Below are 50,100 nucleotides of genomic sequence, written 5' to 3' on the forward strand. Positions count from 1 at the left end.
ACTCGGAGTTGCGAAGGCCGTCTCCCCTTCTCGCGCTCTTCCCCTCCTGGCCACGCCGCTGTTCTGCGTTGTGGTGGGCGTGAATGTTCTGACAGGGTGCGGGATTCGGGGGTGTCGAGGAGGGGAGGCTGTGCCGATCTGTTGGGTGGTGGATAATAATAAAAAGGATCTGTAAAAGGCGAGATTTTACAAATAGTTCTGTCTTTTTCAGATCCTTTTTTTGTTAGTAATTGTAGGCTCCCTCATAAGCATTGCATCGTTCCTTCCGATGTCCCTGCTCTACACAGGAGCTGCACCGGTCACAAAATTCCTGTTCATAGCAGGTAGAACAGACACATCCCTTACAGGCATCCCGGTCATAAGCCGGCGTGCAGGTAAAAGGAAGAGTATCCTTCGTAGTTTCCGTACTCATAAAGATCACGCTCCTTTTTTCTATATTATAGACCTATCAAAAAAGCGTTTCAATACAAATAATCAGAAAATACAAAAAGATACCTGATAAAAAGTTACTGTTCACTCCGTTTTCAGTAATACGCTTTGCGATGCACAGAATTTATACTGATTGTATAAATTCGCGCGGTATGTCTCGGGCTTTCTGTGACCTTCGCTCACAAAAAACACCTCGCGGAATATTACCATTGAATAGTAAGGATAAAAATCGGCACAATGCGTCACATCCAACACAGTAGAATCCATCATCCTGCCAATACAGAATCACATCCCAAAACGTCGAACAACGGCGTGGCCAGGAGGGGAAGAGCGCGAGAAGGGGAGACGGCCTTCGCAACTCCGAGTGCTTCCCCTTCTCGCAAACCTGCCCACGCCAAAGTGTCCCCCTGAAAGGAAAAATCTTCATTTACAGCAGTTTGCAACAGCAGAAAAAAGTGCCAGCTAATAAGGATGCCACAACATCCCTATCCTACCGGGAGGAGCTCCACCGTCCGGAAGCTCCGCAAGGAAGAACCAGACCACTTTCTGTTACAGGAAGTCCGATCTCCTGTGACTCCACATTACCCTTCCAGGGTTTTAGCTCCGTGGCAAGCATATAAGTCAGAACAGCCGGTGCAAGACCTGTAGTATAGGAATTTACCAGGAAAAACAGCGGATCATCACTGAGGATCTTCGTACAAAGCTTGATCAGCGGATGGATCGCATCCTCGATCTTCCAGATCTCGCCCTTAGGTCCGCGGCCGTAAGAAGGCGGGTCCATAATGATCGCATCATAATGATTCCCTCTGCGGATCTCACGCTCTACGAACTTCACGCAGTCATCCACAAGCCAGCGGATCGGCGCACCGGAAAGTCCGGAAGCAGCAGCATTCTCTTTTGCCCAGTTCACCATACCTTTGGAAGCGTCCACGTGAGTAACGGAAGCGCCGGCTGCAGCTGCAGCCAGAGTAGCGCCGCCGGTATAGGCAAAAAGATTTAAGACCTTGATCGGGCGTCCTGCATTGCGGATCTTTTCACCGAACCAGTCCCAGTTCACAGCCTGCTCCGGGAAAAGTCCTGTATGCTTGAAGCTGAAAGGCTTCAGATTAAAAGTAAGGTCCTTGTAATGAAGCTCCCACTGATGAGGCAGATCAAAGAACTCCCACTCACCGCCGCCACGGCTGCTTCTGTGATAATGTCCGTTCATATGCTTCCAGCCACGGTTTTTGCGGGGAGTATCCCAGATTACCTGCGGGTCCGGACGAACCAGAAGATAATCCCCCCAGCGCTCCAGCTTTTCTCCTTTTGATGTATCAATAACTTCATATTCTTTCCATCCATCTGCAATCCACATGATGATCAATACCTCTTTCATAATAGTAAATTTATAAGATATATATAGCATTTTTATATAGCATTTCCGGAGATTACTGTACCAGATCCGGCTGATCGGGACATGAATCCATAAAACACCATAATAATGTTTTTTCCAGTATAGAGGAAAAATGGATGCTGTGCAAGAGAAGTGCAGAATTTTCCACGAAAGATTTGACAACAGCGCTTTTACATACTAAAATGTACGCAGAGATTTTCTGCCGGGGCAGAGGCTTCCCGCTTCCGTGAAACTGTGGCTGTTTTTTGCGGAAGAGATTTTGCAGAGAATTCCTGACAGACAGAAATCGTTAACAGAAGAAACACAGCAACCGTAGATATGAAACTGTGCACAAAAAGAGGAGAAGCAAACTTATGAAAAAATATTGTGAGATGAGCAGGGAAGAGCTACTCGATTTAAAGAAAGAACTTGACCGTGAGTTCGACGAGATCAAAGCCGAAGGTCTGGCACTGGATATGTCCCGTGGTAAACCTGCACCGGATCAGCTTGATCTTTCCATGAAAATGATGGAAGTACTTGCAGGGGATGCAGATCTGAAATGTGAGACCGGTGTGGACTGCCGTAACTATGGAGTCATCGACGGAATCCCGGAAGCCAAGAGACTTCTCGGTGAGATGTCAGAGGTAGAGCCAGAGAACATCATCATCTATGGTAACTCCAGTCTGAACGTAATGTTCGATACCATTGCACGTTCCTATTCCCACGGAGTAATGGGAAATACACCATGGTGCAAGCTTGACAAGGTGAAATTCCTCTGTCCTGTACCAGGATACGACCGTCATTTTCGTATCACAGAATTTTTCGGCATTGAGATGATCAACATTCCGATGTCTCCGGAAGGCCCGGATATGGACATGGTTGAGAAATATGTCAATGAAGATCCGGCAGTAAAAGGAATCTGGTGTGTTCCGAAATATTCCAATCCGCAGGGCTACACCTATTCCGAAGAAACAGTTAAGCGTTTTGCGCATCTGAAGCCGGCTGCACCGGACTTCCGTATTTACTGGGATAACGCTTACAGCATCCATCATCTCTATGATGACAATCAGGATTTCCTTCTTGAGATCCTTGATGAGTGTGCGAAAGCAGGAAATCCGGACATTGTTTATAAATTTACTTCTACCTCCAAGGTAAGCTTCCCTGGTTCCGGTATCGCAGCAGTTGCTGCATCCAAGGCGAACCTGGATGACTTCCGCAAATACATGACTGTACAGACCATCGGACACGACAAACTGAACCAGCTTCGTCACGTTCGTTTCTTCAAAGATATCAACGGACTGCATGAGCATATGAAGAAACACGCAGACATCCTTCGTCCGAAATTCGAGCTTGTTCTCGCAACACTGGATAAAGAGCTTAACGGACTTGGAATCGGTGAGTGGACCAAACCTCACGGCGGATATTTCATTTCCTTTGATTCTATGGAAGGCTGTGCGAAAGCCATCGTTGCCAAAGCAAAAGAAGCAGGCGTTGTTATGACTGGAGCAGGCGCAACCTATCCATATGGAAAGGACCCGAAAGACAGCAATATCCGTATTGCACCAAGCTACCCAAGCGTTGAGGAGCTTGGCAAGGCAGCAGAGGTATTTGTTCTCTGTGTGAAGCTTGTAAGTGTGGAAAAACTTCTGGAGAAATAAATCGATCACATCAGACTGCCCGGTATTTCAGCACGCGTAATACCGGGCAGTCATAACTATTGGAGAGAGCTCATGGATGAGGAAAAAGAAAAAATGAAAACGGGCAAAAAGTTGGTCATTGCACTGATCATGATCCTGCTGATCCTTACAGCAGGGGCTTATGGATATGGTGTACACTATTTTACAGATCATTTTTTGCCGGGATCTCAGGTGAATGGTTTTAACTGCTCCTATAAAACTGCAGATGAAACAGAAAAGCTTCTTGCAAAGGAAGTGCAGGCATATGTTCTTACCGTTGATACAAGAAACAACGGAAAAGAGAGCATTACCGCAAAAGAAGCCGGCCTGGTCTACAAGCCGGATGGCGGAGCCAAAAAGCTGATCAAGAAACAGGACCGGTACAAATGGTTCCTTGCTTTTAATCAGAAGAAAAAATATACACTGGCAACGGATACTGCTTATGAAGATCAGAACAAGCTGACAGAGGCTGTGAAGAATCTGAAATGCATGCAGAAGGACAATATGGAAAAGCCTGCAGACGCATGCATTAAGGATAATGGCGAAACCTACGAGATCCAGCCGGAAAAAGAAGGAACGACCCTGGATACAAAAAAGGTTCAGAATGTGATCCGTGCAGCTGTTTCCGCAGGAGACAAAACAGTTAGTCTGGAAAAGAAAAACTGCTACAAAAAACCATCGATATATAAAGACGATGAAGCTCTGAAAAAAGATTGTGACCAGATGAACAAGCTTACCAGCTGCGTGATCACCTATGATTTTTCGGACCGGTCGGAACAGCTTGACCGAAATACCATCAAAGACTGGCTGGTCAGGGACGCAAACGGAGATTATATAGTAAATAAAGATCAGGTTGCAGCTTATGTGAACAGCCTGGGATATAAATATGATACCTTTGGCTGCACGAGGACATTTACCACCTACGATGGCCGCCAGAAAACCATTAAAGGCGGTGATTACGGATGGGCTATCGATCAGACCGCAGAGACTGAATGGCTTTATAATGCCATTCTTGCAGGAACTACAGAAGTGAGACAGCCGGCGTATGCTTACAGCGGACTTTGCAGAGATACCAATGATATCGGAAATACATATGTAGAGATTGACCTGACCAACCAGAGAATGGTATTCTATAAAGACGGACAGCTTCTGGTAGATACACCGGTAGTTACCGGCTGTGTCCGAAAGGGCCATTCCACACCAACCGGATGCTTTGCACTGGATGCCATGCGTTCACCGGCAGTTTTGAAGGGACCTGGATATGCATCACCGGTTACATACTGGATGCCGTTTTCCGGAGGAGTCGGAATCCATGACGCAAGCTGGCGTTCACAGTATGGCGGGCAGATCTATATCACAAATGGTTCTCATGGCTGTGTAAACACCCCGAAGGATAAGGCGGCAATCATTTATAATAATATTAGTGTAGGAGTACCAATCGTAGTTTATGAATAAGAGATTAAAAGAAATATTAAAACAATACGAAGAAAGAAAACACAAGATCATCAAGGGAGATGAAAGTATGAATATCGTTGTATTGGCAGGCGGAACCAGTACAGAAAGAGAGATCTCCATCGTAACAGGAACCGGTGTCTGCAAGGCACTTCGTAAAAAAGGTCATAATGCCATTCTTGTAGATATTTTCTGTGGACTGGAGCCGGTGGACTGGGATGAGCCCTTTGGAGATAAAGATTATGAGGTAGATTCTGCGGCAGAGTATATGAGAAGCTTCGATGATGATATCGAAGAGATCAAACGCACAAGAAGAAGCTTTTTCGGACCGAATGTACTGGAATTGTGTCAGGCAGCAGACATTGTATTTATGGGACTTCACGGTTCCAACGGAGAGGATGGAAAGGTTCAGGCAACCTTCGATCTTCTGGGAATCCGTTACACAGGAACCGGATATTTAAGCAGTGCCCTTGCTATGGATAAGGGCCTCACCAAGAAGATCTTTCTCATGGATCAGGTACCGACACCGAAAGGCGTTTCCATGCTGAAAGAAAACTGTACAAGAAACATCCATGATCTTGGTATGGAATTTCCTGTTGTTGTAAAAACATGCTGCGGTGGTTCCAGCGTAGGTGTTTATATTGTAAACAACCAGAAAGAATATGAGGATGCCATTGATGGTGCTTATTCTTATGAAGATGAGGTAGTTGTTGAAGAGTATATCAATGGCCGTGAGTTTTCCGTTGCAGTTGTAGACGGAAAGGCTTATCCGATCATCGAGATCGCACCGAAGCAGGGCTTTTATGATTACAAGAACAAATATCAGGCAGGCTCCACAGTAGAAACCTGTCCGGCTGAGATCTCACCGGAACTGACTGAGAAGATGCAGCATTATGCGGAAGCTGGCGCAAAGGCTCTCTGCATTGAGGGCTATGCACGTTTTGACTTCATGATGAAAGAAAACGGTGATATGTACTGCCTGGAGGCAAACACACTTCCGGGAATGACACCCACCAGTCTGATCCCTCAGGAAGCAAAGGTCCTGGGAATCGACTATCCGGACCTCTGTGAAGAACTGATCCGCATTTCTTTTAAGAAATACAGCAAATAAAATATCTGACCGTAACTCCTCCTGTTGACAGGAGGAGTTTCTGGCAAAAGAAAGGATTTTATTCATGAAAAATCTTACATTGGAAAATATCACAAAAGTCTGCAATGGTATTTACCACGGCCCGCAGGAAAAACTTCAGGAGGAAGTGACTGCGATCACAACGGACAGCCGTAAGGTGGAAAAAGGAGGTCTTTTTGTACCGGTAGTAGGAGAGCGTGTGGATGCTCACCGTTTTATCCCGCAGGTAATGGAAGCAGGTGCACTCGCGACCTTATCCGAGAGAACTCTTGAAGGGGCGGATCATCCGTATATCCAGGTAGGCTCCTCCCTTCAGGCAGTAAAAGACATTGCGGAGTTTTATCTGGAGCAGCTTGATATTCCGGTTGTGGGAATCACAGGAAGCGTTGGAAAGACCAGCACAAAAGAGGTGATCGCCTCTGTGCTGAAGGAAAAATACCGTACACTGAAAACCCAGGGGAATTTCAACAATGAGCTGGGACTTCCACTGACAGTATTCCGCCTTCGTGATGAAGATGAGATCGCAGTTCTGGAAATGGGAATCAGTGATTTCGGTGAGATGACCCGTCTTGCAAAGATCGCAAAACCGGACACCTGCGTGATCACAAACATCGGAACCTGCCATTTGGAAAACCTTGGGGACAGAGACGGCGTCCTGAAGGCAAAAACAGAGATTTTTCAGTATGTGAAGAGAAATATCGTACTTAACGGTGATGATGATAAGCTCTCCACAGTAAAGGAATACAACAGCATGCAGCCGGTATTTTTCGGAAACGGAGAAAATGCTTCTGTTACCTGTGAAAATGTGGAAAGCCGTGGCTTGAAGGGAATGAGCTGTGACATCTGTCTGAAAGGAAAAATGGCAGAGAACGGAGAGCTCCAGATATTTCATGTAGATATTCCAATGCCGGGACGTCATATGGTATCCAATGCACTGGCAGCAGCAGCTGTGGGCAGACTTTACGGACTGAATGCAGAGCAGATCAAAAATGGCATCGAAAGCCTGGAACCGGTCAGCGGAAGATTCAATATGATCGAGACCGATAAATTTATGATCGTAGATGACTGCTACAACGCAAATCCCATGTCCATGAAGGCTTCCCTGGATGTTCTTCAGGACGGACTTGGAAGAAAGGTTGCTATCCTTGGCGATATGGGTGAGCTTGGAACGGATGAAGCTGCACTTCATGAAGGTGTAGGCGTTCATGCAGGTCAGTGCAGGATCGATGCATGCATCTGCGTAGGACCACTTGCAGCCCATATCGCGGAAAAAGCATCTCAGACCAATCCGGACCTGACAGTCATCCGGGAAAAAGATCTGGAAAGCCTTCTTAAGAACCTGAACACATATGTGAAACCTGGAGATACCATCCTCGTAAAAGCTTCTCACTTCATGAAATTTGAAAATGTAGTCAAAGCACTGCAGGAAATGTAAAAAGACCAAAAACAGGGGCAGCATTTGACGAACGAAAATTCTTTCCAGTTAAGTTATATAGAAGTATAATATTCCTAAGGCGATGAGCAGTGCGGCTAAAGAACAAAAGCACGCTCAGGCACTGTGCGGCAGTGAAAAAGGGAGGGCTTATGCTGGAGATGATCATGAAGCTGAACATCCCGCTTTACGTCATGACATCCATGGGATGTATCGGCGGTCTGGGGATGCTGGCAACAAACCTTACCTACCGAAGAATGATCCGAAATACGCAGCGATTACAGAATCTCAAAGAAAAATGGCTGAACCTGTGGAAATCAAGGGACAGGCTCTGGCATCGGATGAACCGATTTGTGTGGTATCCGTCACTGTTTTGTACATTTCTTCTTGGAATGTCTGTTTTTCTCAACAGCAGACTGGGATATAGGGAAGGATTGTCTATGCTTTATCTTTATATAGGGGCGGCAGTGCCGGTAGTACTGCTTCTTCTTCGTCAGGCATTGGACTTTTCTTATAAGGAAGAGCTTGTGATGGCTTCTCTTGCAGATTATGTGGAACAGGTCCGTACCTGGGTGGAGGAAGTACCGGTCGCAGAAAAGCCGGATCCTGTTCTGCAGGAAGAAATCGTAGATAAGATCACCAGAAGTATCCGTCAGACGGCTGCTACCGGAAGTCACTTCAGCAAGATGCTTTCTCCGGAGGAGGAAGAGATCATGCGGGAGATCATACGGGAGTTTATGAATGCAGAGTAAAAACATATCCCGGTATATTTGAGAAAATACAGAAATGTACACAAAGATATTCCGGAATAAGGGAACCGGATGCAAAAAAAACTCTCCGGCAGATACGATTCTCTGTATCCGCCGGAGAGTTTTTTTGTGTGACAGTAAAAAGAGAACGCAGGATAAGCATTCGTGGCTTTCCTGCGTCCTTTTATATGTTACTCAGTCTTCCTCGATCACCTGGATCTCCAGGTAGTCGAATTCAATATGTTCAATGAAATTATCCTGATAAAAGCGGGCCTTATCATGCTTTTTGAAATCCCGCACTGTGGCATCCAGCCAGATAGGATTTCCCAGATCCATCTGATAACAGATTTCCTCAAGTCCGTGAAAGATCTTGTGGGTTCTGGTATCATCGCTGTCATCACAGACAACGGTGTCCTGAAGCATGCGATTGTCTTTCCATATTTTTCCCCATAAACGAAACATAAACAGTACCTCCGTATTGAAACTGCCACAGCCGGCAGAATATGAATATCCGTCCGATATGGTCTTCAGTATAGCGGATTTTGCAGGGAAAGTAAAGCACAGGGCAATAACGCTTGTACGCAAAACAATGCACCAGGCGTGCTCACTTTTATTGACTAATGTGTAAAAATCCTCTATAATAAACGAAATTATGAAAAAAAGAATCATTACAGATTGGAGGAACCGAAATGAAACTTTACGATACCGGCGTTTATCTTCAGAACGGAAAGGAAATCATTCCCGAGAACCAGGCTGATCTGCCTGTAGCGAAAGAAGAGGCTGCTAAGAATACCATCGCATATTCTATTCTCAAGGCTCACAATAAATCCGATAACATGGAGAAGCTTCAGATCAAATTCGATAAACTGACTTCCCATGATATCACATTTGTGGGAATCATCCAGACTGCAAGAGCTTCAGGACTTGAGAAGTTCCCGGTACCATATGTACTGACCAACTGCCATAACTCCCTTTGTGCAGTAGGCGGAACCATCAATGAAGATGACCACATGTTTGGTCTCACCTGTGCCAAAAAGTACGGCGGAGTTTATGTACCGCCTCATCAGGCAGTTATCCATCAGTTTGCAAGAGAAATGCTTGCAGGCGGCGGAAAGATGATCCTCGGTTCCGACAGTCATACAAGATACGGAGCACTTGGAACTATGGCTATGGGAGAGGGCGGACCGGAGCTTGTAAAACAGCTTCTCTGCCAGACATACGATATTAATATGCCAGGAGTAGTTGCTATTTATCTGAAAGGTGCTCCACGTTCGGGTGTAGGACCGCAGGATGTTGCGCTTGCCATCATCGGCGAGGTTTTTGCCAACGGCTATGTGAAGAATAAGGTTATGGAGTTCGTTGGACCAGGCGTTGCCAGCTTAAGCGCAGATTTCCGTATCGGTGTTGATGTTATGACAACAGAAACCACATGTCTTTCCTCCATCTGGCAGACAGATGCGAAGATCGAGGAATTCTATGCGATCCACGGAAGACCGGAGGATTACAAAGAACTGAAACCGGGCAACGTTGCATACTATGACGGCTGTGTAGAGATCGACCTCAGTGAGATCAAACCAATGATCGCAATGCCGTTCCACCCAAGTAACACCTACACCATCGATGAGCTGAAGGCAAACCTTGACGATATCCTTGCAGATGTGGAGAAGAGAGCACAGGTAAGCCTTGACGGAAAGATTCCGTTCACATTGAGAGACAAGGTAGTTGATGGCAAGCTTTATGTTGAGCAGGGAATCATTGCCGGTTGTGCAGGCGGTGGATTCGAGAATATCTGCGCTGCAGCAGATATCCTCAAGGGCAAAAATATCGGCCATGATGCCTTCACCTTAAGTGTATACCCGGCAAGTACTCCAATCTACATGGAACTGGCTAAGAATGGTGTTCTTGCAGAACTGATCGGAACAGGCGCAGTTGTGAAAACTGCATTCTGCGGACCGTGCTTCGGCGCCGGAGATACACCTGCAAACAATGCATTCAGTATCCGTCATACAACCAGAAACTTCCCGAACCGTGAAGGCTCCAAGATCCAGAACGGTCAGATCTCTTCGGTTGCACTTATGGATGCACGTTCCATTGCAGCTACAGCAGCAAACAAGGGATTCCTTACCTCAGCAGAGGAGTTTGACGGAAGCTATTCCGAGCATAAATACTACTTCGATAAGTCTATCTACGAGAACCGTGTATTTGATAGCAAGGGCGTGGCAGATCCAAGCGTAGAGATCCAGTTTGGACCGAATATCAAAGACTGGCCGGAGATGGCTGCACTTGCAGACAACCTGATCCTGAAGGTTGTTTCCGAGATCCACGATCCGGTTACTACCACTGACGAGCTGATCCCGTCTGGCGAGACATCTTCCTACCGTTCCAATCCGCTTGGACTTGCAGAGTTCACACTGTCCAGAAAGGATCCGGCTTATGTTGGCCGTGCAAAAGAGATCCAGGCAGCACAGAAGGCGATCCAGGCAGGTAACTGCCCGGCAGAGGCTGTTCCGGAACTGAAACCGGTTATGGAAACCATCCATAAATCCTACCCGGATGTTGACAAGACAAACCTTGGTGTAGGAAGCACCATCTTTGCAGTGAAACCGGGCGATGGCTCTGCCAGAGAGCAGGCTGCATCCTGCCAGAAGGTACTTGGCGGCTGGGCAAACATTGCCAATGAGTATGCAACCAAGAGATATCGTTCCAATCTGATCAACTGGGGTATGCTTCCATTCCTGATCCCGTCCGGAGATCTTCCGTTCAAGAACGGTGATTACCTGTTCTTCCCGGGAATCCGTAAGGCAGTTGAGGAAAAGGCAGACGTGATCAAGGGATATACTGTTGAAGGTGATTCTTTGAAGGAGTTCGATGTAACTCTGGGTGAGCTGACAGATGATGAGAGAGAGATCATCCTTAAGGGTTGTCTGATCAATTATAATCGTAAATAGATGCAGGGATTGAACACATATAGAGCGTGAAGGTGATGGAAGTGTGTTCATGAATATGCTGCAGAGCGGAATATAGTAATTTAAGAATTTCCGTGTTGTTTTGCAGACTGGTGACCGTTTTGATCGAGGTCGCCGGTCTGCTTTTTTACTTTTAGAGGTGTGGTTGTGGGGAGTTTTTAGGGTTGTGGATACTTATGACGATGCGGACGCGTGAGGTGTCCTGTGGGGAGCAGAGGCTGTCGTTTCGCCTGGTCATACTAAGCGTCTGAGGCAACCTGTGAAAAGTCCGGCCCATAACTCGCCATGTACGCTGATGCGTACCTGGCTCAGACAGATGGGCCTTATTCTGCGGCCTGTATCCGCAGAATACCTTTCCACAGGTCACCTCAGCCGCCAAGTATGACCAAAGGCTCACTCCGAAGCCCCTGCTCCCCACAGGACACCTCACGCTGACATTCCCAGAGACAAACCCCAGCCCCGGTAAAAATATCAAGAAAAGCTCAATAAATGATGACCGTCTCAACACTCTTCGTTATTTAATTTTTCTTCTTCTTCGTTCTTTCGAATAAAGTTTATCTCAATCCCCTGCAAACATTGTAAAGTACAAACATTGCAATGTTTGCAGTGCCAATACAGTCACACAGAAACTTTTCTAACTAATTTTCCATGTTCGAAAGTCAGGGCGGGAAGGACGGGCGGGGCGGGTGACTCTGCAGGAGTCGTAGTACTTCTTAGGCCGCGGGGAGGCTGCGTTGCTGGAAAAATCCCAGCTGTTTGAGCGTAAGCGAGTTCTGGGATTTTTTCAGCGGTTTTAGCAGAATCCCTGCAGCCTTAGAAGCACTAGACCTCCGAAGCCTCACCCGCCCCGCCCGTCCTTCACGGCCGTCCGTTCGCGACATACCCTACCTTCACAACTTCACAATAGCATAAATTAACAGAAAATAATAAAAAACACAAACAAATTATAAAATATAAACACCTAATAAAACAAATAAATAAAAATAATAGCATAAAAACACAAAAATGTATTGACAAATACCCGCAACGATGTTATTATAAGACCATCAAAAACAACAAGAGAAAAACAAAAAAGAAAATCATTCAATTCATAGCATAGATGCACATGAAGGATGAAGAAAGGAAAAGGTGATTCCAGTGGGAACATAAACAAACACCATCATCAATATGAGAGTGACAGGAACCGGATTTCCTGCAAGAAAGACCTGATACAGATCACATATGATACACCTTAAGAAAACAGAAGTTTCTTTTATGAAATATAAATAAGATCCTCTTAAATCTTACTTATATTTTAAGAAATCAGAAACAAAAGGAAATCAGTATTTCAGGTAATATAGAATCGGTAACTCATATTGAACAACTGTCACACACCTGATACAAAGATTTCAGGAAATATGTAAAGAAATATTTCCCGAAAGAGTAAAACCCTCAACTCACCGGTTCGTTGGAAAGAAGAGATTCCAAGAACAAACGTGAAGATGAGAACGATACTTTGAAATGCATATCAGAACCATTAGGATATGGATTGAAGCTTTGCATCAGAAGAATATCTGAGAGGATATTAAAAATAGAAGAATCGGGCAGGAACTTTTTTCCAGGATACTTTAAAGAACTGCAGAGGAGAAAATCCCAATAGGTCGATTTGAATCAGCAGATTGCAAAGTACAGAGATGACAAATGGTTTTGAATTTAAGAAGTTAAGTCCAGAATTGTTTAGTGAACAGGAAAAAGTATAACCACCGAAATTCTTCAGATAAACAGGAAATCAAACATCGTAAAAAATGATTTCTGATCTATAAAACTTTCTAAATAATCGAAGAGATATACTTACATATATCAGTCGTTTATGAGCAGGAAATAAAAAAGAAGAGAGAATCTGAAAAAGAAAAATTTCAAAATTGAATAAAGAGAATCGAAATTATTTTATAAAGTATATAAAATCAAAGATTTCGATTGATAAGTATAATAAGTATAACAAGAAAACTTTATTCGAAAGAACGAAGAGGAAGAAAAATTGAATAACGAAGAGTGTTGAGACGGTCATCATTTTTGGAAACTGTAAAAGTAAAAAAAGTGATGACCGTCTCGTTGTGTATATAAGATTGCATATATTAAGTATACAACCGTTCCGAAAAGCCCTGGATAAAATAATATGATCCGAGCAGAGAGCAAAATTTTCAATCAGAGATTTTTCCGGACAGTTATATTTATCAGTTGCCATCAAAAACATCATCAGTTATACTTCTGTGAGAAAGGAAGTAAGATGAGAAAATATGTGGAATTATCAGATTGAAGAAAATATTTTATATGAAGACAAAGAGATCCTTGTGTGCAGAAAAACAGCAGGAATGCCGGTGCAGGCAGCAAAAATAGGAACAATGGATATGGAAAGTGCTCTGAAAAATTATCTGGCACAAAAAACACCGGGAAAGATCCCATATCTGGGAGTAGTACATCGCCTTGATCAGCCGGTAGAAGGCATTCTTGTATTTGCGAAAACATCCGAAGCAGCAGGAAATTTGAGTAAACAGATGATGGCAGGAGGCGCCGGAAAATATTACCTGGCAGTAACAGAGGGAAAAGCAAAGAGCTCAGAAGGGACTCTTACAGACTATCTGAAAAAAAATGGAAAAGCCAACATGTCTCAGGTGGTGTCTGCCAATACACCGGGAGCAAAAAAAGCGATCCTTCACTATAAAGTTCTGGATCAGCAGGAGATAAACGGAAAATCCCGGACACTTCTTAAGATCAGGCTGGAAACAGGTCGGCATCATCAGATCCGTGTGCAGCTTTCTCATGAGGGACTGCCCCTTCTCGGAGACCGGAAATATAATCCTTCGGGAGAAAAAGGTACATCACTGGGACTTTGTTCCAATTGTCTGGAATTTAAACACCCCAGAACAGGAAAAATGATGAAGTTTGAAACAGAGCCACAGGGAAGCGCGTTTCTGGATTTTGTGAAAAAAGTGTAAAAACTCTGGACGGAAATACGAAAAAGTGTATAATGTAAAAAGCAAGTAACCAAATGTAAGATTTTTGTAAAGTATAAGTTACTGTGGACGGACAAGGCAGACGATAAAGAACAGTAACCAGCGAGGAAGAGGAGATTACAATGAAAAGAGCTGCAGTAGCGTCAGCAGCCTTGTTGGCTGTGGCAACCCTGCTGACAGGCTGTCAGAAAGAAGAAGTAGAAAAGCTTGTTGCACCGATTGTAGCAGACGTCCAGGAAACCCCTGAAGCAACCGAAGTGGAAGAAGAAAAAAGCCCGCTGATCCCTGAGATCGATGACACTCTTTCTATTGAAGAAGGTGCCAGAATAGCTGTTGTCAGCAAAAGCAAAAAAGGCGAGTTCTGGAATAAAGTAAAAGAAGGAATGGAAGCTACTGTCAAGGACGTAAATGAAGCGTATGGTTTCAAAAAAGACAAGCAGATCACGATGACCTTTGAGGGTCCGGATGATGAAGAGGACGTAGAAAGTCAGATCAATACTCTTGATGCAGTGATTGCTGAGAATCCATCTGTAGTGTGTCTTTCTGCCGGAGATATGGATTCCTGTCAGGCACAGCTGGAAGCAGCGAAAGAGAACGGAATTCCGGTGGTCGCATTTGATTCCAATGTCAGTGATACAAAGCTGGTCAGAGCTTTCCGTGGAACAGACAATACACAGATCGGCAAATATGCAGCATATAAGCTTGGCAGCGCCATTGGAAAAATGGGAAATGTGGCTGTTTTTTCCGCACAGGAGAAAACACAGAGCGCTCAGGAACGTGTAAAGGGATTTCTGGATAATATTGCAAATTATACGGATATTAAAGTGGTGGAAACCGTATATTCTGACCAGGTTGATGATATGAAGGAAGCCATGAAGGAAGTTCTGGATAAATATCCGGCATTGGATGGCGTTTTCTGCACCAATGCCGAGGTTTCTGAAATGTTTCTGGAGGTAAATAAGGACACTGGAGAAAATAAAGTTGCTATGGTAGGCGTAGATGCAACCAGCAAACAGCAGGAAGCGATCCAGAAAGGGGAAGAACTGGGAGTGCTTTCACAGAATCCTTATGCGATGGGATATCAGACCATGTGGGCGGCTATTCAGTCTACTGCACCGAAGAAGGAAACAAAGATTGATAAGAAGGTTTTACTTGATCCGATATGGATCGATGCTGAAAATATCAAAAGCGAAGACATTGCAAATTACCTGTACAATTAACAAATAGAACAGATAGCCACTGTAGGTCGGGTGAATAGGTTAGTCCGCATTCACCGTCTGTTCATAATTGAAAGCCATCAGTCCGATGAAGATGTAAAAAACATTTTCATCGGACTGGTGGCTTTTTTTGAATAAAAATAAAAAATATGAATAGAATAAACAAATAAAAAGTGTGCGAAAAAATGGCAAAAATATAACGAATTTGACGATTTTTTGACACAAAACAAATATATTTCTCGTTAAATTGCATAATAAACATTGTTTTAGCAAAGCAATTGTGATACAATTTGGATATGCAGAGAGGCGGTGATCAGATGATCCAGGAAACGATCAAGGCAGTGAAAGAGGCGGAGGCAAAAGCACAGCAGAAGATAAAGGATGCATCCGTCCGTGCACAGAGTATCATCAGCGAAGCTGAGAAAGAGGCAGAGAATATTATCAGAAAGGCGGAAACAGCCGCCGGCGAACAGGCGGCATCTGATATGAAAGCAGCCGAAGAACGTGCACACAGTACAGAGAACACTGTCGTTGGACAGGCGGAGGAAGAGCTTGCAGCTTTGAAAAAGAAAGCGGAGTCGAAGCACGAGCAGGCGATCCAGACAGTAATGGACAGTTTGTTCTGAGAGGGGGAGTGCGAAAATGGCAGTATTGCAGATGCAGCGAATCAGTATCTGCGCAATGAAAAAGAACCGTAAGGCCATATTGGAAGAACTGCAGTCACTTGGAGTATTGGAGATCGATGCAGCGGAATTGGATCCGGAGCTTAAGACGATGGATACTATGAATGCCCGGCTGATCTTTGAGAAGAACGCATCCCTTTGTGATCAGGCAATCGAAATACTGGATGAATTTTCGAAGGAAAAGCAATCCATGCTGGCATCCCTGGCAGGGAAACCGCTGATCGGAAGGAAGCAGGAGGAAGAAGCTATCCGGGATCAGGAAGAGATCCTGAGAACAGCCAGAGAAATCCAGGGATACCGGAAGAAGCTTACAGAGAACAGTGCGGCGGCAGTTAAGCTCGAGCAGCAGGAAGCAGCTCTTGCTCCATGGCTGAAGCTGGATATTCCGATGAACTTCGGCGGTACAGCGAAAGCAGCGGTACTTGTGGGAAGTATTGATGGAAATATAACTCTGGATCAGGTATACAGTCAGCTGGCAGCGGATGCACCACAGCTTGAAGCCTTTGACATTCGGGAAATCTCAAATGACGCCGGTAAGCTGAGCCTGGTGGTTGTCTGCTTGAAAGCACAGGCACAGGAACTGGAAGAAGCGCTTCGGATGCAGGGATTTGCAAGACCGGCACAGCTGGTATCAGAGGTTCCGGCACAGGAGCTGGAGAACCTTAAGAATGAAGTGGTACGCATTCAGGAAGAGTCCGAACAGATCCGGGAACAGATACGTGCTCTTCACGACAGGAAGAGCTCTCTTCAGCTTTTGTCCGATTATTTCCGGATCCGTGCACAGAAATATGAGGTATTAGGACAGCTCCGCCAGTCGGAGAGCACTTTTTTTGTGACAGGATATCTTCCGAAGAAACAGGTTTCTGCAATGGAGAAACGGCTTACGGAGAAGTACGATATTGTTTTTGAAGCAGAAGATGCTGAGGGAGAAAATGTTCCGGTTGCCCTTCAGAACGGCAAATTCGGAGCAGCAGGAGAGGGAGTTCTGGCAGCATTTGGTCTTCCCGGAAAGGGAGAGATCGATCCTTCCATGATCATGACAGCCTGCTATGTATTTCTTTTCGGACTGATGCTGTCAGACGCAGCATATGGACTGATCGTCTTTGCAGTCTGTCTGGGAGTACTTCTGAAGTTCCCCAGGATGGAGAGCGGAATGCAGAAATCCATCCGGCTTTTTATGTACTGTGGATTGTCCACTTTGTTCTGGGGCGTGATGTTTGGCGGATATTTCGGAGATTTTATCGATGTATTTTCGAAGGTATATCTGCACAGGCCGGTCACGGTGAAGCCGGTATGGTTTGCACCGTTAAATGAGCCAATGAGACTTCTGGTGTTCTCCATGCTGTTTGGTCTGATCCATATGTTTCTGGGAATGGGTCTTAAGGGCTACATGCTGTTACGTGACAGAAAATATCTCGACTTTTTCTGTGACGTAGTACTCTGGTTCCTGCTTCTTATGGGACTGATCCTGATCTTTATCCCAAGCAGCATGTTCCGTTCTATTTCTCAGATGGATCTGAATCTTTCACCGGCAGTGATACAGGTCGGAAAATGGATGGCGATCATCGGTGCTGTGGGAATTCTCTTTATGTCAGGAAGAGATAAGAAGAATCCGTTCCTGAGGCTGGCGCTTGGAGCCTACGATCTTTACAATATCACGGGATGGGTCAGTGATATCCTTTCCTATTCCAGACTTCTGGCCCTGGGACTTGCTACCGGAGTTATCGCATCGGTTATGAACCAGATGGGAAGTATGCTGGGAGACAGTATTCTGGGATGGATCGTATTTATTCTTGTATTTGTGATTGGTCATATCTTTAACCTTCTGATCAATCTTCTGGGTGCATACGTGCACACCTGCCGATTACAGTACGTAGAGTTTTTCGGCAAATTCTTTGAGGGCGGAGGAAAAGAGTTCCACCCCTTCCGCGAAAATACAAAATATGTAGATATTAAGGAGGATTAATATTATGAGTGGTATCGTTTGGGCATTATTGGGAGCAGCAATTTCCGTAGCTCTTGCAGGTATAGGTTCCGCCATCGGTGTTGGTACAGCCGGCCGTGCAGCAGCAGGCGTTGTAACAGAAGACCCGGACAAATTTGCTAAGGTTCTGCTTCTTCAGCTTCTTCCCGGTACGCAGGGTATTTACGGACTGCTGGTAGCATTCCTTGCACTTTCCAAGGTTGGTATCCTGGGCGGCGGTGTTGCTGATATTTCCCTGGAAACCGGTCTTATGATCTTTGTGGCTTGTCTTCCGATCGCTATCGCAGGTCTTCTTTCCGCAATCCATCAGGGAAAAACTTCCGTAGCTTCCATCGGTATCGTAGCCAAGAAACCGGAGCAGTTTGGTAAAGCCATGCTTTTCCCTGCAATGGTTGAGACATATGCGATTCTGGCTCTTCTGATTTCCATTCTTGCAGTCAGCGGAATTCAGGTTTGATTCATCAGGAGGGGCAGAGCATGACAGGATTAGAGAAGATGGTAAGCCAGATTCTTGAAGAGGCCGATGCTTCTGTAGCCGTTACGATCAGTGATGCGGAAAAAAAAGCCGCAGAGATCCTCAGGGAAGCTGGAGAAAAGGCAGATAAGATCCGGCAGCAGAGAGAAGAACAGTCCAGGGCAAAGGTGAAAAGCTATGAAGAGCGGACAGCTTCCGCTGCAGATATGAAGAAGCGTACCGCAGTTCTTGCAGCCAAGCAGGAGCTGATCGGAAATGTGATCGCAGATGCCTGTGACCGTGTGAAGAATCTGGATGAAGAAAAATATTTTGGGATCCTTAAGAATATGGCTGAGAAATATCTTCTTCCAAGAGAAGGAGAGATCTGTTTTTCAAAAAAGGATCTGGAACGTATGCCGGCAGGTTTCCGTGAGGAAATAAAGAGCCTGGCACAGAAAAAGGGTGGTGTGCTGGAAATTTCCGGTGAAACCCGAAACATAGACGGAGGTTTTATCCTGATATACGGCGGCATTGAGGAAAACTGTTCCATTGATGCCATGTTCGCAGAGAAGCGGGATGAGCTTCTGGATCAGGTAAGAAAGATTTTGTTTGCGTAAAACACCATCGCAAAAAGGAGGGCGTGAATGATGTTTGGTGAAGATTATGCCTATGCGGTGGCGCGGATACGTGTTCTGGAGACCGGACTTCTGAATCAGGCAGCGATCGAGCAGCTTCTGGCATGTCAGGATGAGCAGCAGTGCCTTCAGATCCTTACAGAGAAGGGCTGGGGAAATGGTGATCCTGCAGCCGGTGCGGATGCCATTCTTTCTCGGGAGAGAGAAAAGATCTGGGAGATCATGGATTCGCTGGTAGCGGACCGATCTGTGTTTTCTGTTCTTTCCTATCAGGATCTTTTCCATAACCTGAAAGCGGCTGTGAAGGCAAGCATCCTGCAAGGGGCAGCGCCGAATATTTTTTTCAGCGACTGTTCCATTGACGGAGAGGATATGGTGAAATTCCTGAAGGATAAGGAATATGATCGTTTTCCTGAGGATATGCGGGAAGCGGCAAGAGAAGCCTATGAGACCTTTTTGCACACAAGAGACGGACAGCTTGCGGATATTATCGTAGACAGGGCAGCACTGGATGCCATAAGAGCGGCCGGGGAGAGATCGAAAGAAGAGATCGTCCGGCAGTATGCGGAATCTACAGTTGCGGTAGCAGATATCCGGATCGCAGTCCGTGCCTGCAAAACAGGAAAAAGTTCGGACTTCATGAAAAAAGCTATGGCAGAATGTGACACACTGGATAAGGAAAGACTGATCCACGCTGCAGTCAGCGGAATGGATCAGATCATGAGTTATCTGGCAGAAACGAAATACGGGGACGGAGCTCTGGCACTGGCGGAATCGGCTTCCGCTTTTGAGAGATGGTGTGACAACCAGATCATGGAGACTATCCGACCTCAGCTGTACAATTCATTTTCACTGGGACCGCTGGTAGCCTATGTGCTCGCCCGTGAGAATGAGATCAAGACGGTGCGGATCATTCTCACCGGAAAGCGCAGCGGCCTTCCGGAAGAGTTTATCCGGGAAAGGGCAAGGGAAATGTATGTATAAGATCGCGGTTTTGGGTGATTATAACAGCATTTACGGGTTTGCGGCGCTTGGCCTTGATACCTTTCCGGTGGAAGATCCCGCAGAGGGAAAAGAGAAGCTAAACCGTCTGGCAGCCGGTGAATATGCGGTTATTTATATTACGGAACAGCTGGCAGCCCAGCTTTCCGCTGAGATCAGTAAATACAGTGAAACGCTGATGCCGGCGATCATTCAGATACCGGGAATTGCCGGAAATACAGGCGCAGGAATTGAAAATGTAAAGAAATCTGTGGAGACGGCAGTTGGCTCCGATATTCTTTTCAGCAATGAATGATATTCATCAGGAAATATTCCGTGATGCATGTTGAACGCTTTATATGAATAAGAAGGGGGAAACTTTTTTGAAAAAGTTTCAGCAGATCCCCTGAGAAAGCAGGTGATTGGTTCAGATGAGCAGAGGGACCATTAAGAAGGTAGCAGGACCGCTGGTAATTGCCAAAGGTATGCGAGATGCGAATATGTATGACGTGGTTCGTGTAAGCAGCCAGCGTCTGATCGGTGAGATTATTGAGATGCATGAAGATGAGGCTTCCATACAGGTATATGAGGAGACTTCAGGACTTCGCCCGGGAGAACCGGTAGAGTCTATGGAAGTTCCCCTTTCCGTGGAACTGGGACCTGGCCTTATCACAAGTATTTACGATGGAATCCAGCGTCCGCTGGATGACATTATGAAAGTAGCAGGCAGCAACAACCTGAAACGAGGTGTTGAGGTACCTGCACTGAAGCGGGACAAAAAATGGAATTTCGTCCCGGTTGCGAAAGTGGGAGATGAGCTGGAAGGCGGCGATGTTCTCGGAACTGTTCAGGAGACCATCGTTGTTACACAGAAGATCATGGTACCACCCAATATGAAAGGTACTCTGAAAGAGATCAGATCCGGTGAGTTTACCGTAGATGAGACCGTTGCAGTTCTTTCCACGGCAGACGGAGATAAAGAACTGACACTGATGCAGCACTGGCCGGTACGACGTGGCCGTCCATACAAGAAAAAACTTCCGCCGGCAAAACCTCTGGTAACAGGCCAGCGTGTTATTGATACCATGTTCCCAATCGCCAAGGGTGGTGTGGCAGCAGTTCCTGGCCCGTTCGGAAGCGGCAAGACCGTTATCCAGCATCAGCTTGCAAAATGGGCAGAGGCAGATATCGTAGTTTATATCGGCTGCGGTGAGCGTGGAAACGAGATGACAGACGTTCTGAACGAGTTTCCGGAATTGAAAGACCCGAAAACCGGACAGTCTCTGATGGAGAGAACTGTTCTGATCGCAAACACCTCAGATATGCCGGTTGCGGCACGTGAGGCTTCTATTTACACAGGTATCACCATTGCGGAGTATTTCCGTGATATGGGTTACTCTGTAGCACTGATGGCAGATTCCACTTCCAGATGGGCCGAGGCTCTCCGTGAGATGTCCGGACGACTGGAGGAGATGCCAGGTGAGGAAGGTTACCCGGCGTATCTGGGTTCCCGTCTTGCACAGTTCTACGAGCGTGCCGGACACGTGATCTGTAATGGAAAAGACGGAAGAGAAGGTGCCCTGACAGCTATCGGTGCGGTATCTCCTCCAGGTGGTGATATTTCCGAGCCTGTTTCCCAGGCAACACTTCGAATCGTGAAGGTATTCTGGGGACTGGATGCAAACCTTGCATACAAACGTCACTTCCCGGCAATCAACTGGCTGACCAGTTATTCCCTGTATCTGGACAGTGTAGGTGGATGGTTTGATGAAAATGTGGCGCCGGACTGGATGGAGCTCCGTCAGAGAATGATGACCCTTCTCCAGGAAGAGGCAGAGTTGGAAGAGATCGTAAAGATGGTAGGTATGGATGCACTTTCTCCGGGCGACCGCCTGAAAATGGAAGCAGCCCGTTCCATCCGCGAGGACTTCCTTCATCAGAACTCTTTCCATGAGATCGATACCTATACATCTCTGGAAAAACAGCACAACATGATGCGCCTGGTACTTGCATTCTATGATGCAGGCCTGGATGCGCTGAAACAGGGTGCAGATATCAATGATATCGTAAAACTGCCGGTACGTGAGCAGATCGGCCGTTACAAATATACAAAAGAAGATCAGCTGGCAGCGGAATATGAGAAGGTAACCCACCAGCTTGCAGCAGAGACTGCGGAACTTCTGGGAAAGGAGGGCCTGTAAAATGCCAAAAGAATATAGGACCATACAGGAAGTTGCCGGCCCTTTGATGCTGGTACGAGGCGTTGAAGATGTGGCATTTGACGAGCTGGGTGAGATTGAGCTTGCCGATGGCGAAACAAGAAGATGCCGTGTTCTGGAGATTGACGGAAGCAATGCGCTGGTACAGTTGTTTGAGAGTTCCACAGGTATCAACCTTTCCAACAGTAAAGTACGTTTTCTGGGACGAAGCATGGAGCTTGGTGTATCCGGCGATATGCTGGGCCGTGTCTTTGACGGACTGGGCCGTCCCATTGATGACGGTCCGGAGATCCTTCCGGAAGAGAGAAGAGATATCAATGGCCTGCCGATGAATCCGGCAGCCAGAAGTTATCCGGAGGAGTTTATCCAGACCGGTGTATCCGCTATTGACGGACTGAACACCCTGGTACGTGGGCAGAAACTTCCGATCTTCTCCGCATCCGGTCTTCCTCATGCACAGCTTGCGGCACAGATCGCGAGACAGGCGAAGGTTCGCGGAAAAGACGAGCAGTTCGCCGTTGTATTTGCTGCCATGGGTATCACTTTTGAGGAGTCAAACTTCTTCGTAGAGAGCTTTAAGGAAACTGGGGCTATAGACCGTACTGTTCTTTTTGTAAACCTGGCAAATGACCCGGCTGTTGAGCGTATCGCTACTCCGCGAATGGCACTGACAGCAGCAGAGTATCTTGCCTTCGAAAAAGACATGCACGTTCTTGTAATCCTTACAGATATCACAAACTATGCGGATGCTCTCCGTGAGGTTTCTGCAGCACGTAAAGAGGTTCCGGGCCGTCGTGGATATCCCGGATACATGTATACAGACCTTGCTTCTCTCTACGAGCGTGCAGGCCGTCAGAAAGGAAAAGCAGGAAGTATCACCATGGTTCCGATCCTGACCATGCCTGAGGATGACAAGACCCATCCGATCCCTGACCTTACCGGTTACATCACAGAGGGACAGATCATTCTGAGCCGTGAGCTTTACCGTAAAGGAATCACACCGCCCATTGATGTTCTTCCGTCTCTGTCACGACTGAAAGATAAAGGTATCGGTGAGGGTAAGACAAGAGCAGACCATGCCAACACCATGAACCAGCTGTTTGCCGCATATGCCCGTGGTAAAGAGGCCAAAGAGCTGATGACCATTCTTGGTGAGGCTGCCCTCTCTGACATTGACCTGATCTATGCGAAATTTGCGGATGCTTTTGAGAAGGAATATGTTTCCCAGGGCTATCAGGCAAACCGTGATATCGAGGAAACCCTGGCCATCGGCTGGAAGCTGCTTTCCATTCTTCCGAGAAGCGAGCTGAAACGTATCGATGACAAATTCCTTGACCAGTATTACGGAAAAGTATAAAGGGGGGATGATTTGTGGCATCAACACAGGTGAATCCTACCCGTATGGAGCTTACGAAGCAGAAAAAGAAGCTGGTGACTGCAGTCCGTGGCCATAAGCTTCTGAAGGATAAGCGGGACGAGCTGATGCGACAGTTCCTGGATCTGGTGCGCGAGAACATGGAGCTGCGTAAAAAAGTAGAGGCTGGTATCCGAAGTGCCAACACCAATTTTGTCATTGCAAAAGCCGGAATGTCGGAGGAGACTCTGAACACTGCCCTGATGGCTCCCAAGCAGGAAGTCTATCTGGAAACCGGCAAAAAGAATGTCATGAGTGTGGATATTCCTGTTTTTGAATACAAAACAAGAACCCCGGATGCCAACGATATCTATTCCTATGGTTTTGCTTTTACCTCCAGTGATCTGGACGGAGCGGTAAAATCTCTGGCAGATATCCTGCCGGATATGCTCCGACTGGCAGAAGTGGAAAAAGCCTGTCAGCTGATGGCTTCTGAGATCGAAAAAACAAGGCGTCGTGTAAACGCCCTGGAGCATGTCATCATACCGGAAGCACAGGCAAACATCAAATACATCACCATGAAGCTGGACGAGAACGAGAGAAGTACCCAGATCCGGCTGATGAAGGTGAAAGATATGATGCTGGAGGAGGCACATCATTACAAGGAGCGGGAGGCAGAGCGCGGAGCGTAAAGCATAAAATACAAAGCGCAGGCATCCTGCAAAGAAAAAGAAAAGTTGATATAGAAAGTTTTGAGTAACGGGAAGGAGACGCCTCTGTGCTGTGCGATGGTTTGAACAGTGCAGGGGCGTTTTGTTTATAAAATATTTAGTTTTCGTTTTCAGAAAATCAAGAGATGTACGGTATAATGATCAACAGTAAAGAATGTGCGGCGGAAGACAAGCCCGGGTATTTTATCTACCTGTCGCAGCAGAAAGAGAAGGGAATACATATGAATACTTTTTTACAGTCAGTACAGAATCTGGACGGAGAAATCCTTCTCCAGATCCAGCAGCATTTAAGAACGGATATGCTGACACCATTTATGAAAATCGTTACATTTCTGGGAAACGGAGGATGGTTCTGGATCCTCTGTGCAGTTGTTCTTCTTGCTGTTCCAAAGACAAGAAAAACAGGCTATGCGGCAGTTTTGTCCCTGATTTTCGGAGTGATCGTTACGAATCTGCTTCTCAAAAACATAGTAGCAAGGCCAAGGCCTTTTGCGGAAATCGAAGCTCTGATCCCGCTGATCGCCAAACCAACGGATTTCTCCTTTCCGTCAGGCCACACAACAGCATCCTTTGCCGTTGCCCTGGTAATGCTTCGGATGCTCCCGAAGAAAATTGGAATCCCGGCAGTAGTCCTGGCAGCGCTGGTGGCATTTTCCAGATTGTATCTTGGTGTCCATTATCCAACAGATGTCCTGACCGGGTTCGTTGTTGCGCTGGTGGGAAGCTCGCTGGCTGTGTGGGGTGTGAGGACGAAGCTGGGAAATCAATAAGTTTGATAACAGATGTTGAGAAATAGAAGTATATAATGTGGGTTTAACCAAATAAAGGAAGTTCCCTGGGAATGTGTGTCACTTTCCCAGGGATTTTTTTATATACACTTTAATTTGATAAAGTATTGACACGCCAGACGGAAACGGGGTACAATTATAAACAAGATTGTCAGGAAACGGTGAAAATGATGATGTAGAAATTAAACCAGATCAGGGAAGAGCCCTGTGGGGTTGTGAAAAGCAATAAGCAATGGGTGGGGACTTGCTTGTATCAGGAGGAGCAAGCCTGCTCAGAATAAAAGGAGAGAACACGAAATGATATCAGAAAAAATGAAACCCTACGTAAAAAACAATTCTGCCATCCGTATGATGTTTGAGGAAGGAAACCGCCTCCGTGCAAAATACGGCGCAGATAAGGTTTTTGATTTCAGCCTTGGAAATCCAAGTGTACCGGCGCCGGACAGTGTTCGTGAAGCCATTATCGATCTTGTAAATAATACGGACCCGACCGTCCTTCACGGATATATGAGCAACGCAGGTTTTGAAGATGTACGCCAGACTATCGCAGAATCTTTAAACAGACGTTTTGATACAAAATTTTCTGCAAAGAACCTGATCATGACAGTAGGCGCTGCAAGCGGCCTGAACGTAATTCTGAAGACGATCCTGAACCCGGGAGAAGAGGTGATCGTTTTTGCACCATATTTTCTGGAATACGGTGCATATGTCCGCAATTATGACGGTGTCCTTGTGGAAATCTCTCCGGATACCACAACCTTCCAGCCAAATCTCGCTGAATTTGAGCAGAAGATCACACCGAAGACAAAAGCAGTTATCGTAAATACTCCGCACAATCCGACCGGAGTTGTATATTCAGAAGAAACAATCAGGAAACTTTCCGCAATTTTGGAAGCAAAACAAAAAGAGTTCGGAACCGTGATCTACCTGATCTCCGATGAGCCATACCGTGAACTGGCTTACGATGGCGTGGAAGTTCCGTACCTGACGAAATATTATGACAATACAGTTGTGGGATATTCTTACAGCAAATCTCTTTCCCTTCCGGGAGAGCGTATCGGATATCTGGTGATCCCGGATGAGGCGGACGGAAGTGAAGAACTGATCTCAGCTGCAACCATCGCAAACCGTACACTTGGCTGCGTAAATGCACCATCCCTGATCCAGAAAGTAGTTGCGAAATGTGTAGATGCAAAGACAGATCTTGCAGCTTACGATAAAAACCGTCAGGCACTTTACAATGGCCTGAAAGAATGCGGCTTTGAGTGCATCAAACCACAGGGTGCGTTCTATCTCTTCGTAAAATCTCCGGTAGCTGATGAAAAAGCCTTCTGCGAGGCCGGCAAGAAATATAACATCCTCATGGTACCGGGAAGCTCCTTCGCATGCCCTGGTTATGTGAGACTGGCATACTGTGTATCTTATGATACCATTGTAAATTCTCTTCCGGAGTTTAAGAAACTTGCAGCAGAGTATGGCTTGAAATAAATTAACGAGAATAAACGATAATTATAAAGCGATTATATAAGAGATCCCCGGTACAGCCTGTTCATACAGAACTGTATCGGGGATCTTTTGCAAGAGGGAAATAAGCAAAGGAAACGCAGCCGGGAGCGAATAAACTCCCGGCCGTGTTTCCCTTAGAAGGGTGTTCCACATTTATTTGGCTTTTTTCTCTTCTTTCTTTGGCATTTCTCCGTAGTATGCCTTCAGATAGATATCTTTCAGCTCGGATACAAGTGGATATCTCGGGTTAGCGCCGGTGCACTGGTCATTGAAGGCCTGCTCGGACATCTCATCCAGAGTCTCCAGGAAGTATTTCTCATCTACGCCGTAGTCACGGATTGTAGGCATGATCTCGATTGTTCTCATCAGGTCATCCAGTTTGGCGAGAAGTTTTTCGAATACTTCTGCATCGTTCTTGCCTGTAAGACCTACAGAACGGCCGATCTCAGCATAGCGGGCAAGTGTCTTTGGATACTGGTACTGTGGGAAGGTACCCATCTTGGTCGGAACCTCAGCACTGTTGTAACGCATAACATCCAGAAGAACAACTGCGTTTGCGATACCGTGTGGCAGGTGATGGAAAGCACCAAGTTTGTGAGCGAGAGAGTGGTTAACACCGAGGAATGCATTGGCGAATGCAAGACCTGCCATGCAGGAAGCGTTAGCCATATGGTCTCTTGCCTCTACATCGTTGCCGTCTTTATATGCACGTGGCAGATACTCAAATACCAGTTTGATCGCTTTCAGTGCAAGACCGTCTGTGTAATCGGAAGCCATCATGGAAACATAAGCCTCGATTGCATGTGTCATAACGTCGATACCGGAAGCACGGGTCAGTCCCTTCGGTGCGCTCATCATGTTGTTGGTATCTACGATCGCCATATCCGGAAGAAGCTCATAGTCAGCCAGCGGCCATTTAACGCCGGTATCCTGATCTGTGATGATGGCGAAAGGTGTAACCTCGGAACCTGTACCGGAAGATGTCGGGATTGCTACGAAGTAAGCTTTTTTACCCATCTTCGGGAAGGTGTAAACTCTCTTACGGATATCCAGGAAGTCCATGGACATATCGGAGAAGTCAGCGTCCGGATTCTCATAAAGCATCCACATAACCTTGCCGGCATCCATTGCGGAACCACCACCAAGAGCGATGATGCAGTCAGGCTCAAATGCTGTCATAGCCTTGGCTCCGGCTTTTGCGGAAGCGAGAGATGGATCTGGTGCTACATCAGAGAAGCATGTATGAACGATGCCCATCTGATCCAGTTTATCTTCGATCGGTTTGGTGTAACCGTTCTTGTAGAGGAAGGAGTCTGTTACGATGAAGCAGCGTTTCTTGCCCATAACAGTACCGAGCTCGTCAAGAGCAACCGGCATACAGCCTTTCTTAAAGTAAACCTTTTCCGGTGTTCTCATCCAGAGCATATTCTCTCTCCTTTCAGCAACGGTCTTGATATTCAGAAGGTGCTTGACACCAACGTTCTCGGATACGGAGTTACCGCCCCAGGAACCGCAGCCAAGAGTGAGGGATGGAGCAAGTTTGAAGTTGTAAAGGTCACCGATACCACCCTGAGAAGAAGGCGTATTGATAAGGATACGGCAGGTCTTCATAGCTGCCTCGAATTTATCCATCTTCTCTGTCTCATTCACGTTGATGTAGAGGGAAGATGTATGGCCGTAGCCGCCGTCAGCAACAAGACGCTCAGCTTTTGCGATAGCATCGTCAAAATTCTTAGCCTTGTACATGGCAAGTACAGGGGAAAGTTTCTCGTGTGCGAATTCCTCGCTGATATCAACGGACTCAACCTCACCGATAAGGATCTTGGTCTCAGCCGGTACGGTAACGCCTGCCATCTCGGCGATGGTAGCTGCCTTCTGGCCTACGATCTTGGCATTCAGAGCGCCGTTGATGAGGATTGTCTTTCTGACTTTCTCGATCTCGTCTTTTTTAAGGAAGTAGCATCCTCTGTAAAGGAACTCTTCTTTTACTTCTTTATAAATGCTCTCCAGAACAGTTACGGACTGTTCGGAAGCACAGATCATACCATTGTCAAATGTCTTGGAGTGGATAATGGAGTTAACTGCAAGACGGATATCTGCACTGTCATCAATGATGGCAGGTGTATTTCCAGGTCCAACACCAACAGCAGGTTTACCGGAGGAGTAAGCTGCCTTAACCATTCCAGGACCACCGGTTGCAAGGATGATATCGGCGTTCTGCATAACCATGTTGGTCAGCTCAAGGCTCGGGATATCGATCCATCCGATGATTCCTTCCGGTGCACCAGCGGCAACAGCTGCATCCAGAACAACTTTCGCTGCTTCAATGGTAGACTTCTTGGCACGCGGATGCGGGCTGATGATGATTGCGTTACGTGTTTTCAGAGAAATAAGAGATTTAAAGATTGCTGTGGAAGTCGGGTTGGTAGTCGGGATAACTGCGGCAACCAGTCCTACAGGCTCCAGGATCTTCTTGATTCCGTATGCCTTGTCTTCTTCTACAACACCACATGTCTGTGTGTTCTTGTATGCATTATAAACATACTCTGCTGCGTAATGGTTCTTGATAACCTTATCTTCCATGATACCCATGCCTGTTTCTTCAACGGTCATTTTGGCAAGTGGGATACGCATTTTGTCGGCGGCAGTAGCAGCTGCCTTAAAGATCTTGTCAACCTGCTCCTGTGTGTAGGTAGCGAAGATCTTCTGTGCTTCTTTCATTGCAGCCATTTTCGCGGTCAGGGCTTCTGGAGTGTCGATGATGGTAGGGATAGTTTCTTTCTTTGCCATGTGGAATCCTCCTGTTTTCATATGATAATGATCTGTGGTTCTGCGGGCCTGTTTTTTATGCCGGCAGATGCTGCAGAGTTTTTGTAAGTCCCCGCGCTGCGTTGCTTGGTTGATTCAATCTGATTGAATTTTCTGTTTCGATGATTATATAGTATCAAAATTCAGAAAAAAACGCAAATTCTGAATTTTGCAGCTATGTGCAAAATGACGAACAGAAAATCAGGGGAAAATACTGTAAATTTCACTCCGCAGAACGCTGAATTATTGAAAAATCCTTTAAAAAAAATCTTTAAATTCAGCACTGTGCACAAAAAACATGTTAAATATTTGTCAGCACTGACAAAAAACATGCACACATATGAGGGGCTGGCAAAAGACAAAACGTATCATGCAGTTAAAACATTAACGTTAAACTTTTGTCAATCAATCATGAACACATTATAATTTAACAGATTCCAGACGTCAATAGCGAATGTGATAAATAATTAACGAAAATAACGAAGAATTTTGATAAATAATTCACAAAAATATCATGTCACGGTAAAGCGTCAAACCATAATTGACAAAAAAACTTGAAATTATTTGAGTTTTCAGAACAATTAAGCAAAATATATGGAGAATTTTTTCAGGAATGCAGAAAGAAATGGATAGATTTGTCTGAAAATGAAAAACAGGGCAGGAGATAACTGCCAGAATCCTGCGAGCAGGAAAGCCCGATGTTGTTCAGGGAAATTCGCCACAGGCAGAGAATCCTGCAGCCTGGATTCTTCCTGCAGAAAGAAACGGTCATGCAGGAAATGATTCCAGAAAAAAACTGCCATACAGGAAATGATTCCCGTATGACAGTTGTGTAAATCGTGTTAAAGATATATCCGAATCCTTTATAACTGCAAAACACTGCCAGAATCCAGTAAACAATAAATAATCGTCAAAATTCTATCAGCTCTTGCGGAATGCAGCACGTTTTCGATCTCTGGAATCCAGGATACGTTTACGGATACGAAGGCTCTTAGGAGTTACCTCAAGAAGCTCATCCTGGTCGATGAACTCGATTGCCTGCTCAAGGCTTAATACCTTAGGCGGAACAAGCTTCAGCGCATCGTCTGCCGAAGAAGAACGGGTGTTGGTGAGGTGCTTGGTCTTGCAGACATTCAGCTCGATATCCTCAGCCTTACCATTCTGTCCGATAACCATACCGCTGTAAACCTTCTCGCCAGGTCCGACGAAGAGAGTACCACGCTCCTGAGCGGAGAAAAGACCGTAAGTTACAGTCTCGCCTGCCTCGAAAGCGATGAGGGAACCCTGTTTACGATACGGGAAGTCTCCCTTGTATGGTGCATATCCGTCAAACATGGTGTTCAGGATACCGGTACCCTTGGTGGAGGTAAGGAATTCGTTACGGAATCCGATCAGTCCACGGGAAGGGATGGAGAACTCAAGACGTACAGTTCCGTCGCTTGCTGTGCTCATACCCTGAAGTTCACCTTTACGCTCGCTGAGTTTCTGGATGATGGTACCGGAAAATTCCTCCGGAACATCAACATATGCGATCTCGATCGGCTCCAGTTTGCGTCCGCGCTCGTCTGTATGATAGAGAACCTCCGGTTTGCTGACTGCAAATTCATATCCTTCACGGCGCATGTTCTCAATAAGAACGGAAAGGTGAAGCTCACCACGGCCGGAAACCTTGAAGCACTCAGTTGTATCTGTGTCTTCCACACGAAGGCTGACGTCTGTATTCAGCTCACGGTAGAGGCGGTCACGAAGGTGACGGGAAGTGATAAATTTACCTTCCTGTCCTGCAAGCGGGCTGTCGTTTACAAGGAAGTTCATGGAGATGGTAGGCTCGGAAATCTTCTGGAACGGAATGGACTCCGGGTTATCTCCTGCACAGAGTGTATCTCCAATGTGGATATCTGCAATACCGGAGATCGCAACGATGGCTCCGATGGTAGCACTCTTGACTTCAACCTTGTTCAGGCCGTCAAATTCGTAGAGCTTGCTGATCTTTACGCGCTCGTGTTTGTCCGGGTCATGATGGTTCAGAAGCATCAGCTCCTGGTTCACGGAAATGGTTCCGCGCTCAACTTTACCGACACCGATACGGCCTACATATTCATTGTAGTCGATGGTGCTGATAAGAACCTGTGTATCTCCGTCCGGATCTCCCTCCGGAGCAGGAATTGCATCAAGGATGGTCTCAAAAAGCGGAGCCATATTCTCAGGCTTGTCCTCAAGGTTACGAACTGCATAGCCGGCTTTTGCGGAGGCATACAGGAACGGGCAGTCCAGCTGTTCGTCAGATGCGTCCAGATCCATGAGAAGCTCCAGAACCTCGTCGACAACCTCCTCCGGACGTGCTTCCGGACGGTCGATCTTATTGATGCAGACAATAACATGCAGGTTCAGTTCGAGAGCTTTACGAAGTACAAATTTAGTCTGAGGCATGGCACCCTCGAAGGCGTCCACAAGAAGAATAACGCCGTCTACCATCTTCAGCACACGCTCTACCTCGCCGCCGAAGTCCGCATGACCTGGAGTATCGATGATATTGATTTTTACATCCTTATAATGAACTGCGGTGTTTTTGGAGAGAATCGTAATGCCACGCTCACGCTCAATATCGTTGGAGTCCATGACACGTTCCTGGACTTCCTGGTTCTCACGGAAAACACCGCTCTGTTTCAAAAGCTCGTCAACAAGTGTTGTTTTACCGTGATCGACATGGGCGATAATGGCCACGTTACGAACATCTTCACGCTTGGTCTTCATATAATCCAAATCCTTTCTTTCCATATATAAGTAATCTTTTTTGTTAAAAATGATGTCCAAATTTATAGTCTATCACATTTTTGTGAGATTACAAGACATAAAAAAATATTTTTGGTTTTTCATTTTTCAGGCATATTATACCGTAAATACACATAGATTGATATAGACGAAATACACGAAGAGGAAGGAGAGCTACTTATTATGGCAGATAAAATTATTGAAAACAATCAGGTATCCGTTATGGGACGGATCGCTACGGGGTTTACTTTCAGCCATCAGGTCTTTGGAGAAGGATTTTACATGATGGATATCCTGGTAAAACGTCTCAGCGATTCGGAGGACAGGATCCCGGTGATGGTGTCTGAGCGGCTGATCGATATCACACAGGATTATGTGGGAGAATATATCGAGATCCACGGACAGTTCCGATCCTATAACCGTCATGAAGAAAAGAGAAACCGGCTTGTGCTTTCAGTCTTTGCCCGGGAAGTGAAGTTTGTGGGGGAGGAAGAAGAAACTGTGCCGGTCAATCAGATCTTTCTGGACGGATATATCTGTAAACCGCCTGTATACAGAAAAACACCGTTGGGAAGAGAGATCGCAGATCTTCTGATGGCAGTCAATCGACCTTACGGAAAATCCGATTACATACCATGTATATGCTGGGGAAGAAATGCCAGATATGCTTCTGCTTTTGAAGTAGGCGGGCATGTACTGATCTGGGGCAGGATCCAGAGCAGGGAGTACATGAAACGGATTAGTGAAAACGAAACAGAAAAAAGGATTGCCTATGAAGTTTCGGTGAGTAAATTGGAATATGTTGAGTAACATTGGATATATTTTGGAATAGTGGTGAGAACATTAAGGTAACACTTGCATTTCCAGCCAATCTGCGGTAATATTAAAAAAATCAGAAAAATGGGGAATTACCGGTTTCACTAACAGTAAGAGGAAAAATCATGGAAAGAGAAATAACAGAGGTTTATTGCGGGAACGGGAAAGGAAAGACAACTCTGGCTGTAGGCCGGGGGCTGCGCTTTGCTACACAGGGAAAAAGTGTGATCATCATACAGTTCCTCAAGGGCAGGGAACGCAGAGAACTGGATTTCCTTGAGGAACTGGATAATTTTGATTTCAAGATTTTCCGTTTCGAAAAAATGGACACCTGCTATAATGACCTAAGTGAGCAGGAAAAGGCAGAAGAGAGAACCAATATTCTCAATGGCCTTAATTTCGCACGGAAGGTAATTGCTACCAGAGAGTGTGATTTTCTGCTACTGGATGAGATCCTCGGGCTTATGGATAAAGGAATCGCTCCAGTTGAGACGATCATCGATATGCTTAAGCAGAAGGATGAAAGTATGCATATAATTATGACCGGACGTTGGCTTCCGGATGCTTTGAAGCCCTATGTGGATAGTATTACCACGATAACAACAGAGCTGACTGACCAGGAACGGGAATAAGCAATATTTCACAGAAGAAAGAAGGAGGAAGACAAATGGCAATTTTTAAAGGAACAGGCGTTGCAATCGTAACACCTATGCATGAAGACGGTAAGGTGAATTTTGAGAAACTTGAGGAAATCCTTGAGGATCAGATCGCGAACAGCACAGACGCCATCGTTATCTGTGGAACAACAGGAGAATCTTCTACTCTGACACACGGAGAGCATCTTCAGACAATTAAGTTCACAATTGATAAAGTTAACAAACGTGTGCCTGTTATCGCAGGAACAGGTTCCAATTGTACAGAGACAGCGATCATGATGTCCAAGGAAGCAGCTTCCTATGGCGCAGACGCTCTTCTTATTGTAACACCTTACTATAACAAGGCTACACAGAAGGGTCTTATCGCTCACTACACAGCAATTGCCAATGCAGTTCCGGAAACTCCGCTCATCATGTACAACGTACCGAGCCGTACAGGCTGCAACATCCAGCCGGCTACAGCAGCTTACCTTGCAAAGAATGTAAAGAACATTGTCGGAATCAAGGAAGCAACAGGAGATCTTTCCCAGATCGCCAAGATGATGTCTCTGGCAGACGGACAGCTTGAGCTTTATTCCGGAAATGATGATCAGGTACTTCCGATTCTTTCTCTTGGCGGACTTGGAGTTATTTCCGTACTTTCCAACGTTGCACCGAAGTTTACACATGACATGGTCATGAAATATTTCGACGGCGACACCAAGGGAGCAACAGAGGATCAGCTGAAAGCTCTTCCGCTGATCAATGCGCTGTTCAGCGAAGTAAATCCGATTCCTGTTAAGACAGCTATGAATCTTATGGGAATGAACGTAGGGCCGCTTCGTATGCCGCTCTGCGAGATGGAAGAGGACACAAAGGCAGCTCTTGCAAAAGAGATCGAGAAATTCGGCCTTAAGCTTGCTAAGTGATCTGACTGTAAGCGAAAGGTAAAGGAGAATATACTATGGTAAAAATCATCATGCACGGCTGCAACGGACATATGGGCCAGGTCATCAGCGGCATTGTGGAGAAAGATCCGGATGCTGAGATCGTAGCAGGTATTGATATTGCAGATCAGGGAAAAAACAGCTATCCGGTATTTACCGATATTGACGCATGTCAGGTAGAGGCAGATGCGATCATTGATTTTTCTTCCGCAAAGGCAACAGACAAGCTTCTTGAGTACAGCGCGGCACGCCAGATCCCGGTTGTTCTGTGCAGTACCGGTTTAAGCCAGGAGCAGCTTGCAAAAGTGGAAGAAACATCCCGAAAGGTAGCAGTGCTGAAATCCGCAAACATGTCTCTTGGTATCAACACACTTCTGAAGCTGGTTCAGGACGCAGCCAGGGTTCTTGCGGCTGCAGGCTTTGATATGGAGATCGTAGAGAAGCATCACCGCCTGAAATTAGACGCACCAAGTGGTACTGCACTTGCGCTGGCAGACAGCATTAATGAAGCTATGGATAATCAGTATCATTATGTATATGACCGCAGCCAGAAACGTGAAAAACGCGATGATAAGGAGATCGGTATCTCCGCAGTTCGCGGCGGAACTATCGTAGGTGAGCATGAGATAATTTTTGCAGGTCAGGACGAAGTGATCGAGTTCAAGCATACTGCATATTCCAAGGCTATTTTTGGAAAAGGTGCTGTAGAAGCAGCCAAATTCCTTGCAGGCAAACCGGCAGGACGTTATGATATGAGTGACGTGATCGGCTGATCCTGACAGATTGAGCCGCAACAGAATAAAATTACAGGTAATACAGACGGGGTTCGTGTAAGATCGGACCCCGTCTTTTTTTGATGAAATTGCGGTTTTTGAAATTTTTCCCAGAATAGGATAGCGGAAAAAGTGCCATATTAGGAATACAGAATTTTTTAGAAAAAGGAGAAGATCATATGAAAAAATGGAAGGCGATTCTTTTTGGTACTTTGCTTACCCTGTCTCTGTGTACATTTACAGCCTGCGGCACAGAGGTAAACAATGCGGATGAAACAGTGGATGAAAAAGATAAAAACACGAAGGATAAGGAAAAAGATACAAACGAAAATACTGCCGCAGAAGATGAAACTATGGAAGAAAAAGCAGACAATGACGGTGTGAAGGACAATGGAGAGAGCATTAAGGATTCCGGCACGGATAACAATGAGATATCCGATGGAAATATTACCGTGACGCCTGCAGGAAATGGAAATAACGGGACAGCAGCACCCGGAGCTGCGGATGCTGACAGAAACGAAAATGACGGAACTGTATCCGGTGAGCTGGGTGACAGTGTAAAGGACCTTGGCGACGGCGTAGGTAATGCAGTGGATGATATCGGAAACGCAGTGGGAAATGCGGTAGAAGGAAGATAACAGATATTTTACCACAGCATTGCATAAAACTGTTTCAGATGCTATTATCAGTGCATGGAAAGAAAATGGAGGACAGGATTATGAAATTCAGACCATGCATTGATATACATAACGGAAAGGTAAAACAGATCGTAGGAGGAAGCCTGAAGGATCAGGGGGATCAGGCGGCAGAAAATTTTGTGTCAGAGCAGGATGCGGCATTCTATGCAGAGCTTTATAAGAAGGCAGGATTAAAGGGCGGTCATGTGATCCTTCTGAACGGAAAGGATTCCCCGAACTATGGAGCAACGAAAGCCCAGGCACTTCAGGCTCTGGGAAAATATCCCGGAGGGCTTCAGATCGGAGGCGGCATCTGCCCGGAGAATGCGGCAGAATATCTGGAGGCTGGCGCCAGCCACGTGATCGTAACCTCCTATGTGTTTAAAAACGGAGTGATCTCCTGGGAAAATCTGGAGAAGATCCGTGATGCTGCAGGGAAAGAACATCTTGTACTTGACCTGAGCTGCCGCAAAAAAGATGGCAAATATTATATTGTCACAGACCGATGGCAGAAATTTACAGAAGAGATCGTGACACCGGAGCTGATGGAAAGGCTTGGAAGCTTCTGCGACGAATTTCTGGTCCATGCAGTGGATGTGGAAGGAAAGGCCCGAGGTGTGGAAACAGAGCTTGCAAAGCTTCTGGGACAGTATACAGCTCATCCAGTGACCTATGCAGGCGGTGTGGGTTCTATGGCAGATATTGAAGAGCTTCGAAAAGCAGGTCAGGGCAGATTGGATGTGACTGTTGGCAGTGCTTTGGATATTTTTGGCGGAAGTATACCCTTTGAAGCTCTGGCTAAAATGAAATAGTATATACAAATAGTGAAGCAGATGCTTTTGTCCCATCAATCTTCTGGCACTGGTGTGCAGATATACATTTGTAATGAATTAATTAGATGAAATACTCTAATAGTTGCGCATTCACGACAAAAAAAACATTTTGAAGGAATATATCGAATAAATTTGGAAAAAATTTATGAAATTTTTGAAAAGTGATGTTAAAATTCAATTTAATATGTTATAATAGCAACATAAAACAGCAAAGGGGATGGAAGTCATGAAATTTATTATTAGTGGAAAGAATATAGCAGTAACCGAAGGACTTAAAACAGCTGTTGAGGACAAGCTTGGTAAACTTGAAAGGTATTTCACTCCTGAAACTGAGATTTCAGTAACCTTAAGCGTTGAGAAGGATCGCCAGAAGATCGAGGTAACGATCCCTGTGAAAGGTAACATTATCCGTTCCGAGCAGGTAAGCAATGATATGTATGTATCCATCGATCTAGTTGAAGAGGTAATTGAGCGTCAGCTTCGTAAATACAAGAACAAGATCGTTGACAAGCAGCAGGAATCCACAAACTTCCAGAAGGCATACCTTGATAAGGATTATGAAGAAGATGAGGAAGTTAAGATCATCCGTACCAAGAAATTCGGGATCAAACCAATGTATCCGGAAGATGCATGCGTACAGATGGAGCTTCTCGGACATAATTTCTTTGTATTCTTTAATGCTGAGACAGAGCAGGTTAACGTAGTTTATAAACGTAAAGGAAATACTTACGGACTGATCGAACCAGAGTTCTGATAGGGGATTTTATTATCACAACTGAATATTGAATGGAAGGCTCCGGGAATCTGTGTGAGAAATCGGCAGGTTTCCGGAGCCTTTTATGTCACAGCAAAATCAGGCTTCTTTTCTGTTGCAAGCAATAGGGGAGAATTATATAATGAAGACATATGCGAAAGGAGAAAGGAAAAATGAAAAAGAAGCTTCCTGTGGTGATCTTAAGTGTAGCTCTTGGTATGACCATGATACCGGCTACCTGTATGGCAGCGGAATTTAACAGTGGTGACACCATAAAAGAACAGACTGTGGAGGACCTGGAACTGAGTTCCGGAGAAAACAATACAAAGGATTCCCAAAAGTCAGAAATACAATGGACAGGATTTAAATGGGACAGCTATTCCCAGGCAGAGATAACGCTTACGTCAGCCGTTAACGGCGTTTGCTATTATAAATGGGCAGAGCGGGGGGAAGACGGAAATCCCCAGGTGCCTCAGATCGAGACCGGAAATACCGTGAATGATGAGGTTTTGATCAGTGAGGATGAAGAGTTCGGGATCACACTTGCAGACCTGGATACAGACCAGGCAGTTGATCTGTATATCCAGATTGAGGATGAGAATGGGAAATTAAGTGATCTGAAGCGGATGGAGCTGGATCAGGACAGCCGCCCGGCGAAAAAAACAGATTCTGCAAAAAAACATAAAGCATCCAAACCAAAGGCAGAGGACAGTACGGTAGAGGGGCTGGATTCTCCTCTGGAATTCTACCCGGATACATTTTATGATTTTAAGGTTATCGGTGCCGGTACCGATAATGAGGATCCGGAAAACGGAGACATTAAGTGGGTGCCTGTTTACTGGAGCACATCTGCGAATCCGAATTCCAACCGGATCCGAAGCACCTGGAAGATCGGTTCCAAGGAAGGAATCGACCAGGAGGGAACTTTTAATCTGTATGTTTTCTTCCGCAAATATACCTGCAAGGATTCCAAATGGCAGTCTACGGATAAGATACAGTCTGTACAGTACAAGTTTCAGTCAGCCCCACTTTCTGAAAAATAATACTGTGTGGAGTGCGAATATCTCCTTGACATAACAAATATGTAACTCACGGAGAAAAGGAGGAAGGTAAATGAAGAAAAAAGTTCTGGCACTTTTTTTAAGTGCTGCACTTTGTGTGACGGTGCTTCCGGCAACCGGTATGGCTGCAGAGTTTGGCAGCGGTGATGCAGAAATCACAGAAAATGCTGCGGACAGCCAGGAAGTGTTTTCCGCAGAGGAAACTACAGAGTCTATGGGAGAGACTGAGCAGCCTGCAGAAGACAGTGAGGATATTTCTGAGGAAATGGTGGATAACTCTTCCGATGCAACCATGGAAGATGTGGAAAACGCAGAAAATGCGGAGAACAGCGAGGATGCTTTCGGCGGAGCTGAGGAAGGAGTTTCAGAAGAGATCTCCAGTGAGGATGATCCGGAAGTATTATTGACAGAACTGATACCTGAAGAAGCAGGAGACAGTATGGAAGAAGAAAACGCAGAAGCTATGTCATCGTCAGATCCGGAGCTGACAGTGACACCGACAGCGGGTCCGGAACCGACAGTGACACCGATAACGGATCCGGAACCGACAGTGACACCGACAGCGGATCCTGAACTGACAGTGACACCAACACCGGTGCCAAAAATAAACGTAAAATGGACCGGAGAAAAATGGGTAAGCCGCAATTCTGTAAATGTGACACTTAAAGTTGATGCAAACGGAGCCTGCTACTACAAAGCTGTAGCGAGAAAAAAGGACGGAACATCTGATGTTCCGAGGGTCGATACGGGAAACTCTCGTGTGGCGGTTACTGCAAACAGAAGCTTTGTGATATATCTTAAGAATCTGGATACAGAGAAAGAATTTGATCTGTATCTTAAGGTATTGGGTTCAGACGGAAGAACCAGCAACCTGAAAAAATTAAAGTTGAATTACAGGGGAACCCGCCCGAAATATGATGTGACGCCGACACCGACCTATATACCTTCTATACCAGATGTCAAAGATAGTTTTGTAAGAGGGTTGGATTCTCCGCTGAAATTTACTCCGAATAAATATTATAATTTTACCGTGACCGGTGCGGGAACTACAAATTCAAATCCCGGGCCTGGAGATGTGAAGTGGGTGCCAGTTTACTGGAGTACTTCACCAAATCCAACCGATAACAGGAAGAATACTACATGGCGGATCGGATCTGCCAAAGGAATAAACAAAGCCGCAACTTATAACATGTATATCTTTTTCCAGAAGTATGTTTATCAGAAAGCTGAATGGAAAAAGACTGATGAAGTACAGTCAGCCGTATACCAGTTCCGTTCCGCGGCCCTTACAACGGTAAAGCTTACCACGCCCGGGTTATCCGGCACTTCCAACAGTCCTGCCGGCATCGTCTTCAAATGGAAAAGAGCTGCAAATGCTTCCGGCTACAAGATCTATCGAAGGACCGGAAACAGCAGCAAGTGGGTCAATATCGCTACCGTAAGCGGAAGCAATACGCTGGTCTATACAGACGGATCAGTAAAATCAGGAACCATGTATATCTATACAGTCCGCGCATACAAGGGCTCTGCTTTAAGTGCTTATAACAAAAACGGCAGCCGGATCGTCCGTCTGACAGCTCCGGTGCAGTACAAACCGTCCAGCAAGGCTTCCGGGAAGCTGACTGTCCGCTGGAAAAAAGCAGCTGGCGCTTCCGGCTATCAGATCCAGTATGCGGCCTCAAGGTCCATGAGAGGGGCCAGAACAGTGTCCACCAGTGCACTGACCCGAACACTTTCCGGTTTGAAAAAGGGAAGCACTTATTATGTTCGTATCCGTGCATACAAAAAAGTGAGCGGAAAGACATATTACGGTGCCTGGAGCAGTGTGAAAAATGTAAAAGTAAGAAAATAAGATCTGTAATATCCCGCGGGATCCTCGAAAACAGGATCCTATGCGGGATATTTTCTGTTATTCCTGACATGATTTGTTAAATAATTGTTCATTGTTTTTATAACAGGAAAGTGGTAGAATATATACCATATGTGATCCAGTATAACGGATATCAACAGAGAACTGGAATGATCCAAAATTGGACAGATCAGAGACAGCAGTCTTATTCGAATAAAATGATTGGAGCAGAAACATGAATGTTTTTTCAAAAGTATTTGGAACCCGCAGCCAGCGTGAGGTAAAACGTATCATGCCGCTGGTTGAAAAAACCGAGAGCTATCAGTCTCAGATGCAGCAGCTTACGGATGAGCAGTTACGAGACAAGACAAGAGAATATAAGAAACGTCTTGCAGAAGGTGCAACACTGGATGATCTTCTTCCGGAGGCATTTGCCACCGTACGTGAGGCAGCCAAACGTGTACTTGGAATGGAGCATTACCGTGTACAGATCATCGGTGGTATCATCCTTCACCAGGGCCGTATCGCCGAGATGAAAACAGGTGAAGGTAAAACTCTTGTTTCCACACTTCCTGCATATCTGAATGCCCTTGAGGGTAAAGGTGTCCACATCGTAACCGTCAACGACTACCTGGCAAAACGAGATGCTGAGTGGATGGGTAAGGTTCACGAGTTCCTTGGCCTGACTGTAGGCGTGGTACTTAACGACATGAAGCCGGAAGAGCGTCGTGCGGCATACGGATGTGACATCACATACGTAACAAACAACGAACTTGGATTTGATTATCTTCGTGACAATATGGTCATCTATAAAGAACAGCTTGTTCAGAGAGATCTTCACTACTGTATCATCGATGAGATCGACTCTGTCCTGATCGATGAGGCACGTACACCTCTGATCATTTCCGGACAGAGCGGCAAGTCCACCAAGCTTTATGAGGTGTGCGATATCCTTGCACAGCAGCTGGAGCGTGGTGAGGCCAGCCATGAGATGACCAAGATGGCAGCCATCATGGGTGAGGAGGTTATCGAGACCGGTGACTTCGTTGTAAATGAGAAAGATAAGATCGTCAACCTTACCGAGCAGGGTATCAAGAAGGTTGAGAAATTCTTTAATATCGAGAACCTGGCAGATCCGGAAAACCTGGAGATCCAGCACAACATCATCCTTGCACTTCGTGCACATAATCTGATGCACAAGGATCAGGATTATGTTGTAAAAGATGACGAGATCCTGATCGTTGATGAGTTTACCGGACGTATCATGCCGGGCCGTCGTTACTCCGATGGTCTTCATCAGGCGATCGAGGCGAAAGAGCATGTGAAGGTTAAGAGAGAGAGCAAGACTCTCGCAACCATTACCTTCCAGAACTTTTTCAACAAATATGACAAAAAAGGCGGTATGACAGGTACAGCCCTCACCGAGGAAAAAGAGTTCCGTGATATCTACGGCATGGACGTTGTAGAGATCCCGACCAACCGTGTAGTACAGCGTAAAGACCTTGACGATGCTGTTTACATGACAAAGAAAGAGAAATTCAACGCCGTTGTAGAGGCAGTTAAGGAAGCTCACGCAAAACATCAGCCGGTACTGGTTGGTACGATCACCATCGAGACTTCTGAGCTTCTCAGCAGAATGCTGAAGAGAGAGGGAATCCCCCACAATGTATTGAATGCCAAGTTCCATGAGCTTGAGGCTGAGATCGTAGCTCAGGCAGGACAGGCAGATGCCGTTACCATCGCGACCAACATGGCAGGCCGTGGTACCGATATCAAGCTTGACGATGTGGCAAGAGAGGCCGGCGGTCTGAAGATCATCGGTACCGAGCGTCATGAGTCAAGACGTATCGATAACCAGCTCCGTGGACGTTCCGGACGACAGGGAGATCCGGGTGAATCCCGTTTCTACATTTCCCTTGAGGATGACTTGATGCGTCTGTTTGGTTCCGAGAGACTGATGAAGGTGTTCACATCCCTTGGTGTTGAGGAGAATGAGCAGATCGAGCACAAGATGCTTTCCAATGCCATCGAGAAAGCTCAGGAGAAGATCGAGTTCAACAACTTCGGTATCCGTAAAAACCTTCTCGACTATGACCAGGTTAACAATGAGCAGAGAGAGATCATCTATGAGGAGCGCCGCCAGGTACTTGACGGTGAGAATATGCGTGATGCCATCTATAAGATGATCACAGATATCGTAGACAGCATGACAGACATGTGCTTTTCCGATGACATGGATTCTTCTGAGTGGGATCTTAATGAGTTTAACACTGCGATCACTCCGATCATCCCGATCCACCCGCTGACCGCAGAGAAGGTAAAAGGCCATAAGAAAGATGAGATTAAGCACATTGTGAAGGAAGAGGCTGTGAAGCTTTATGAAGCGAAGGAGGCTGAGTTCCCGGAACCGGAGCAGCTTCGTGAGCTTGAGCGAGTTGTCCTTCTGAAATGCATCGACAGCAAATGGATGGATCACATCGATGATATGGAAATGCTCCGTCAGGGTATCGGTCTGATGGCATACGGCCAGAGAGATCCGGTTGTTGAGTACAAGATGAACGCATTCGAGATGTTTAACAGCATGATCAGCTCCATTCAGGAAGACACTGTACGTATGCTGTATCATGTTCATGTGGAGCAGAAGATCGAGCGTGAGCAGGTTGCTAAGGTAACCGGCACAAACAAAGATGACAGCGCAGGCCCGAAGAAACCGGTTCAGCGAAAAGAAGATAAAGTATACCCGAATGATCCGTGCCCATGCGGAAGCGGCAAGAAATACAAACAGTGCTGCGGACGTAAGGCTGCCAAGATCTGAGAAGGAAGATAAAAATAGTCTCACCCGGATGATGTGGTGGGGCTATTTTTTCTGGGATTTCTGTTACATAGGAACAGAGTACAGCGAATATTAAATAATAGTCATATAGACTTGTCTGATTTTTTATATGCTGCGTTGTCGTCAATCGCCGTAGCCACCGCTACGCTTCATTCTCCCGCCCTGCATATGAGAAAGTCATCCTGCGTCAATAGAGCAGATACTTAATTTTCGCTGTAAGAGAAGGGACATGATAATATGGCAATTATAAAAACTGCAATTCTTCAGACACATGTATATACTGATAAATTTCGCAATATCACCCAGGCAGCAGAACTTCTTGCCAGCCCGGAGCTTCAGGGGATCGATCTGGCAGTCCTGCCCGAAATGTTCTGTTGCCCCTACGAGAACAAATACTTCCCGGAATATGCGGAACCAGAGAGGGGATATACCTGGGAAAAATGTTCCCGACTGGCGGCAGAACACGGAATTTATCTCGTAGCAGGAAGTATGCCGGAGAGAGATGAAGCCGGCAATATTTATAACACTTCCTATGTCTTTGACAGAAATGGTCATCAGATCGGTAAGCACCGGAAGATGCATCTTTTTGACATTGATGTAAAAGGCGGCCAGTATTTTAAAGAATCCGATACTCTGACACCGGGAGACCAGGTGACGGTTTTTGATACAGAATTTGGAAAGATGGGCCTTTGCATCTGTTACGACTTCCGTTTTCCGGAGCTTGCCAGGCTGATGGTGGACGAAGGCGCCCAGGTAATCATCGTGCCGGCTGCTTTTAACATGACAACAGGGCCCCTTCACTGGGAGCTGATGTTCCGCCAGAGAGCCGTGGATAACCAGGTATACACCATCGGAGCTGCCCCCGCCAGAGACCTGAACGCCGGGTATCATTCCTGGGGCCACTCCATTGCCGCAGACCCCTGGGGAAAAGTCCTCATGGAGATGGAAGAGAAGCCGGCTGTGAAGGTTGTGGAACTGGAACTGGACGAGGTAAAAAAAGTCCGTGAGCAGCTGCCGCTTCTGAAGCACAGGAGAGGGGATATTTACGCCCTGACCACGTTTTCGTTGTAATTTCCATGCCCATATGGTATTGTATAAGACAGGCAGGAAATCCTGTATCAATATATAGAAAGAAGGTGAAGCTGTGGTTGAGTTAGATCAGTTCAAGAGTATTCTTGCAACATACACAGAGCCATTAGTGGAAGTGAGGGATTCACTTTGACCTCGCTAACAAAGAGCAGAAGGTCGAAGAATTAGAGCGCGAGATGGAGGCGCCTGATTTCTGGGATAATGCGGAAGCATCCCAGATGAAGATGAAACAGTTAAAGAGTCTCAAGGACGATATTGAGACATACCATAATCTGGAAACACAGATGGAAGATATGGAAACCATGATCGAGATGGGATATGAGGAGAATGATCCAGAGATCGTCCCTGAGATCCAGGAAATGCTGGACGAGTTCCAGGCAAGCTTTGACAGCATCCGTGTGAAGACACTCCTTTCCGGAGAGTACGACGGAGAGAATGCCATCATCAAGCTGAACGCAGGAGCCGGCGGTACAGAAGCCTGCGACTGGTGCGGAATGCTTTACCGTATGTACAGCAGATGGGCGGAGAAGAAAGGCTTTGCGCTGGAGGTCCTGGATTACCTTGACGGTGATGAGGCCGGTGTGAAATCCGTAACCTTCCAGGTGAACGGAGAGAACGCCTACGGTTATCTGAAATCCGAGAAGGGTGTTCACCGTCTTGTACGTATTTCTCCGTTTAATGCAGCAGGAAAGAGACAGACCTCTTTTGTATCCTGCGATGTTATGCCGGATATCAAGAAGGATCTGGATGTTGAGATCAATGATGACGATATCCGTATCGATACCTACCGAAGCAGTGGTGCCGGTGGACAGCATATCAACAAGACATCCTCTGCGATCCGTATCACCCATTTCCCGACAGGAATCGTGGTACAGTGCCAGAATGAACGTTCTCAGCACATGAACAAGGACAAGGCCATGCAGATGCTGAAGGCCAAGCTGTATCTGCTGAAACAGCAGGAAGCCGAGGAGAAGCTTTCCGGCATTCGAGGCGAAGTGACAGATATCGGCTGGGGAAACCAGATCCGTTCCTATGTCCTGCAGCCATACACCATGGTAAAAGACCATAGAACCAATGAAGAAACCGGTAATGTTGACGCAGTTCTGGACGGTGGTATTGACATTTTTATCAATGCATACCTGAAATGGATCGCGCTGGCGAAAAAGAAAGAATAACATTACTGTCACGGAACCCCATAAAGACAGAGAAAAGGACTCCGCAGGCAAAAAAGCGCTTGTGGAGTTTCTTTTATTATGATAATATATCTCTTGTACAAAAACAGTTGTCTTTATGAAACGGACAGGAGGCTGCTGGCCACAATGTGAACAGCAGTTAGAGAGGTTGCTATGCAGAAACAGGTTGAAAAGAAAAAATACTATGTAGTAAGAGAACGGGCAGTGCCGGAGGTACTTCTCAAGGTGGTTGAGGCCAAGAGACTGCTGGAATCCAAACGGGTGGCTACTGTTCAGGAAGCTGCTGAAAGGACCGGGATCAGCCGCAGTTCTTTTTACAAATATAAGGACGATATTTTTCCTTTCCACGAGGAGACCAAGGGAAAGACCATCACCTTTATCATTCAGATGGACGATGAGCCGGGGCTTTTATCAATGGTGCTGCAGACGATTGCCCGTTTTCACGGTAATATCCTGACCATACATCAGAGTATTCCCATTAACGGAGTCGCAACGCTGACGCTGAGCGTTGACATCCTTCCGGGAGAAGGTGACGCAGAGGCTATGGTGGAGAATATTGAGCAGAGAGACGGTATACACTATTTGAAAATTTTAGGCAGGGAGTAAGCATATGATAAACATAGCAGTATTAGGCTACGGTACAGTAGGAAGCGGAGTTGTTGAAGTCATCAACACCAATCATGAGAGCATTAACAAGAGAGCTGGAGATGAGATTAACATCAAGTACGTTCTTGATTTAAGAGATTTTCCGGGAGATCCGGTTGAGAAAGTTCTGGTTCATGATTATGAAGTGATCGTAAACGATCCGGAGGTAGATATTGTTGTTGAGGTTATGGGCGGGATCGAGCCGGCTTATACCTTTGTAAAAAGAGCGCTTCAGGCAGGAAAGAGCGTAAGCACATCCAATAAGGCTCTGGTAGCCAAGCATGGTTCCGAGCTCATGGAGATCGCAAAAGAAAAAAATATCAATTTCCTTTTTGAGGCAAGCTGCGGCGGCGGTATCCCGATCATCCGCGCACTGAATTCTTCACTGACAGCAGATGAGATCGATGAGATCACAGGAATCCTTAACGGAACCACCAACTACATGCTTTACAAGATGAGCACAGAGAACTGTGATTTTGATACGGTTCTGAAGGAAGCTCAGGCAAAGGGCTATGCAGAGGCAGATCCGACTGCAGACGTAGGAGGTGCTGACGCATGCCGTAAGATCGCCATCCTTTCTTCACTTGCATACGGAAAATTCCTGAATTACGAGGATATTTATACAGAAGGAATCACAAAGATCACACCGGCAGATATGGAATATGCAAAAGAGCTTGGCATGACTATCAAGCTTCTTGCCACAAGCCGCAGGATCGGAGATTCTTTCTATGCAATGGTAGCGCCGTTCCTGGTAGGCCAGAGTAGCCCGCTTTACAGTGTAAATGATGTGTTCAATGCAGTATTTGTGCACGGAAATGTTCTTGGAGATGCCATGTTCTACGGAAGCGGAGCAGGTAAGCTTCCGACTGCAAGTGCAGTAGTTGCAGATGTTGTGGATGAAGCAAAGCATCTCCACAGAAATATCATGACAAACTGGAGCAGCTATGCCCTGAAGCTTATGGATATGGATGAAGTTGAGGGACGTTTCTTCGTACGTGTGTCTGATACTACTATGGATGAAGTGGAAAAAGCTTTTGGTGATGTACAGACCATCGAGCCGGATGACCTTCCGGACGAATTCGGATTTATCACACCGGTGATGAAGCAGGCTGAATATTATGAGAAGATCAGCAAGCTCACCGGAAAAGTACTGGCAATGATCCGTGTAAAGGATTGATGTCGAAGGGAAGAAAAGAACATGTTGATTGTAAAAAAATTCGGCGGTACTTCTGTGGCAAACAAAGAGCGTATCTTTAATGTTGCCAGAAGATGTATCGAAGATTACAAAAAAGGAAACGACGTGGTGGTCGTGCTTTCTGCAATGGGTAAGTATACCGATGAGCTGATCACCATGGCAAAGGATATCAATGACAAACCTCCGAAACGTGAGATGGATATGCTTTTTACCATCGGAGAGCAGATGTCAGTGGCACTGATGTCCATGGCTATGGACAGTCTGGGAGTACCGGCTGTTTCTCTGAACGCCTTTCAGGTAGCTATGCACACAACAAGTGCACATAGCAGCGCACGCCTGAAAAAGATCGATGCGGCACGTATCCGCAGAGAGCTGGATAACCGCAGGATCGTTGTGGTCACAGGCTTCCAGGGCATTGATAAATATAATGACTATACCACACTTGGACGTGGCGGTTCTGATACCACAGCTGTAGCTCTTGCGGCAGCGCTTCATGCAGATGCCTGTGAGATCTATACCGATGTGGACGGTGTTTATACCGCTGACCCGCGTAAGGTTCCGAATGCCCGCAAGCTCAAGGAGATCACTTACGATGAGATGCTGGATCTGGCAACTCTGGGTGCGGGAGTGCTTCATAACCGTTCTGTGGAGATGGCAAAGAAATACGGCGTGCCGCTGGTGGTACGTTCCAGTCTCAACAACAGCGAAGGAACTGTGGTAAAGGAGGAAGTAACAGTGGAGAGAATGCTGATCAGCGGTGTTGCTCTGGATACAGATGCAGTACGTATTGCTGTGATCGGACTTAAAGATTCACCAGGAGTGGCATTTAAGCTTTTTGATACCTTGGCTAAGAAAAATATCAATGTGGATATGATCCTTCAGTCTATCGGCCGTGCCGGAACCAAGGACATTTCCTTTACTGTTGATAAAAATGATTTGGACGATGCAATGGGTGTTCTGGAAGCTAACCAGGCACGCATCGCTTATTCTGAGCTTCATGCGGAGAAAAACATTGCCAAGCTTTCTATTGTAGGAGCAGGTATGATGAGCAATCCGGGTGTTGCTGCAAAAATGTTCGAGAGCCTTTACAATGAGGGTGTGAACATCAATATGATCGCAACATCTGAGATCCGTGTGACGGTTCTCATTAACGAGAAAGATGGCGTACGTGCCATGAATGCGGTACATGATGCGTTTAATCTTGCAGACTAAACAGATGTGAAATATGAGAATATGATATATCTGAAGTAAAAAATGACGGGGCGGAGGCTTGGATGAGTCTCCGCCTTCTATAACGAAGGGATACAGAATTATGAGAAAAAATCTGAAGGGCTGTAAGAAGCTGGCAGGGGAAACTCTGGCCGGTAATTTTACGGTCCCTGTGATCGGGAGTATTGCGGTTGCGGCGATGAGCGCAGTTTCAAGCTATATTTCTACAGCACTTTTTCCGGGAGATTCCCTGTATGCGATCATTGGAGGAGAGGTATTCAGCTTTGTCCTTTCTCTGGTGATCTGTATTTTTTCCGCAGGACTTTACCGGATCTATCTGAATATTTCCAGAAGGGAAGCCTACTCTTTCGGAGACCTTCTGTACTTTTTCAGCCATCAGCCGGATCATGTGATCGTGGCATCCTTTGTGCTGGCATTGATCAATCTGGTGACATCACTTCCACTGGCGTGGTTTTCTTTTACAAGCAATATGGGAAATACAACGGAGGAGCAGATGAACTGGGCAGTAACTTACATGCTGCTCACACTTCTCGGGTTCGCGCTGAACCTGCTGGCAGCTATGCCGTTCACCATGAGCTATTACATCCTGTCCGATAATTCGGACATAAAAGGAGTGCAGGCACTGAAAGCCAGTGCAAAGCTTATGAAGGGACATTACTGGGAATATATGAAAATGCTCTTAAGTTTTGTTCCGTGGATCATTTTTTCCATATTTACATTGTATCTGGCACTGATCTGGCTGGTGCCTTATATAGAAACCTGTATGGCAGTTTTCTATCGGAATATTTCCGGAGAGTTTGATGAACCTCCGGTGGATTCTTATCCCCCGGTAACTCCGATCCCGCAGTTCCACGATGAAACCGAAGCCTGATCGCCTTCCGGAGGATGTTTTCCCTTTCCGGGAGGATGCATGAAACGCAGGTGATGCCCTTTCCGGGAGGATGCATGAAACGCAGGTGATGCCCTTTCCGGGGGATGCTTGAGACGCAGGTACTTTCCCTTTCAGGGGGACCATTTTGGCATGGGCAGGTACGAGGGGGAAAGCACTCAAAGTTGCGAAGCCCGCTTTTCCCCCTCGAGCTCCCCCTTTCCGGGCACGCAGCTATTGTAGGCTGTAGAAATATGTGAAGATATTGGAGGGGCGATGGATTCTACTACGTTGGCTGTGGAAGGTTGAGCCGATTTATGCTGACGTAAATATATTGGCGAAGCCTGTTCCTGAATAACAGCGATACACCAC

41 protein-coding genes are annotated in these 50,100 nt (G+C 46.1%); 36 read left to right on the forward strand and 5 right to left on the reverse strand.

The genetic code is table 11. The annotated features are described in order from the left end of the window. Positions 1-223: 223 nt before the first annotated feature. Together NCY57_RS10955 and NCY57_RS10960 are read right to left on the reverse strand one after the other, a co-directional pair. Positions 224-412 (reverse strand): hypothetical protein, encoded by a 189-nt coding sequence (locus NCY57_RS10955; protein WP_015526276.1) that lies wholly within the window; start codon positions 410-412, stop codon positions 224-226. A gap of 507 nt (positions 413-919) precedes the next feature. Continuing rightward, positions 920-1,783 (reverse strand): class I SAM-dependent methyltransferase, encoded by an 864-nt coding sequence (locus NCY57_RS10960; protein WP_092069884.1) that lies wholly within the window; start codon positions 1,781-1,783, stop codon positions 920-922. A 392-nt stretch (positions 1,784-2,175) separates the two neighbouring features. On the opposite strand from NCY57_RS10960, the gene NCY57_RS10965 reads away from it, so the two are divergent. From NCY57_RS10965 to NCY57_RS10985, 5 genes are all read left to right on the forward strand, one after another. Then, positions 2,176-3,459 (forward strand): hypothetical protein, encoded by a 1,284-nt coding sequence (locus NCY57_RS10965; protein ID WP_021651427.1) that lies wholly within the window; start codon positions 2,176-2,178, stop codon positions 3,457-3,459. A gap of 72 nt (positions 3,460-3,531) precedes the next feature. Then, positions 3,532-4,932: a L,D-transpeptidase family protein gene (locus tag NCY57_RS10970; RefSeq protein ID WP_178016244.1), complete on the forward strand. Its 1,401-nt coding sequence runs from the start codon at positions 3,532-3,534 to the stop codon at positions 4,930-4,932. A 67-nt stretch (positions 4,933-4,999) separates the two neighbouring features. Then, positions 5,000-6,040, forward strand: a complete 1,041-nt coding sequence (locus NCY57_RS10975) for a D-alanine--D-alanine ligase family protein (RefSeq protein ID WP_178016246.1) — start codon at positions 5,000-5,002, stop codon at positions 6,038-6,040. A 64-nt stretch (positions 6,041-6,104) separates the two neighbouring features. Continuing rightward, positions 6,105-7,493 (forward strand): UDP-N-acetylmuramoyl-tripeptide--D-alanyl-D-alanine ligase, encoded by a 1,389-nt coding sequence (locus NCY57_RS10980; protein ID WP_250789668.1) that lies wholly within the window; start codon positions 6,105-6,107, stop codon positions 7,491-7,493. 149 nt (positions 7,494-7,642) lie between these two features. Continuing rightward, complete coding sequence (locus tag NCY57_RS10985; protein WP_215638044.1) at positions 7,643-8,242, forward strand: hypothetical protein; 600 nt, start codon at positions 7,643-7,645, stop codon at positions 8,240-8,242. 192 nt (positions 8,243-8,434) lie between these two features. On the opposite strand, the gene NCY57_RS10990 is transcribed toward NCY57_RS10985, so the two are convergent. Then, entirely contained in the window at positions 8,435-8,701 is a 267-nt protein-coding gene (locus NCY57_RS10990; RefSeq protein ID WP_015526267.1) for a hypothetical protein, read from the reverse strand. 227 nt (positions 8,702-8,928) lie between these two features. Between NCY57_RS10990 and NCY57_RS10995 the strand changes: the two genes are divergently transcribed. From NCY57_RS10995 to NCY57_RS11060, 14 genes are all read left to right on the forward strand, one after another. Then, entirely contained in the window at positions 8,929-11,187 is a 2,259-nt protein-coding gene (locus tag NCY57_RS10995) for a hydratase (protein ID WP_250789669.1), read from the forward strand. Between the two features lie 2,294 nt (positions 11,188-13,481). After that, complete coding sequence (locus tag NCY57_RS11000; protein ID WP_250789670.1) at positions 13,482-14,180, forward strand: RluA family pseudouridine synthase; 699 nt, start codon at positions 13,482-13,484, stop codon at positions 14,178-14,180. Between the two features lie 140 nt (positions 14,181-14,320). Next, positions 14,321-15,418 (forward strand): substrate-binding domain-containing protein, encoded by a 1,098-nt coding sequence (locus tag NCY57_RS11005; RefSeq protein WP_250789671.1) that lies wholly within the window; start codon positions 14,321-14,323, stop codon positions 15,416-15,418. A gap of 314 nt (positions 15,419-15,732) precedes the next feature. Then, complete coding sequence (locus NCY57_RS11010; RefSeq protein WP_022427344.1) at positions 15,733-16,041, forward strand: V-type ATPase subunit subunit G family protein; 309 nt, start codon at positions 15,733-15,735, stop codon at positions 16,039-16,041. Between the two features lie 16 nt (positions 16,042-16,057). Then, positions 16,058-18,064 (forward strand): V-type ATP synthase subunit I, encoded by a 2,007-nt coding sequence (locus tag NCY57_RS11015; protein WP_161209356.1) that lies wholly within the window; start codon positions 16,058-16,060, stop codon positions 18,062-18,064. 4 nt (positions 18,065-18,068) lie between these two features. Further along, a complete protein-coding gene (locus NCY57_RS11020) occupies positions 18,069-18,539 on the forward strand; it encodes a V-type ATP synthase subunit K (protein WP_015526259.1) in 471 nt (156 codons plus the stop codon). A gap of 20 nt (positions 18,540-18,559) precedes the next feature. Next, positions 18,560-19,153, forward strand: coding sequence for a V-type ATP synthase subunit E (locus NCY57_RS11025; protein ID WP_161209358.1), 594 nt, complete (start codon positions 18,560-18,562; stop codon positions 19,151-19,153). A gap of 30 nt (positions 19,154-19,183) precedes the next feature. Then, a complete protein-coding gene (locus NCY57_RS11030; protein ID WP_250789677.1) occupies positions 19,184-20,155 on the forward strand; it encodes a V0D/AC39 family V-type ATPase subunit in 972 nt (323 codons plus the stop codon). Further along, positions 20,148-20,468 carry a V-type ATP synthase subunit F gene (locus NCY57_RS11035; protein ID WP_250789672.1) on the forward strand — a complete coding sequence of 107 codons (321 nt, stop codon included), beginning with the start codon at positions 20,148-20,150 and terminating at the stop codon, positions 20,466-20,468. The genes NCY57_RS11030 and NCY57_RS11035 overlap by 8 nt, the downstream gene beginning before the upstream one ends. 115 nt (positions 20,469-20,583) lie before the next feature. Continuing rightward, positions 20,584-22,353 carry a V-type ATP synthase subunit A gene (locus tag NCY57_RS11040; protein WP_215707236.1) on the forward strand — a complete coding sequence of 590 codons (1,770 nt, stop codon included), beginning with the start codon at positions 20,584-20,586 and terminating at the stop codon, positions 22,351-22,353. A gap of 1 nt (position 22,354) precedes the next feature. After that, the gene (locus NCY57_RS11045) at positions 22,355-23,728 is read left to right on the forward strand and encodes a V-type ATP synthase subunit B (RefSeq protein WP_118061791.1); all 1,374 of its coding nucleotides are present in this window, start codon (positions 22,355-22,357) and stop codon (positions 23,726-23,728) included. A gap of 14 nt (positions 23,729-23,742) precedes the next feature. Then, positions 23,743-24,417 carry a V-type ATP synthase subunit D gene (locus NCY57_RS11050; protein ID WP_021975777.1) on the forward strand — a complete coding sequence of 225 codons (675 nt, stop codon included), beginning with the start codon at positions 23,743-23,745 and terminating at the stop codon, positions 24,415-24,417. Between the two features lie 260 nt (positions 24,418-24,677). After that, positions 24,678-25,226, forward strand: coding sequence for a phosphatase PAP2 family protein (locus NCY57_RS11055; RefSeq protein WP_215707235.1), 549 nt, complete (start codon positions 24,678-24,680; stop codon positions 25,224-25,226). A 315-nt stretch (positions 25,227-25,541) separates the two neighbouring features. Continuing rightward, positions 25,542-26,732 carry a pyridoxal phosphate-dependent aminotransferase gene (locus tag NCY57_RS11060; protein ID WP_118070896.1) on the forward strand — a complete coding sequence of 397 codons (1,191 nt, stop codon included), beginning with the start codon at positions 25,542-25,544 and terminating at the stop codon, positions 26,730-26,732. A gap of 171 nt (positions 26,733-26,903) precedes the next feature. Here the strand turns inward: NCY57_RS11060 and adhE are convergent, their stop codons facing one another. Further along, a complete protein-coding gene (gene adhE / locus NCY57_RS11065) occupies positions 26,904-29,540 on the reverse strand; it encodes a bifunctional acetaldehyde-CoA/alcohol dehydrogenase (protein ID WP_250789673.1) in 2,637 nt (878 codons plus the stop codon). 716 nt (positions 29,541-30,256) lie between these two features. On the opposite strand from adhE, the gene NCY57_RS11070 reads away from it, so the two are divergent. After that, on the forward strand, positions 30,257-30,394 hold the full coding sequence (locus NCY57_RS11070) for a hypothetical protein (protein WP_244832667.1): 138 nt from the start codon (positions 30,257-30,259) through the stop codon (positions 30,392-30,394). A gap of 85 nt (positions 30,395-30,479) precedes the next feature. Here NCY57_RS11070 and typA read toward each other — a convergent pair whose 3' ends face one another. Next, entirely contained in the window at positions 30,480-32,312 is a 1,833-nt protein-coding gene (gene typA / locus NCY57_RS11075) for a translational GTPase TypA (protein WP_195656613.1), read from the reverse strand. Positions 32,313-32,513: 201 nt separating this feature from the next. Here typA and NCY57_RS11080 point away from each other — a divergent pair, with 201 nt between their 5' ends. The 16 genes from NCY57_RS11080 to NCY57_RS11155 all read left to right on the forward strand — a co-directional run bounded on the left by NCY57_RS11080 (position 32,514) and on the right by NCY57_RS11155 (position 49,731). Then, positions 32,514-33,140 (forward strand): single-stranded DNA-binding protein, encoded by a 627-nt coding sequence (locus NCY57_RS11080; protein ID WP_015526248.1) that lies wholly within the window; start codon positions 32,514-32,516, stop codon positions 33,138-33,140. A gap of 131 nt (positions 33,141-33,271) precedes the next feature. After that, entirely contained in the window at positions 33,272-33,778 is a 507-nt protein-coding gene (locus NCY57_RS11085; protein ID WP_015526247.1) for a cob(I)yrinic acid a,c-diamide adenosyltransferase, read from the forward strand. A gap of 35 nt (positions 33,779-33,813) precedes the next feature. Then, a complete protein-coding gene (gene dapA, locus NCY57_RS11090) occupies positions 33,814-34,710 on the forward strand; it encodes a 4-hydroxy-tetrahydrodipicolinate synthase (protein ID WP_015526246.1) in 897 nt (298 codons plus the stop codon). Between the two features lie 35 nt (positions 34,711-34,745). Then, a complete protein-coding gene (gene dapB, locus NCY57_RS11095; protein WP_021652686.1) occupies positions 34,746-35,501 on the forward strand; it encodes a 4-hydroxy-tetrahydrodipicolinate reductase in 756 nt (251 codons plus the stop codon). A 179-nt stretch (positions 35,502-35,680) separates the two neighbouring features. Beyond that, positions 35,681-36,139 (forward strand): hypothetical protein, encoded by a 459-nt coding sequence (locus NCY57_RS11100; protein WP_250789674.1) that lies wholly within the window; start codon positions 35,681-35,683, stop codon positions 36,137-36,139. Between the two features lie 80 nt (positions 36,140-36,219). Continuing rightward, positions 36,220-36,990: a phosphoribosylformimino-5-aminoimidazole carboxamide ribotide isomerase gene (gene hisA, locus NCY57_RS11105; RefSeq protein WP_250789675.1), complete on the forward strand. Its 771-nt coding sequence runs from the start codon at positions 36,220-36,222 to the stop codon at positions 36,988-36,990. A gap of 247 nt (positions 36,991-37,237) precedes the next feature. After that, positions 37,238-37,765, forward strand: coding sequence for a ribosome hibernation-promoting factor, HPF/YfiA family (gene hpf / locus NCY57_RS11110; RefSeq protein ID WP_015526242.1), 528 nt, complete (start codon positions 37,238-37,240; stop codon positions 37,763-37,765). A gap of 173 nt (positions 37,766-37,938) precedes the next feature. Further along, positions 37,939-38,808 carry a hypothetical protein gene (locus tag NCY57_RS11115; RefSeq protein ID WP_250789676.1) on the forward strand — a complete coding sequence of 290 codons (870 nt, stop codon included), beginning with the start codon at positions 37,939-37,941 and terminating at the stop codon, positions 38,806-38,808. A 70-nt stretch (positions 38,809-38,878) separates the two neighbouring features. Beyond that, positions 38,879-40,678 (forward strand): fibronectin type III domain-containing protein, encoded by a 1,800-nt coding sequence (locus tag NCY57_RS11120; RefSeq protein WP_173758939.1) that lies wholly within the window; start codon positions 38,879-38,881, stop codon positions 40,676-40,678. Between the two features lie 232 nt (positions 40,679-40,910). Further along, on the forward strand, positions 40,911-43,490 hold the full coding sequence (gene secA, locus NCY57_RS11125) for a preprotein translocase subunit SecA (RefSeq protein WP_021652694.1): 2,580 nt from the start codon (positions 40,911-40,913) through the stop codon (positions 43,488-43,490). Positions 43,491-43,745: 255 nt separating this feature from the next. Further along, positions 43,746-44,579 (forward strand): carbon-nitrogen hydrolase family protein, encoded by an 834-nt coding sequence (locus tag NCY57_RS11130; protein WP_173758940.1) that lies wholly within the window; start codon positions 43,746-43,748, stop codon positions 44,577-44,579. Between the two features lie 73 nt (positions 44,580-44,652). Continuing rightward, positions 44,653-45,772, forward strand: a protein-coding gene (gene prfB, locus NCY57_RS11135) for a peptide chain release factor 2 (protein WP_110104007.1) whose coding sequence is annotated in 2 segments (ribosomal slippage) — positions 44,653-44,727 and positions 44,729-45,772 — 1,119 coding nt in all. Because the reading frame shifts where the segments join, the coding sequence is not laid out codon by codon here. A 171-nt stretch (positions 45,773-45,943) separates the two neighbouring features. Then, positions 45,944-46,396, forward strand: coding sequence for an ACT domain-containing protein (locus NCY57_RS11140; RefSeq protein ID WP_021652696.1), 453 nt, complete (start codon positions 45,944-45,946; stop codon positions 46,394-46,396). 4 nt (positions 46,397-46,400) lie between these two features. Beyond that, on the forward strand, positions 46,401-47,612 hold the full coding sequence (locus NCY57_RS11145) for a homoserine dehydrogenase (protein WP_021652697.1): 1,212 nt from the start codon (positions 46,401-46,403) through the stop codon (positions 47,610-47,612). Between the two features lie 21 nt (positions 47,613-47,633). After that, positions 47,634-48,842 carry an aspartate kinase gene (locus NCY57_RS11150; protein WP_021652698.1) on the forward strand — a complete coding sequence of 403 codons (1,209 nt, stop codon included), beginning with the start codon at positions 47,634-47,636 and terminating at the stop codon, positions 48,840-48,842. A 100-nt stretch (positions 48,843-48,942) separates the two neighbouring features. Beyond that, complete coding sequence (locus tag NCY57_RS11155) at positions 48,943-49,731, forward strand: DUF975 family protein (protein WP_092069774.1); 789 nt, start codon at positions 48,943-48,945, stop codon at positions 49,729-49,731. The last annotated feature ends 369 nt before the right edge of the window (positions 49,732-50,100 follow it).

It is taken from the genome of Blautia sp. MB18-30 (assembly GCF_023669475.1).
Lineage (GTDB): Bacteria > Bacillota > Clostridia > Lachnospirales > Lachnospiraceae > Blautia_A > Blautia_A fusiformis.

What these genes read in the sequence shown, in the direction of transcription:
- NCY57_RS10955 (WP_015526276.1), bottom strand. Translation starts at nt 412, where the DNA reads ATGAGTACGGAAACTACGAAGGATACTCTTCCTTTTACCTGCACGCCG.
- NCY57_RS10960 (WP_092069884.1), bottom strand. Translation starts at nt 1,783, where the DNA reads ATGTGGATTGCAGATGGATGGAAAGAATATGAAGTTATTGATACATCA.
- NCY57_RS10965 (WP_021651427.1), top strand. Translation starts at nt 2,176, where the DNA reads ATGAAAAAATATTGTGAGATGAGCAGGGAAGAGCTACTCGATTTAAAG.
- NCY57_RS10970 (WP_178016244.1), top strand. Translation starts at nt 3,532, where the DNA reads ATGGATGAGGAAAAAGAAAAAATGAAAACGGGCAAAAAGTTGGTCATT.
- NCY57_RS10975 (WP_178016246.1), top strand. Translation starts at nt 5,000, where the DNA reads ATGAATATCGTTGTATTGGCAGGCGGAACCAGTACAGAAAGAGAGATC.
- NCY57_RS10980 (WP_250789668.1), top strand. Translation starts at nt 6,105, where the DNA reads ATGAAAAATCTTACATTGGAAAATATCACAAAAGTCTGCAATGGTATT.
- NCY57_RS10985 (WP_215638044.1), top strand. Translation starts at nt 7,643, where the DNA reads ATGCTGGAGATGATCATGAAGCTGAACATCCCGCTTTACGTCATGACA.
- NCY57_RS10990 (WP_015526267.1), bottom strand. Translation starts at nt 8,701, where the DNA reads ATGTTTCGTTTATGGGGAAAAATATGGAAAGACAATCGCATGCTTCAG.
- NCY57_RS10995 (WP_250789669.1), top strand. Translation starts at nt 8,929, where the DNA reads ATGAAACTTTACGATACCGGCGTTTATCTTCAGAACGGAAAGGAAATC.
- NCY57_RS11000 (WP_250789670.1), top strand. Translation starts at nt 13,482, where the DNA reads ATGTGGAATTATCAGATTGAAGAAAATATTTTATATGAAGACAAAGAG.
- NCY57_RS11005 (WP_250789671.1), top strand. Translation starts at nt 14,321, where the DNA reads ATGAAAAGAGCTGCAGTAGCGTCAGCAGCCTTGTTGGCTGTGGCAACC.
- NCY57_RS11010 (WP_022427344.1), top strand. Translation starts at nt 15,733, where the DNA reads ATGATCCAGGAAACGATCAAGGCAGTGAAAGAGGCGGAGGCAAAAGCA.
- NCY57_RS11015 (WP_161209356.1), top strand. Translation starts at nt 16,058, where the DNA reads ATGGCAGTATTGCAGATGCAGCGAATCAGTATCTGCGCAATGAAAAAG.
- NCY57_RS11020 (WP_015526259.1), top strand. Translation starts at nt 18,069, where the DNA reads ATGAGTGGTATCGTTTGGGCATTATTGGGAGCAGCAATTTCCGTAGCT.
- NCY57_RS11025 (WP_161209358.1), top strand. Translation starts at nt 18,560, where the DNA reads ATGACAGGATTAGAGAAGATGGTAAGCCAGATTCTTGAAGAGGCCGAT.
- NCY57_RS11030 (WP_250789677.1), top strand. Translation starts at nt 19,184, where the DNA reads ATGTTTGGTGAAGATTATGCCTATGCGGTGGCGCGGATACGTGTTCTG.
- NCY57_RS11035 (WP_250789672.1), top strand. Translation starts at nt 20,148, where the DNA reads ATGTATAAGATCGCGGTTTTGGGTGATTATAACAGCATTTACGGGTTT.
- NCY57_RS11040 (WP_215707236.1), top strand. Translation starts at nt 20,584, where the DNA reads ATGAGCAGAGGGACCATTAAGAAGGTAGCAGGACCGCTGGTAATTGCC.
- NCY57_RS11045 (WP_118061791.1), top strand. Translation starts at nt 22,355, where the DNA reads ATGCCAAAAGAATATAGGACCATACAGGAAGTTGCCGGCCCTTTGATG.
- NCY57_RS11055 (WP_215707235.1), top strand. Translation starts at nt 24,678, where the DNA reads ATGAATACTTTTTTACAGTCAGTACAGAATCTGGACGGAGAAATCCTT.
- NCY57_RS11060 (WP_118070896.1), top strand. Translation starts at nt 25,542, where the DNA reads ATGATATCAGAAAAAATGAAACCCTACGTAAAAAACAATTCTGCCATC.
- adhE (WP_250789673.1), bottom strand. Translation starts at nt 29,540, where the DNA reads ATGGCAAAGAAAGAAACTATCCCTACCATCATCGACACTCCAGAAGCC.
- NCY57_RS11070 (WP_244832667.1), top strand. Translation starts at nt 30,257, where the DNA reads ATGTTGTTCAGGGAAATTCGCCACAGGCAGAGAATCCTGCAGCCTGGA.
- typA (WP_195656613.1), bottom strand. Translation starts at nt 32,312, where the DNA reads ATGAAGACCAAGCGTGAAGATGTTCGTAACGTGGCCATTATCGCCCAT.
- NCY57_RS11080 (WP_015526248.1), top strand. Translation starts at nt 32,514, where the DNA reads ATGGCAGATAAAATTATTGAAAACAATCAGGTATCCGTTATGGGACGG.
- NCY57_RS11085 (WP_015526247.1), top strand. Translation starts at nt 33,272, where the DNA reads ATGGAAAGAGAAATAACAGAGGTTTATTGCGGGAACGGGAAAGGAAAG.
- dapA (WP_015526246.1), top strand. Translation starts at nt 33,814, where the DNA reads ATGGCAATTTTTAAAGGAACAGGCGTTGCAATCGTAACACCTATGCAT.
- dapB (WP_021652686.1), top strand. Translation starts at nt 34,746, where the DNA reads ATGGTAAAAATCATCATGCACGGCTGCAACGGACATATGGGCCAGGTC.
- NCY57_RS11100 (WP_250789674.1), top strand. Translation starts at nt 35,681, where the DNA reads ATGAAAAAATGGAAGGCGATTCTTTTTGGTACTTTGCTTACCCTGTCT.
- hisA (WP_250789675.1), top strand. Translation starts at nt 36,220, where the DNA reads ATGAAATTCAGACCATGCATTGATATACATAACGGAAAGGTAAAACAG.
- hpf (WP_015526242.1), top strand. Translation starts at nt 37,238, where the DNA reads ATGAAATTTATTATTAGTGGAAAGAATATAGCAGTAACCGAAGGACTT.
- NCY57_RS11115 (WP_250789676.1), top strand. Translation starts at nt 37,939, where the DNA reads ATGAAAAAGAAGCTTCCTGTGGTGATCTTAAGTGTAGCTCTTGGTATG.
- NCY57_RS11120 (WP_173758939.1), top strand. Translation starts at nt 38,879, where the DNA reads ATGAAGAAAAAAGTTCTGGCACTTTTTTTAAGTGCTGCACTTTGTGTG.
- secA (WP_021652694.1), top strand. Translation starts at nt 40,911, where the DNA reads ATGAATGTTTTTTCAAAAGTATTTGGAACCCGCAGCCAGCGTGAGGTA.
- NCY57_RS11130 (WP_173758940.1), top strand. Translation starts at nt 43,746, where the DNA reads ATGGCAATTATAAAAACTGCAATTCTTCAGACACATGTATATACTGAT.
- NCY57_RS11140 (WP_021652696.1), top strand. Translation starts at nt 45,944, where the DNA reads ATGCAGAAACAGGTTGAAAAGAAAAAATACTATGTAGTAAGAGAACGG.
- NCY57_RS11145 (WP_021652697.1), top strand. Translation starts at nt 46,401, where the DNA reads ATGATAAACATAGCAGTATTAGGCTACGGTACAGTAGGAAGCGGAGTT.
- NCY57_RS11150 (WP_021652698.1), top strand. Translation starts at nt 47,634, where the DNA reads ATGTTGATTGTAAAAAAATTCGGCGGTACTTCTGTGGCAAACAAAGAG.
- NCY57_RS11155 (WP_092069774.1), top strand. Translation starts at nt 48,943, where the DNA reads ATGAGAAAAAATCTGAAGGGCTGTAAGAAGCTGGCAGGGGAAACTCTG.